The organism is Pseudonocardia parietis (genome assembly GCF_017876315.1).
Taxonomy (GTDB): Bacteria; Actinomycetota; Actinomycetes; order Mycobacteriales; family Pseudonocardiaceae; genus Pseudonocardia; species Pseudonocardia parietis.
In genome coordinates, this window is the sequence record NZ_JAGINU010000001.1 from 5241894 (window position 1) to 5299564 (window position 57671).

Here is a 57671-nt window from a genome sequence, read left to right on the forward strand (position 1 = left end):
GCGCGGGCGAGGCCACGACCAGCGACTCGACACCCGCCGCCTGCGCCGGGACCACGTTCATGATCACGCTGGACGGGTAGACCGCGAGCCCGCCCGGGGCGTACAGCCCGACCCGGCGGACCGGGACGAAGCGCTCGGTGACGGTGCCGCCGGGCACCACCTGCGTCACGACGTCCGGCCGGCGCTGCTCCTCGTGGACCAGCCGGGCGCGCTCGATCGAGGTCTCCAGCGCCACCCGCACGTCCGGATCCAGGTCGCGCAGCGCCTCGGCGAGCACCGCGGACGGGACCCGCACCGACTGCGGGCGGACCTTGTCGAAACGCTCCGTGGCGTCCAGCGCGGCGGCGGCGCCGCGCTCACGCACGTCCGCAACGAGGGGTCGTACGGCCTCGGTCGCGGCGCCGACATCGAGCTCGGCGCGCGGCATCATCGCGCGCAGGGTCGCCGGGCGGGGCAACGGATCCCCGTTCGACGCATCGGGGTTCGACGCATCGGGTCGCAGGTCGAGGCGGCGGAGCATGCCTCCAGGGTACGGCGGGGGTCCGACAACGACTCAGCCCGCCGTACCCACCGGCCCGTCCTACGCCGTCGGCGCCTTCTTCACCTCGGCGAGCTCGACCGCGGTGTCGAACTCGCGCTCCATCTCCTCGTCCCGGACCCACGTCGCCCGGCTCACGACGACCGCGACCAGCAGGTTCGCCAGGAAGCCGGGGATGATCTCGTACAGCTCGGCGCCGGCGATCGTCGGACCGTAGAAGTCCCAGACGAACACGGTGACCGCACCGGTGAGCATCCCGGCCAGCGCGCCCCAGTTGGTGAGCCGGCGCCAGAACAGGCACAGCAGGACCGCCGGGCCGAAGGACGCACCGAAGCCCGCCCAGGCGAACCCGACCAGCTCCAGGATCGTGCCGCTCGGGTTGAGGGCGAGCACGCCCCCGATCACCGCGACGGCCAGCACACACAGCCGGCCGAGCAGCATCAGGGTGCGCGGGGAGGTGTCGCGGCCGAAGACCTTGTAGAGGTCCTCGACGAAGGCCGAGGAGCTCACGATCAGCTGGCTGGAGACCGTGCTCATGATCGCCGCCAGCACCGCGGCGAGCACGAAGCCGGCGACGAGCGGGTGCAGCAGGATCTGCGACATCGCCAGCACGACCAGCTCGGGATTGTCCAGCGTCGCCCCGGTGCGGTGGAAGAACCCGATGCCGACGATGCCGCAGGCGACCGCGCCGAGCAGCGAGATGACCATCCAGCTGATCCCGATCCGGCGCGCCGAGGTGGCCGACGCGACGTCGCGCATGGCCATGAACCGCACGATGATGTGCGGCTGGCCGAAGTACCCGAGGCCCCAGGCCAGCGCCGAGATGATGCCGAGCACGGTGACGGCGGACAGTGCTTCCCCGCCCACCAGCGACAGGCGCGACGGGTCGACCTCCCGGACGCCCGCCAACGTCGCGGACGGCCCTCCGGCGGCGACGACGGCGATGACCGGCACGATCACCAGCGCGAGCATCATCATCGTGCCCTGGACGACGTCGGTCAGCGACGCACCCAGGAAGCCGCCGATCATCGTGTAGGCCAGGGTCACGACGGCGACGAGCAGCATGCCGGTCAGGTACGAGCCGCCGAAGGCGAGCTGGAAGAACTCTCCCCCGGCGACCAGCATCGACGACACGTAGAACGTGAAGAACACCAGGACGATGGCGCCCGAGGCGACCCGCAGCGCGCGCGAGGTGTCGTGCAGCCGGTTCTCGAAGAAGCTCGGGATCGTGATCGAGTTCTGCGCGACCTCGGTGTAGGAGCGCAGCCGCGGCGCGACGAACTTCCAGTTCAGATACGCACCGATGGTCAGGCCGACCGCGATCCAGGCCTCGATCAGGCCGGTCGCATAGATCGCCCCGGGCAGGCCCATCATCAGCCAGCCGGACATGTCCGAGGCACCCGCGCTGAGCGCCGCCGTCCACGGCGGGAGCTGACGCCCGGCCAGCATGTAGCCCTCGTGATCCGAGGTCTGACGGTAGGCGTAGTAGCCGATACCGATCATCACAGCGAAGTAGACGACCAGTGCGATGGTCTGGAAGGTCTGTTCCGGCATCAAGAGCTCCTTTGCTCGTCCGGTCGGGCGGTCAGCGGGTGGCGGGCACGTCGTAGGGGTGCGGCGTGCCGAACCGGTGGGCGGTCACCGAGACCGCCTGCTCGCGGAGGAAGGTCAGCAGCTCGACCCGGCCCGCGCTGACGACCGGCCCATTGTGGACGGCCAGGGCGGGCGACCCGCCGGTGGCCGCGACGACCTCGTCGGCGGGTGCCCCGACCAGGCGGAGCCGGCCGCCCTCGACCCCCAGCTCGCGGACCCGGGTGCGCCAGCGGCCCGCGTCGTCGTGCCGTACCTCGGCGCCGAGCGCGACGACGTGGTCGTGCAGCGCCGGCGGGAGCGGCTCGGCCGTGCTGACGGTGACCGGTGCCGTGGCCCGGACACCGGCGGCGACGACGCGCAGCAGCTCCGCGGGCTTCTCGCCCGCGTACCGGACGGTGACCGGCACCGGGTCGTAGCGGAGCACGTTGTGCTCGCTGGTCAGGCCGGTGGCGTCGCGGGCCACCCCGAACTCGTCACGCCACGCCTCGACATCGGTCCGCAGCGCACCGGCCAGCCAGGCGAGGCCGTCCTCGGGCACGCCGGACTCGCGGGCGCCGCGCAGCACCCGGCGGGCGAGTGCGTCCTCGTCGGCCACGGCGCCGCCGGCCACCGGGGCGTCGGTCCAGGTGCCGATTCCGGTCAGGTAGTTCGGGCCGCCGGCCTTGCTGCCGGTGCCGACGGTGGACTTCTTCCACCCGCCGAACGGCTGCCGCTGCACGATCGCGCCCGTGATACCGCGGTTCACGTAGAGGTTGCCCGCCTCGACGGTGCGCAGCCAGGTGTCGATCTCGTGCTCGTCGAGCGAGTGCAGGCCCGAGGTGAGGCCGTACTCGATCCGGTTGACCAGGGTGACGGCGTCCTCGAGGGTCTCCGCGGTCATGATCCCGAGTACCGGCCCGAAGTACTCGGTGAGGTGGTACTCCGAGCCCGGGCGGACCCCCTCCCGGACGCCCGGCCGCCACTGGGCCCCGGCGTCGTCGAGCCGCTCGGGGGTGATCACCCAGCTCTCGCCCGGGCCCAGCGTGGTCAGCGCGGACAGCAGCTTGCCCGCTGCGGGGCCGATGAGCGGGCCGATCTGCGAGCCCTCGTCCCACGGCGGGCCGACCCGCATCGAGGTGACCGCGTCGACGAGCTGGCGGCGGAACCGCTTCGACTCCGCGACCGATCCGACGAGGACGACCAGCGAGGCCGCCGAGCACTTCTGGCCGGCGTGCCCGAAGGCCGAGCGGGCGACGTCGCGGGCGGCCAGGTCGAGGTCGGCGCTGGGCGTCACGATGATCGCGTTCTTGCCGCTGGTCTCGGCCAGCAACGGCAGGTCGGGGCGCAGCGAGCGGAACAGCTCCGCGGTCTCGTAGCCGCCGGTGAGGATCACCCGCTCGACGGCGGGGTGGGCGATCAGCGCCGGACCGAGGTCCCCCTCGTCGAGCTGGACGTAGCGCAGGACCTCCCGCGGCACGCCGGCCTCCCAGAGTGCCTCGGCCACCACGGCACCGCAGCGCCGCGCCTGCTCGGCAGGCTTGAACACCACCGGGGAACCCGCCGCGAGCGCGGCCAGCGTCGAACCGGCCGGGATGGCGACCGGGAAGTTCCAGGGCGGGGTCACCACGGTCAGCGCAGGGGGTGCGAACCGCGCGCCCTCGACGGTCTCCAGACCGCGCCCCGACTCGGCGTAGTAGTGCGCGAAGTCGACGGCCTCGCTGACCTCCGGGTCGCCCTGCTCCAGGAGCTTGCCGCACTCCGAGCCCATGACCTCCAGCAGGTCCGCGCGCCGCGCCTGCAGCTGTTCCCCGGCCCGGTGCAGGATCTCCGCCCGCTTGTCGGCGCCGAGGGCCCGCCACTGCTCGCCGGCCGCCCGGGTCCCGGAGACGATCTCGTCGAGCTCCTCGCGGGTGCCGACGAGCCCCTCGGTGGCGGTCTGCTCGCCGAGCACGGAGTCGCGCATCCGGGTTCGGATCCCGGCGCCCCATCCGCGGTTCACCGCGACGGACGTGTCGGTGTCGGGAGTGTTGGTGAACCCGTGGACGGGGGCGGGCGGCTGGGGCCCGCTGCGGTCCTGCACCCGGTTCGGTGCCGGCACCCCGGCGGGCATCGCCGCGACCGAGGCCAGGAACCGCTGCTTCTCCCGATCGAACAGGTCCGGGTGGCTGTCGAGGTCGAACGCCGCGGACATGAAGTTCTCGTGCGACGCGCCCTCCTCCAGGCGGCGGATCAGGTAGGCGATGGCGACGTCGAACTCGCCGGGGTGCACCACCGGCGTGTAGAGCAGCATCGAGCCGACGTCGGCGTGCACCGCCGCGGCCTGCGCGGTCGCCATGCCGAGGAGCATCTCGATCTCGATACCGTCCCGGCAGCCCCGGCGTCCGGCGAGCAGCCAGGCCAGCGCGATGTCGAAGAGGTTGTGCCCGGCGACGCCGATCCGCACGGCCGCGGTGTGCTCGGGGCGCAGGGCGTAGTCCAGGACGGCCTTGTACGACGCGTCGGACTCCTGCTTGCTCCCGCAGGTCGCCTGCGGCCAGCCGTGGATCTCGGCGTCGACCTGCTCCATCGGCAGGTTCGCCCCCTTCACCACCCGGACCTTGATCGGCGCGCCACCGCGCCCGACCCGCTCGGACGCCCACCGCTGCAACCGCTGCATCACCGAGAGCGCGTCGGGCAGGTAGGCCTGCAGGACGATCCCGGCCTCCAGATCGTGGAACTCGGGCCGGTCCAGCAGCGTGGTGAAGACCGCGAGGGTGAGGTCGAGGTCCTTGTACTCCTCCATGTCCAGGTTGAGGAACTTCGCTCCCCCGGGGGCGGTCCGCGCCATCCGGTACAGCGGGGTGAGTGCCTCGACCGCGTCGGCGACCGCCCGGTCGAACGACCAGGCGTCGTGCGGGGCCACGGTCGACGACACCTTGATCGAGACGTAGTCGACGTCGTCGCGGGCGAGCAGCCGCCGGGTGCCGTCGAGCCGCCGGGCCGCCTCGTTCTCGCCGAGGATCGCCTCGCCGAGCAGGTTGATGTTGAGCCGGGCGTCGCCCTGCGCACCCCGGATCCGCCGGATCGCGGGTCCCAGCCTGCGGTCGGAGGCGTCGACGACGAGGTGGCGCACCATCCGGCGCAGGGAGGCCTGCGCGATCGGGACGACGACGCCGGGCAGCACCCGCCCGACGACGGCCCCGGCCCGGATCGCGGCGCGCAGCGGCCACGGCAGGAAGCGCGGTGTGATCGGCACCAGCGACGCGAGGTGCCGGGCGGCGGCCCGCGGGTCCTCGGGCCGGATCACGCCGTCGACGAACCCGACGGTGAAGGCGAGCCCGTTCGGGTCCCGCAGCACGCCGGCGAGACGGCGGGCCGAGGCGTCCACCGGCTCGTCCCGGCTCGCCACCAGCCAGCGGCGGACCAGGGCGACGGCGTCGTCGACCAGTGTCTCGTCGATGTCCACAGGGGATGTTCGATCCGTAGTCACGACCTCGGCTCCTTCCGCCGTCGCGTGCCGGTGTCCGTCGCCGGTACGTCGTTCGGAGAGAGTCCCAGTCCTCGCTCTTCGGAGATAGCGACAATAATCGAAACGAATCGTTCGGATCTGCCGAAAGGTGCTCACATGTGGGATCTGCACCGGCTCCGTCTGCTGCACGAGCTGCGGCTCCGGGAGACGATCACCGCGGTCGCGCGCACCCTGAACTACAGCCCGTCGAGCGTGTCGGCGCAGCTGGCCAAGCTCGAGGACGAGGTCGGCGTCCGCCTGTTCGCGCCCGACGGCCGCCGTATCCGGCTGACCCCGCACGGCCACCGGGTCGCCCGGCACGCCGCCCAGGTCCTGGACCTGGAGGAACAGGTCCGGGGCGAGCTCGGCTCCGCGCGTCCGATCGCGGAGACGGTGCGCGTGGCCACGCTGGAGACGGCCGGGCGCGCGCTGCTCCCCCGGGCGCTGACCCTGTTGCAGACCTCGGCACCGCACCTGCGCGTCGAGGCCTCGGTCGTCCCGCCGGAGACCGGGCTCACCGAGCTCGAGACCCGCGGGGTCGATATTGCGATCGCCGAGCAGTACCCCGGCCACACCCGCGCGCACCGCGACCGGCTCGACCGCGAGATCCTCGGTACCGACCCGGTACGGCTGGTCGTCCCGGCGGACTCGGGCGTCACCGGCATCGCCGCGGCCGGGGACCTGCCCTGGGTCATGGAGCCCCCGGGGACCGCCGCCCGCCAGTGGGCGATCCAGCAGTGCCGGGCGGCGGGGTTCGAGCCCGACATCCGGTTCGACTCGGCCGATCTCGAGATCCACGTCCATCTCGTGCGCGCGGGCCACGCTGTCGGGCTGCTCCCCGACCTGGTGTGGACGAGTGCTCCCGAGGGCATCCGGCTGATCGGCCTGCCCGGCCCGTCGCACCGCGAGGTGTTCACCTCGGTCCGCCACGCGGCCGTGTCCCGGCCGGCGCTGCGGGCCGTCCGGGTGGCTCTCGCGGAGGCCTTCGCGAGCGTCCGGGGCGAGTAGCGGCGTCGTTGTCGGTGTCGCGTGCCAGTCTGCGCCGGTGACCCGCCACGTGAGCGACACCGAGCGCCGGGCCCGGCTGGTGACCCGGCACCGGCTCGCCCCGCACACCCGCACCGACGACGTCGTCGCGATCGCCGACGACCTGGTCGCGCTGCACTCCACGGACCCGGTGACGGTGTACCTGTCGGCCGCGGCCCGGATGGCCGCCCCGGCCCTGGCCCCGGTGGAGACCGCGCTGTACACCGACCGGACCCTGCTGCGCCACCACGCGATGCGCCGCACCCTGTGGGTGTTCGGGCGCGGGAACGCGGCGCTGGCACACCACGGCGCGACCGCCGGTGTCGCTGCCGTGCAGCACCGCAACCTCATGACGCAGCTCGGCGCGGCCGGCGTCGCCGATCCGCAGGCCTGGTACGCCGACGCCGCCGCGCAGGTCCTGGGGATGCTCGCGGAGCTGGGGCCCACCACCGCCCGGGAGGTCGGCGCGGCGCTGCCGGAACTCGCCGCACAGCAGATTCCGATCCAGGGCGGGCAGTTCCCGGCGCACAGCCGGGTGCTGCTGGTGCTCGGGTTCGAGGGCCGGGTGCTGCGGGCCCGCCCCACCGGGACGTGGATCAACGGCCAGTACCGGTGGGCGGCCGCCGGGGACTGGGTCCCCGGCGGGCTCGGGCCCGCACCCGGGTCCGGCGCGATCGGGCCCGCGTCCGGGGCCGGCGCGATCGGGCTCGAGCCCGGGGCCGGCGGGCGCGCCGCCGCGGCCGGGCTCGCCCGGGCCTACCTGCACGCGTTCGGGCCGGTGACCCGCGACGACCTGAAGTGGTGGGCCGGCTGGACGGTCGCGACCACGAAGGCCGCGCTGGCCGACGTCGGCGCCGTCGAGGTGTCCCTGGACGGTGGAGCCACCGGGTTCCTGCTGCCCGACGACCTCGACCCGGTCCCCGATCCCGGCCCGTCGGTGGCGCTGCTGCCCGGCCTGGACCCGACGACGATGGGCTGGAAGGCCCGCGACTGGTACCTCGCCCCGTCCCACGCCGGTCTGTTGTTCGACCGCAACGGCAACGGCGGCCCGGCGATCTGGGTGGACGGCCGCATCGCCGGGACCTGGGTGCAGCGCCGCGACGGGACGATCGCGACCCGGCTGTTCACCGACGTCAGCCGGGCGGCCCGCACGGAGATCGCGGCCGCCGCCGAGCGGCACCGCACCCTGCTCGGCGACGTCCGGTTCAGCGTTCGCTACCCCGCTCCCGTGCAGGCCGAGCTCCTGGCCGCGCCGTGAGGGGCACACCAGCGCGGTTCGATCACGGACCGGCAGCGCTGTTGTGCCCCTCGTGCGCGTTCAGCTCAGGTCGAGCCCCAGGTCCAGCGCGGTGACCGAGTGGGTCAGACCGCCGACGGCGAGGAAGTCGACACCGGTCGCGGCGTAGGCGCGGGCGTTCACCAGGGCGAGGCCGCCGGAGGACTCCAGCAGCGTCCGGTGACCGCTCGACGCGACGACCGCGTCCCGGCGGCGGACGGCTTCGGCGGTCCCGGCGACGGTGAAGTTGTCCAGCAGCACCAGCTCCGCGGCCAGGTCGAGGACCTCGTCGAGCTGGTCGAGCGAGTCGACCTCCACCTCGCACGGCAGGTCCGGCGCGGCGGCGCGGGCGGCGGCGAGCGCCGCCGACACCGACCCGGCCGCGGCGACGTGGTTGTCCTTGATCAGTACGGCGTCGCCGAGGCCGAGGCGGTGGTTCGTCCCGCCGCCGCAGCGGACGGCGTACTTCTCCAGCAGCCGCAGGCCCGGCAGCGTCTTGCGGGTGTCCCGGATGCGCGCACCGGTCCCGTCCACGGCGTCGACCCAGGCCCGGGTCGCGGTCGCGATCCCGGACAGGTGGCACAGCAGGTTCAGCGCCGTGCGCTCGGCGGTCAGCAGCCCCCGGACGGGTGCGCGCACCACGAGGGCCGGCTCGCCTGCGGTGAGCCGGTCGCCGTCGGAGCGTGCCGACAGCACCTCGTAACCGGCCGCCGCAGAGCTCCCGCCGGGTCCGCCCGTACCGGACGAGCCGGCATCGCGGACGCCGAGCACCACGTCGAGGACGGCGAGCGCCGCGGGCAGCCCGGCGAGCACCCCGTCCGCCCGCGGAGTGAAGGCCGCGACGGCGACGGCGTCGGCGGGCACGGTGGCCGCGGTCGTCGCGTCCGGGCCGTAGCGCAGGTCCTCCTCCAGCGCTGTGCGGACCACCCGGGCCAGGTCGTCCGGGTCCGGCACACCGATCTCGCGGGCCCCGCCGACACCGGCCGCGACGGCGCCGGTCATGCCGCACCCACCAGGGCATCGGCGACGACCACCGGTCGCCCGGACGCGTCCATGCGCACCGGTAGCGACGCCCGCTGGTGCACGTCGTCGCGCTCCGGGAAGTCGGTGCGCACGTGACAGCCGCGGGTCTCCCGCCGGGTCCCGGCGGCGGCCAGCACCGCCTGGGCGAGCAGGGTCAGCGCGGCGTCCTCCACCCCGGTCCGGTCGAGGGGCACCGCGGTCACGGTGGCGGCCTCGACGGCGTCCGAGGCACTCGCCAGGCCGGTCGCGTCCCGGCCGATACCGGCGTAGCGGGTCATCGCCCGCTGCACCACCGAGCGGTCGGCGACCGGCAGCGCCGGCGCGGGCTCCGCAGCCCTCCCGACGATGCCCGGCCCGGCGAACGCCCGGTCGGCGAGCACCGCGCGGACCGCGCGCTCCCCCGCGACCAGACCCTCGAGCAGGGAGTTCGACGCGAGCCGGTTCGCACCGTGCAGCCCGGTCCGCGCGACCTCGCCCGCCGCGTAGAGCCCGGGGACGCCGGTGCGGGCGTCGACGTCGGCGACGATCCCCCCGCACGCGTAGTGCGCCGCCGGGGTCACCGGGATCGGGTCCGTCGCCGGGTCGATCCCGGCCGCGCGGCACGACGCGTACACGGTCGGGAACCGGGCGGCGAACCCGTCGAGCCCGGTCGCGTCGAGGTGGACGCAGTCGGCACCGGTCTCGGCCATCCGCCGGGTGATCGCGGCGGCGACCACGTCCCGCGGCGCGAGATCGGCGCGCGGGTGCACCCCGGCCATGAACGCCACTCCGGTCCGATCGCGCAGGACCGCGCCCTCACCGCGGACGGCCTCGGTCACCAGCGGGCGGCGCCCCTGGGCGGGCCCGGTGTACAGCACGGTCGGGTGGAACTGCACGAACTCCAGGTCCGACGCGGTCGCCCCGGCCCGCAGTGCGAGCGCGACACCGTCACCGGTCGCCGTCGGCGGGTTGGTCGTGGAGGCGTAGAGCCCGCCGTACCCACCGGTGGCGAGCAGGACCGCGGGCGCGTGCAGCACACCGGGCCGGCCTTCGGCGTCGAGCACGGACAGTCCGGTGACCCGGCCGGTGACGTCGCGCAGCGCGTCCACCGCGACGTGCCCGTCGAGCACGGTGAGCTGTGCCGAGCGGGCCGCCGCGACCAGGGCGCGCTCGATCTCCGCGCCGGTCGCGTCGCCGCCGGCGTGCACCACCCGGAACGCCGAGTGGCCGCCCTCCCGGGTGCGGTCGAGCCGCGCGTCGCGCCCGTCGAACAGGGCGCCGCGCTCCCGCAGCCTGCGCAGCGCGCCCGGCCCGCCACGGACGACCGTGCCGACCGCGACCGGGTCGCTCAGCCCACCCCCGGCAGCCAGGGTGTCCGCGACGTGCGAGTCGAGACTGTCCCCGGCGATGTCACCGAGCACCACCGCGATCCCGCCCTGGGCCCAGCGGGTGGAGCCCTCGCCGATCCCGTCCTTGGTGACGACGACCGTCCGCAGCCCGGCCGCGACCGCGTCCAGCGCGGCGCTCAGCCCGGCCACCCCGGACCCGACGACGACCAGGTCGGCTCGCGCGTCCCAGCCGGTCACTCGCCGCCGCCCGAGCTACCGATCTCGATCATCCGCTGCACCGCGACGCGACCACGGGCGGCCAGCTCGGGGTCCACGTGCACCTCGTCGGTGCCGTCGCGCACCGACCGCAGCAGTGCCTCCGGGGTGATCATCTTCATGTAGGTGCAGGACGCCCGCTCGTTCACCGCCCGGAAGTCGATCTCCGGGGCGGCCCGGCGGAGCTGGTGCAGCATCCCGACCTCAGTCGCGACCAGCACCTCCTTCGCGCCGGTGGCGCGGGCCGCCTCGATCATCCCGCCGGTCGAGAGGATCTTGACCTGCTCCTCGGGGACCGCGCCCGTCCCGGCCAGGTAGAGCGCCGACGTCGCGCAGCCGCACTCCGGGTGCACGAACAGGTCGGCCTCCGGGTGCGCCCGGGCCTGGTCGGCGAGCTGGCGGCCGTTGATCCCGGCGTGCACGTGGCACTCCCCGGCCCAGACGTGCATGTCCTCCCGATCGAGCACCCGGCGGACGTGCGCGCCGAGGAACTGGTCGGGCAGGAACAGCACCTCCCGCTCGCGCGGGATCGAGGCGACCACCTCGACCGCGTTGGACGAGGTGCAGCAGACGTCGGTCTCGGCCTTCACCGCGGCGGTGGTGTTGACGTAGGAGACGACGGCCGCGCCGGGGTGCTCGGCCTTCCACTCCCGCAGCTGGTCGGCGGTGATGGAGTCGGCGAGCGAGCAGCCCGCCCGGGCGTCCGGGATCAGCACCGTCTTGCCCGGGCTGAGGATCTTCGCGGTCTCGGCCATGAAGTGCACGCCGCAGAACACGATCGTCGATGCGTCGGCCTCGGCCGCGATCCGGGACAGCGCCAGCGAGTCGCCGACGTGGTCGGCGACGTCCTGGATCTCGGGGAGCTGGTAGTTGTGCGCCAGCAGGACCGCGTCGCGCCTGCGCGCCAGCGCGCGCACCTCGTCGGCCCAGCCGGGGTCGACCGCGGTCGACCCGGGTGCCGTGAGCGTCGGGACCATCTCGCCCTCCCGGGCAGTCTCAGGTTTTCGCCTAGTGAGCGGAAACTGGCGGGATGGTAGCACCGGGGACCCGTCGCCGACACCTCCGTGGTGACCGGGACCTCACCTGAAGGACACCCGGACGTCACCCGACGGTGCGGTGCGCTCGTACTCCTAGGCTGGCCGCCGTGACGTCGCCACCGGTCCTGCACGAGGTGCTCGCCGCCGTGCTCGGCATCCGGGACGGGCGGCTGAAGGTGCTGCTGTGGGAGCGCGCGCTCGAGCCGGACACCGGCCGGTGGGCGCTGCCCGGCGGACGGCTGGCCGCCGACGAGGACGTCGAGACCTCGGTGCGGCGCCAGCTCGCCGAGAAGGTCGACGTCCGCGAGGTCGCGCACGTCGAGCAGCTGTCGGTGTTCTCCGAGCCACACCGCACACCGGGGCCGCGGACGATCGCGACGGCGTTCGTCGGGCTCGTGCCGTCCGACGCCGACCCGGAGCTGCCCCCCGACACCGCGTGGCACCCGGTCGACGCGCTGCCACCGACCGCGTTCGACCACGCGGGCATCGTCGGCTCGGCGCGGGACCGGCTGCAGGCCAAGCTCTCCTACACCAACCTCGGGTTCGCGCTCGCCCCGGCGGAGTTCACCATCTCGGCGCTGCGCGAGCACTACGTCGCCGCGCTCGGCCACGAGGTCTCGGCCACCAACCTGCAGCGCGTGCTCACCCGCCGCGACCTCCTCGCGCCGACCGGGGAGACCGCCCCGCCCGGTCGGGCCGGCGGACGCCCCGCCGCGCTGTTCCGGTTCACCGACCGCACGCTGCGCGTGACGGACGCGTTCGCGGTGCTCCGCCCGCCGGCCCGGGCCTCCCGGCCACTCCCGGGCAGCCCCGCCGGGGGCGTACTACCGTGAACCGGTGCCCGCCACCCTGCCGCTGTTCCCACTGGGAACGGTGCTCATGCCGGGCGCGCCGCTCCCGTTGCACATCTTCGAGCCGCGCTACCGGCAGCTCACCGTCGATCTCATCACCGGCGAGGTACCGGACAAGGAGTTCGGCGTCGTCGCGGTACGCGAGGGGCACTCGCCGGACCGGTCCGGATCGGCGGGCATGCACGCCGTCGGCTGCACGGCCGTCCTGCTCGACGCCCGGCGGCTGCCGGACGGCCGCTACGACGTCGTCACCCGCGGGGCGCGGCGCTTCCGGATCCTCGACCTCGACACCACGTCCCGGCAGTACCTGAGCGGGACCGTCGAGTTCCTGCCCGACTCCCCCGCGGGCGACGCCGAGGACCCGCGCCTGGTCACGATGCTGGAGCAGGCGGCCCGGGCGGCACACCGCGAGTACTGCCGCACCGCCTGGCGTTCCGGGGACTGGTCCGAGCCCGGCGAGGACACCCCCGTCGCCGAGCTCCCGCACCTGCTCGCCGGGGACTGCCTGATGCCGCTGACCGACCGCCAGCGGCTGCTGGAGCTCACCGACCCGGTGCAGCGGCTGCGCGAGGTGCGACGGCTGATGGCCCGCGAGACCGGCCTGCTCGGACGGCTGCGAGCGGTGCCGGCGCCCCAGGGCACGTTCCCGGACGAGCACAGCCTGAACTAGAGAGTGATCTCCGGCCCGGCCCAGCGGCGGCGCAGCCAGCGGTCGTGCGAGGTGACGACCACGGTGCCGGGCGCCGACCCGAGGGCCTCCTCCAGCTCGCCGGCCAGGCGCAGCGACACGTGGTTGGTCGGCTCGTCGAGCAGCAGCAGGTCCGGCGCGTCCGCGATGGCGACGGCGAGCGCGAGCCGGCGCCGCTGCCCGAGCGAGAGCTCCCCGACCGCCGTGCCGTGCTCGCGCGGGTGCAGCAGCCCGAGCTCGCCCAACGGCACCCGCTCGGCGAGGTCGGGGCCGAGCCGGGCCGCGTACGCCGCGCGGGCGGTGCGCCCGGGCGGGCCGACGTCCGGGTCCTGGGCGAGCAGCCCGACCCGCCTCGCCCGGACGTCCACGCTGCCGGCGGTCGCGGCGAGATCGCCGTGCAGCACGGCGAGCAACGTCGACTTCCCGGACCCGTTCGGGCCGGTGACCAGCAGCGTCTCCCCCACCGGCAGGTCGAGACGGTCGAGCCGCAGCCGGCCGTGTACCCGCAGGTCCCGGACCGCCACCGCGAGACCGTCACCGGCGTCGGCCCCGGTGAGCCGGCCGGCGAACCGCAGCGGCCGCGGCGGCTTCGGCAGCGCCTCGCGCTCCGCGACCTCCAGGCGCCGGTGGGCGTCGTTGACCCGCCGCGCCCGGGTGCGCTCGACGCCGGCGCCCTTGAACTTGACGATGAACTTGTCGTTGTCGCGCGGGCCGCGGCCGGGAGCGATCGCGGACGTGCCGATGCGGGTCCGTTCGCGCAACCGGTCGATCTCCTCCTGCTGGGCGGCGAACTGCTCCTCCCAGCGACGGCGGCTCGCGGCCTGCGCGTCGAGGTAGTCGGTGAACGACCCGCCGAACCGGCGACCGCCGTTACCGTCGGTGCCGAGCGCGCCGGCGTCGAGGTCGAGCAGCTCGGTGCACACCCGGTCCAGGAACGTGCGGTCGTGGCTCGCCGCGACGACGACGCCGGGCAGCTCGACCAGCGAGCGTTCCAGCAGGTCCAGCGCCGCGTCGTCGAGATGGTTGGTCGGCTCGTCGAGCAGCAGGACCGCCGGGCGGCGGACGAGTGCCGCCGCCAGCGCGAGCCGGGTGCGCTGCCCGCCGGACAGCGTCGCGACCGGGCGGTCCCGGTCCAGGTCGGCGACACCGAGGGTGCCTGCGGTGACCTCGGCGCGGCGGTCGGCGTCCCACGCGTCGTGCGCGACCGCCCGGGCGAGGGCCCGGTCGTACGCGGAGTCGTACCCTGCACCGGCGTCCGGGTCGGCCCCGAGCGCCGTGGCGAGCCGTTCCACCTCGGCGACGGCGTCGTGCAGCGGGCGCAGTGCCCCGTCGAGCAGCTCGCCGACGGTGCCGTGCTCACCGACCTCCGGCTCCTGCGGCAGATACACCAGGTCGGCCGGCACGCTCAGGGTGCCCGAATCCGGGGTGTCGACGCCGGCGAGCAGCCGTAGCAGCGTCGACTTGCCGGTGCCGTTCTCGCCGATCAACCCGAGCCGGGCGCCGGGCGTGACGGTCAGGTCGATGCCGTCGAGCACCGGCGGGCGGCCGGCGCGGGTGGCGTAGGAACGGACCAGGCCGTGCGCGGTGAGGGCATGCAGACCAGTGGCGAGTGACACGACGACGTCTCCGGAGAACGGAGGGAGACCGCGGGGGCAGGTGCCGCGTCCGCAGTCGGTGGTGTCGTCAGAGCCTCATGATGATCACGAGGATAGACCGGCCGCCGCCGTTCGCGCCAGCCGGTTTCCGGTCAGACGGCGGCGGCCGGGACCGCCGGTACCCGCCTGAACCGCGGGTGCAGCAGCACGAACGCCGTCACCACGGCCATCACGACCGCGCCGACGACGACCGGGAGCGGCGCCCACACGCCGTACAGCGCGGTGCCGGCGGTCGGGGCGATCACGAACGTCAGCCCGCTGGTCGCGGCGATCAGCCCGGCGAGCCCGCCCTGCTCGTCCCGCTCGACCAGCAGCGTCGGCCCCGCGGTGTAGCCGGGCATCGCGATGCCGAGGCCGAGCCCGATGAGCAGGATCGCGACGAACATCGGCACCGCGCCGGCATCCGGCACGAGCAGCACGAACCCGGCCACCGCGACGGTGCAGCCCACCCGCAGCAGCGTCGGGATCGTCCACCTGCTGCGGGGCACGACGACACCCTGTGCCACGACCATGCCCAGGCCGGCGGCCAGCATCGCGCCGCCGGTGACCAGGCCGGTGGTCTCGGCGTCGAGGCCGAACCGGTCCTGGACGAGGAACCCGGTGATGACCTGGATGAAGCCCAGCGCGGTGAACATGCCGAACCCGGCCAGCAGGAACGGCCACACCCGCGGATCGGTGGGGCGGACCCGCGCCGGCCGCTCGATCAGCTCGACCCGGGTCTCGCGGCGCAGCCGGAACACCACCAGCACGAGCCCCAGCGCGAGCAGCACCGGGACCGCGATCAGCGGGGTGATCAGCCCGAACACCGAGAGCACGCCGCCGACGACGGAGCCGGCGATCATCGCGATGCCCTGCACCGCGCCCACCCCGGCCATGCCCTTCACCCGCGTCCGTTCGTCGGGTGTGACGTCGGCGATGTAGGCCTGGGCGGTGGGCGGCACCGCGGCGATCGCGATGCCGAATCCGAGCCCGCGCAGCAGGACGAACAGCGCGAACAGCACCGCGGGCGCGAGCACCCCGGCCATCCCCAGCCCGGCCACCAGCGCGAACAGCGCCATGGCGACGACCCCGACCAGGAGCGCGGCGACGAGCACCGGCTTGCGCCCCCACGACTGCGAACGGCGGCCCCAGAACTGGCTGGTGAGGACGACCACGATCGCCGCTGTGCTGATCGTGGCGCCGACCTGCCACTCGGCCAGGTCGACCTCGCGGGAGAGCGGGGCGATGATCGGGTTGAGCGTCATCTGCCCGAGGAACACCAGGAACACGGCACCGAGCAGCAGCCGGACCTGGGGAGCAGGAGCGACGCCGTCCGGCGCGGCGGCGGATCGTACGGTCACGGGTGGGCCCTTCGGGTGCGATGGGGGCGGTGGGTGGCGGCGCGCTCGGGGACGCGGGTCACCTCGTCGACCGCGCCCGGGTACCGCTCCCCACACCCCGCCACGACGCGACCGCCCACCGCTGGAGCAGCGGCTTCCAGGGGCCGTCCAGGTCCGGCCACTCGGTACGGCGCAGCCCCCGCCGGCCTCTCGATGGCGAGGTGAGGCTCACCTCAGCAGAGTACGAGAGTGAGCCCTCGAAAACCAGGTCAGCGCCAGCCGTACCGGGACCGCAGCTGCTCGGCAACCCGATCGAAGCGGTTCCGGTCCAGCACAGCGCCCTCGCGGCGGATGCCGTGCTCGTCGACCTCGAGCACCCGGTCCAGCCGGATGTAGGAGTCGCGCCCCTCCCGGTCCCACGCCCCGGAGCCGATACCGACCCAGTCCGGGTCACCGGACCGCCGGTCCTGGCTGGACAGCATCAGGCCGAGCAGCTCGCCGCCGGAACGCCCGACGACCAGCAGCGGGCGGTCCTTGCCCTGGCCCGCGTCCTCCTCGTAGGGCACCCAGGTCCAGACGATCTCGCCCGGGTCCGCGGCACCGTCCGGCTCCGGCGCGTAGACGATCTCCCGGGCACGGTCGCCGGTGGGTGCGGTGCGCACGTGTGCGGCGGTGCCCGTCGCCCCCGGCCGCGTCCCGGCCGGACCCGGCTGCTTCTGCTTCTGCGAGTCCTTCAGCAGCTGCACCGCCATGTCGGCGGCCTTGCGCAGGACCGATCCCCAGTTGATCGCCATGGCGGTCAGCCTGCCGCACCCGCGCCCGGCGGCGTGCGCCAGGGCGGGCACGCGACCGCACCGGTGCGCGCGGGGCCCCGAACTGGGATCCTGATCGGACAGGTCCGATCGAGGAGGAGACACCGTGGAGATCGTGTCGTTGACCGCGGAGGCCGACCGTCAGCTCGTGCTCGCCCGCGAGGCGCGCAGCGGCCGCGCCGCACACACCGTCCGCGGCGCACACGACCTCGTGCTGCGCCAGACGCTCATCGCGCTGGCCGCCGGACGCGAGCTCGCCGAGCACGACAGCCCCGGGGAGGCGACCCTGCAGGTGCTGCGCGGCCGGGTCCGGCTGGTCGCGGGCGACGACACGGTCGAGGGCAGCGCCGGCGACCTGCTGACGATCCCGCCCCGGCGGCACGCACTGCTCGCCCTCGACGACGCGGCCGTGCTGCTCACCGTCGCCGACGAGCTGTCCTGAGCGCTGTCCTGAGCGCGGCCCCCGCACCCCGGACCGCCCCGCGCACGAACCGGCCCCGCACGCCGTGGGCGTACGGGGCCGGTGGTGGTCGCGGGGACAGGCGGGTCAGGCCTGCTCGCCCTCCTCCTGCTTCTCCTGCTCGGCGACGGCGGCCTTCACCTCGTCCATGTCGACGGACTTGACCTGGCCGATCAGGTCCTCCAGGGCTTCGGCGGGCAGCGCGCCGGGCTCGGAGTAGAGGACGACACCGTCACGGACGGCCATGACGGTCGGGATCGAGGAGATCCCGAACGCCCCGGCCAGGTCCTGCTGCGCCTCGGTGTCGACCTTGCCGAAGGTCACGTCCTGGTGCTGCTCGGACGCCGCGTCGTAGACGGGCGCGAACTGCTTGCACGGCCCGCACCAGGACGCCCAGAAGTCGATCAGGACGGTCGCCCCGGGCGAGCCCACGACGTCGTTGAAGTTGTCGGTGGTCAGTTCCACGGTGGCCATAAGGGGGGCAACGAGCCGGGTCCGGGCGTTGTTCCCGGGGCGTGTGGCCCGATCGGGCGAGGCCTCACACCGCCGCATCCGACGCCCGGCCGCGATGCGGCTCGATCACGTGGACGGCGCCGCCGGTGCCCTCGTGCCGCGCCTTCCAGGCCTGCAGGTGGTCGTGGGCGGCGTGGTCGAGGTAGTCGGTGGCCAGCCGCACGGTGACGTCGGTGCCGCGCGGCACCGAGTCCAGCTCGCGCGCCAGGCGCGGGACGGCCAGGAAGCTCACCGAACCCTCGACGACCAGCTCGTAGCCGCCGTCGGCGTCGCACTCCAGGTGCGGGCGGGACCGCACGGCCCGCCACAGCAGCATCAGCCCGGCCAGCACCAGACCGGCCAGCACGCCCTCGAGCAGGTTCAGGACGACCACCCCGGCCAGGGTGACGCCGTAGATGGGCAGCTCACCGTGGGTGCGCGCCGTCCGGATGTCGGCCGGCTTGATCAGTCCGGCGCCCATCACGACCAGCAGCCCGGCCAGCGCTGCCATCGGGATCAGCTCGATGATGCCGACCAGCACGATCGCGAACAGCGCGATCCAGAGACCGTGCAGCACGGCCGAGGCCCGGGTCCGGGCACCGGCGTTCACGTTGGCCGCGGACCGGACGATCACGCCGGTGACCGGCAGGCCGCCGACCATGCCGGAGACGGTGTTCGCGGCACCCTGGCCGAGCAGCTCGCGGTCGGCGTCGGTACGGATACCCGGCTTCATCCGCTCGACCGCGACCGCCGACAGCAGCGACTCGACACTGGCGATCAGGGCGACGGTCAGCATGCCCCCGAGCACGCCCGCCCAGTCCGACTCCGGCAGCAGCGGTGTCGACAGCGCGTCCAGCAGCGAGCCCCCCAGCTCGACCCGGACTACGTCGGTGAAGGGCAGCGCGACGACGGTGGCCAGCACGACGGCGACCAGCGCCGCCGGCACCACGGTGATCCTCGCCGGCAGCCGGTGCCAGCTCAGCATGACACCGACGACCAGGGCGCCGAGCATCAGCGCCGGCCAGGAGACGTCGGCGATCGAGCCGGGCAGCGCGGCCATCGAGGCGACACCGCCGGTCTGGGACTCGCCACCGAGCACCACGTTGATCTGCCCGAGGGCGATGGTGGCACCGATGCCGGCGAGCATGCCGTGCACGACGGCGGGCGGGATCGCCTGCGCGAAGCGGGCGAGCCGGGTGAGGCCGAAGACGATCTGCAGGACGCCGGCGCCCGCGGTGATGAGGCAGGTGGTCTCCCAGCCGAACCGGGCGACCAGCTCGGCGACGACGACGGTGAGCCCGGCCGCCGGTCCGGAGACCTGCAGCGGTGAGCCGCCGAGCAGGCCGGCGACGACGGCACCGACGACGGCGGCGACGAGGCCCGCGAGGATCGGGGCGCCGGAGGCGACGGCGATGCCGAGCGAGAGCGGCACCGCGACCAGGAAGACGACGATCGAGGCCGAGAAGTCGGCCCGTGCGTGCGGGAAGCCCCGGCCCGGCGGGGAGTGCTCGCCCCGGCCGGACTCGGCCGGCGCGTGCTCGTCCTGGGTGGTGCGGACGGGACTGGTGTTGCTGATGTTCTTGGAGTGATGAGACGGATGCACCGGTTCCTCCGTGGTCGGTCCGTGGGGCGCCGAGCCGCGACGGTGCGGCCGGCGGGAGCGGGCCGGCCGGCGCCACCGCGCGCACGAGCCCCGGCCCTTCGTCGGCCCACGGAAACGGACCCCGATGAGAAGCCTTCTCATCGATCCGGCCACGCACGACGAAACAGCCGGTCAGGATCGTTCACCCGCGCGTAACGTGATCGGGAGCACACGAAAGTGCACCCGGTCCGGTTGGCCCGCACCGGCCGCCGCCCGCGCACCGCAGGGTCCGCAGGCGGTCACGGTGGGCCACCGTGGTCCCGGGCTCTACGCTGGCCCGACCATGGCCACCCCGTTCCACGTCCCCGCAGCCGACCCCGACCCGGACACTTCGGACGGCTCCGCACTGCGCCGCCGCGAGCTCGGTCAGGCCTCCGCCCGCTCGCTGCTGCTCACCGTGCTCGGCGAGTTCGTGCTGCCGGCCGGCGAGCCGGTGTGGACGCGGGCGCTGCTGGAGGTGCTCGGCGCGCTCGGAGTGGAGTCCAAGTCGGCGCGCCAGGCACTGGCCCGCACCGCGGCCGAGGGCATGCTGAGCTCCGACCGGGACGGCAGGCGGGTGCGGTGGTCGCTGACCCCGGCCGGGGAGCAGCTGCTGTCCGAGGGCACCGCGCGGATCTACGGGTTCGGGACACCCGCCACCGAGTGGGACGGCCGGTGGCTGGTGCTGCTCGCGAGCGTCCCGGAGTCCCGGCGACGACTGCGGCACCGGCTGCGGACCCGGCTGGCCTGGGCGGGGCTCGGCTCCCCGGCGCCGGGGGTGTGGGTCTCCCCCGACCCGGGCAAGGAACCGCAGGTCGCCGCGGTGCTCGACGAGCTGGACCTGCGCGGGATGAGCAGCTCGTTCGTCGGGCGCTACGGCGGCATCGGGCGCCCGAGCGACGTCGTCGCCCAGGCCTGGGAGCTGGACCGGGTCGAGCAGGCCTACCACGAGTTCCTCGACGAGTTCGGGCCCGAGCTCGACCGTGCCGACACCGGCGACGGCGGCGGTGATGTCCTCGCCAACCAGGTCCGCCTCGTGCACGCCTGGCGGCGGTTCCCGTTCCTGGACCCGGAGCTGCCGACCGAGCTGCTGCCCGAACAGTGGGCCGGCGTCCGGGCCGCGGAGCTGTTCGCCACCCTGCACGCCCGCTGGGACGCGCCCGCCCGCGCCCGCTGGGCCGAGCTCACCGGCGTTCCCTGAGGCTGAGCGGCCGGCGCCCCGGCGACGGTCACCGGCCCTGGTAGGTCGCCTTCCCGGGGCCGTCGGTGAGGAACGAGGACACGGCCCCCCGCAGGTCGTCGGTGCCGAACAGCGCTCCGGAGATCTGCGGCGTCACCGCGTCCGCCGCCCGCACGCCGTCCCGCACCGCGGTGGAGACGATCCGCTTCGTCGCACCGTGCGCGACCGTCGGGCCCTGCGCCAGGCGGTGGGCGAAGGCGCGGGCGGCGTCGGCGAAGCCGTCGTCGGGCAGCACCCGGTTCACCACGCCCCACTCGTGGAGCACCGCGGCCGGATAGCGCTCCCCGGTCAGGACGAGCTCCTTGGCCCGGGCCGGACCGGCCCGCTCGGCGAGGCGCTGCGGACCGCCCATCGACGGCGTGAGCCCGACGACGATCTCGACCAGCCCGAAGGAGGCCTGCTCGGCGGCCAGCAGGAGATCGCAGGCCAGTGCCAGCTCGAAGGCCGCGGTGAGGGTCAGCCCGTGCGCCGCGAAGACGGTCGGGACCGGGAGGTCCTCCAGGGTGTGGGCCACCCGCAGCAGCCGGGACCACAGCGCGGTGCCCTGCCCGACCGGGTCGGGCCCCTCAGCGATATCCCGGAACGCGTGCACGTCGACGCCGCCGGAGACGACCCGGCCCCGTGCCTCGATCAGGACCGCGCGGGCCCGGTCCGGCCGGCCCGGCGCGGTGAGGTCGGCGAGCGTGGCGACCGCCGCCTCGAAACCGGCGAACACGGTGTCGTCGAACAAGTTCAGCGGTGGCCGGTCGAGCACGACGACGGCGACGTCGCCGTCCCGCTCGACGCGGACGGGAGGGTGGTCTGCGGTGGACATGTCGATGCCCCGTTCTCCTCGTGGTCGCGCGGACTTCTCGCGCGGACGACCCGCTCAGCGCAGAGGTTCGTTCCGCAAGCTTCTCTCAGCCCAGGCAGCCCGGGCCGAGCAGTGTCTTCAGGTCGCCCATCAACGCCGATGTGTGCATCACCTTCAGCGAGTCGTCCAGCTTCAGGGCGGTGATCTTGCTGCCGTAGACCAGGGACAGGTGCACCTCGGAGGTGCCCGGGTGGTGGGTCAGCACCTCCTTGAGCTTGGAGACCCGCTCCGGTGTGCACTGGTCGGTACGCAGGCTCACCCGGATCGGCAGCCCGCCCTCCCCCGCGGCGGCCAGCTCGGGCACCGCCAGGTCGTTGGCGATCAGCGAGACGCGGTCGTCGCGCTTGTTCACCCGCGCCTTGACCAGCACGATCGCGTCCTCGGCGACGTCCACCCCGACCACCTGGTACGAGCGCGGGAAGAACAGCACCTCGATGCCACCGGCGAGGTCCTCGATCTGCGCGGACGCCCAGGGCTCACCGTTCTTGTTCACCCGGCGGTTCACGTTCGCGAGGATGCCGCCGACCGTGACCTGCGCGCCCTCGGCGACCGAGCCCTCGACGATGTCGGCGATCGAGGTGTCCGCCTTCGCGGCGAGCGCCTGCTCGAGGCCCTGCAGCGGGTGCCCGGACACGTACAGCCCGAGCATCTCCCGCTCGACGGCGAGCTTGTGCTTGGTGTCCCACTCCTCCTCGGGGACCTTCACGTCAAAGATGCCACCGAGCTCGTCACCGCCGTCGCCGCCCGAGCCGTCCATCGACCCGAACAGGTCGAACTGGCCCATCGACGCGGCCTTCTTCGTGCTCATCACCGCGTCGATCGCGTCGGCATGCACCAGCAGCAGACCCTTGCGGGTGTGGCCCAGCGAGTCGAACGCGCCCGCCTTGATCAGCGACTCGACGACCTTCTTGTTGCAGACCACCGCGTCGACCTTGCGCAGGAAGTCGGAGAAGTCGGCGAAGTTCCCCTTCTCCCGGCGCGCGGCGACGATCGCGTCGACGACGTTGTGCCCGACGTTGCGGATGCCGCCGAGGCCGAACCGGATGTCGGTGCCGACCGGGGCGAAGTTGCGGACCGAGTCGTTGACGTCCGGTGGGAGCACCGTGATGCCCATCCGGCGGCACTCGGCCAGGTAGACCGCGGCCTTGTCCTTGTCGTCGCGGACCGACGTCAGCACCGCGGCCATGTACTCGGCCGGGTAGTTCGCCTTGAGGTACGCCGTCCAGTACGACACCACGCCGTACGCGGCGGAGTGCGCGCGGTTGAACGCGTAGTCGGAGAAGGGGAGCAGGATGTCCCAGAGCGTCTTGACCGCGGCCTCGGAGTAGCCGTTCTCCTTCATCCCGCCGGCGAAGGTGACGTACTCCTTGTCCAGGATCTCCTTCTTCTTCTTGCCCATCGCCCGGCGGAGCAGGTCCGCCTGGCCGAGGGAGTACCCGGCCAGGGCCTGGGCGATCGCCATGACCTGTTCCTGGTAGACGATCAGGCCGAACGTCTCACCCAGCACATCCTTGAGCGGCTCGGCCAGCTCCGGGTGGATCGGCGAGATCTCCTGCCGGCCGTTCTTGCGGTCGGCGTAGTCGTTGTGCGCGTTCGCGCCCATCGGGCCGGGCCGGTAGAGCGCGCCGACCGCGGAGATGTGCTCGAACTCGCTCGGCGCCATCCGGCGCAGCAGGTCCCGCATCGGGCCGCCGTCGAGCTGGAACACCCCGAGCGTGTCCCCGCGGGAGAGCAGCTCGTAGGTGGTGGCGTCGTCCAGCTCGACCTGGTCGAGATCGACCGCGGGCTTGCCGTTGAGGGTGATGTTCTCCAGGGCGTCGTCGAGGATCGTGAGGTTGCGCAGCCCCAGGAAGTCCATCTTGAGCAGACCGATGGTCTCGCAGACGCCCATGTCGAACTGGGTGATGACCGCGCCGTCGGACTCGCGCCGCTGGATCGGGATGACGTCGATCAGGGGCGTCGACGACATGATCACGCCGGCCGCGTGCACACCCCACTGCCGCTTGAGGCCCTCCAGGCCCCGCGCGGTGTCGACGATCTCCTTGACCTGCGGGTCCACCTCGTAGAGCGAGCGAACCTCGGTGGCCTCGGAGTACCGCTTGTGCGACGGGTCGAAGATGCCCGAGAGCGGGATGTCCTTGCCCATGACGGCGGGCGGCATGGCCTTGGAGATCCGGTCGGCGACCGAGTAGCCGGGCTGGCCGTAGAGCACCCGCGCCGAGTCCTTGATCGCGGCCTTCGCCTTGATCGTGGAGTAGGTGATGATCTGGGCGATCCGGTCCTCGCCGTACTTCTCGGTAACGTAGCGGATCATCTCGCCGCGCCGGCGCTCGTCGAAGTCCATGTCGATGTCGGGCATGGACACGCGGTCCGGGTTGAGGAACCGCTCGAAGATCAGCTTGTGCCGGATCGGGTCGAGGTCGGTGATGCCCAGGACGTAGGCGACCAGCGACCCGGCCGCCGAGCCACGGCCGGGGCCGCACCGAATGCCGACCGACTTGGCGTGCCGGATGAGGTCCGCGGTCACCAGGAAGTAGCCGGGGTAGCCCATCTTGATGATGACGCCGACCTCGTAGTTGGCCTGCGTCCGGTACCGCTCGGTGACGCCGTTCGGGAACCGCTGGTGCAGGCCCCGCTCGACCTCCTTGATCAGCCAGGACTCCTCGGTCTCGCCCTCGGGCACCGGGGCCTTGGGCTGCAGGTCCTGCCCGGTGGTGAAGTCGACGTCGACCCGCTCGGCGACGAGCAGGGTGTTGTCGCAGGCCTCCGGGTGGATCGGGTCCCAGAGCGCGCGCATCTCGTTCGCGGACTTGAGGTAGAAGTCCTGCGCGTCGAACTTGAACCGGTTCGGGTCGGCGAGGGTCTTCCCGGTCTGGACGCAGAGCAGCACCTCGTGCGCCTTGGTGTCGTCCGGGTAGGTGTAGTGCAGGTCGTTGGTGGCGAGCCCGGGCAGGTCGAGGCGCTTCTTCAGCGCGAACAGGTCCTCCTGGACCCGCTTCTCGATCTCGATCCCGTGGTCCATCAACTCGCAGAAGAAGTTGTCCTTGCCGAAGATGTCCCGGTAGTCCGACGCGGCCTGGCAGGCGCCCTCGAAGTCGTTCTGCTGGAGCAGGCGGGCGACCTCGCCGGACGGGCAGCCGGTGGTGGCGATGATCCCCTTGCCGTACTGCTCGAGGAGCTCGCGGTCCATCCGGGGCTTGTAGTAGTACCCCTCGAGGCTGGCCAGTGAGGAGAGCCGGAAGAGGTTGTGCATCCCCTCGGTGTTCTCGGCCAGCAACGTCATGTGGGTGTACATGAGGTCGGGGTTGTTCTCGCTGCCGTTGCCGAGCGCGGTGCGCTTGCGCTCGTGCCGCGATCCCGGCGCGAGGTACCCCTCCATGCCGATGATCGGCTTGATGCCCGCCGCCTTCGCCTTGCGCCAGAACTCGAAGGCGCCGTAGACGTTGCCGTGGTCGGTCATCGCGATCGCCGACATCTCGTGCTTGGCGGCCTCGGTGAACAGGTCGTCGAGCCGTGCCGCCCCGTCGAGCATCGAGAACTCGGTATGGGTGTGCAGATGGACGAAGGAGCCTGCCCCGCTGGCCATAGGTGTTCCGTGCTCCTCTCCCGCGCCCTGGGGTGGCGCGGTGCTTCCCCGGTCGTGCAGGTCGTGCAGGTCGTGCAGGTCGTGCAGGTCGTGCAGGTCGTGCAGGTCGTGCTCGCAACGCTCGCCGCGCCCGTGGCGACGCGCGCCGTGGGCGTGCTCACCATCGATCACGGCGGCCGGCCGCGCGCGGGGCCGGCATCCCGGGCGACGCCTGGCGGGGGCCGCACGGGGTGCCGGTCGGACCCCGCTGCGGGGTCGAGCCGACCGGATCGGTGAGAGACCCAGACTAGCCGCGGGGTCCGACAGTTCCGGCGACGGCGGTGTGTCGCGCCCGACCTCGGCGTGTCGGTCCTGCTCACGGTCCCGCGGGCCGGACGACGGCGTGTCGTGCCGCCCGGACGCCGAGCACCAGGGCCCGGATGCCGCACGCGTTGCGGGGGCCGGTGCGGGAACGAGGTCCGGATCAGCCGGTGGGGACGGGGCCGTCGTCGGGGGGCGGGGTCGCGGCCGTGGTCTGGGCCGGCAGCAGAGGGGACAGCGCGAGCTCCTGCACCGTGGTGGCCGGTGGCGCGGCATGGACCGCGCGGACGTCGGCGCGGGCGGCCAGCGACTCCAGGCCCGCCCGGTCGGCGGTCACCACCAGCGCGATCACGCAGGCGCAGCCGGGCTCGGCGAGCGCGCGCCGTTCGGCGGCGGCGACGGCGGCCCGGCGGGTCAGCGCCTCGCGGGCCTCGGGGTTCGTCGCCCCGCCGACGGCCTGCGCGGTGCGTCCGGCGTCGGCCTCGGCACCGAACGCGGCCCGCTCCCGGGCCACCCCGAGCGCCGCGGCCGGGTCGCCGGTACCGGTGACGGGTTCGAACCGCAGCGCGGTCTGCACCCGGTCGATCGGCACCCGGAACACCGCGGTCCCGACACCCGCCGGTGCCACGGCGGCCGCCGCGGTCGCGTCCAGCGGGCGGGAGAACTGCACCAGCGCCGGCGCGGCCTCCCCCGCGGCCGGGAGCTGGGCGGGCAGCGACGCGAGGTATTCCCGCACGTCCTGCCCGGGGTCGGGGCCGAGCCGTACCGATCCGGTGGCCGGCGGCGGCCCGGTGGACGGCCCGGACCCGGCCGCCCACACCGCGCCGACGAACACCACGCCCAGCACCGCGACGACCACCCACCAGCCGCGGGTGCTCAGCCCCGTCACCGGGGCCCGGCCACGCCCCGCGGCTCCGCGAGGGGCATCGTCGGGGCGGACGCGGCGCGGCTCACGGGTCCCGCAGCGTCTCGAGCGCGGCGGCCAGGTCGTCCGGGTAGGGGCTGGTGTACTCGACCTGGCGCCCGTCGGCCGGGTGCTCGAAGCCGAGGGTGCGCGCGTGCAGCCACTGCCGGGTCAGCGCCACCCGCTTCGCCAGTGTCGGGTCGGCCCCGTAGGTCAGGTCGCCCACACACGGGTGGCGCAGCGCGGAGAAGTGCACCCGGATCTGGTGGGTGCGCCCGGTCTCCAGGTGCACGTCGAGCAGGCTCGCCGAGCGGAACGCCTCCAGCGTGTCGTAGTGCGTGATGCTGGGCTTGCCACCCTGGAGCACCGCGAACCGGTAGTCGTGGCGCGGGTGCCGGTCGATCGGGGCGTCGATCGTGCCGGACGACGGATCGGGGTGGCCCTGCACGACGGCGTGGTAGCGCTTGTCGACGGTGCGTTCCTTGAACGCCCGCTTCAGCACCGTGTACGCGTGCTCGGACTTGGCGACGACCATCACGCCGGTGGTACCGACGTCGAGCCGGTGCACGATGCCCTGGCGTTCCTCGGCGCCCGAGGTCGACAGCCGGGTGCCGAGCGCGGCGAGCCCGCCGGTGACGGTCGGCCCGGTCCAGCCCGGCGACGGGTGCGCGGCCACGCCGACCGGCTTGTCGACGACGACGATCTCGTCGTCCTCGTGCAGCACGACCAGGCCCGCGACGACCTCGACCGGTCCCTCGATCACCGCCGGGGCAGGCGGGTCGGGCAGCTCGATCTCCAGCCACGCCCCGCCCGGCAGCCGGTCGGACTTGCCGGCGTCGCGGCCGTCCAGCTGGACCCGGCCTGCCTCGGCGAGCCCGGCGACGACCGTGCGCGACAGGCCCAGCAGCCGGGAGAGCCCGGCGTCGATGCGCATTCCGTCCAGTCCGTCCGGGACCGGCATGCTCCGCAGTTCACCCATGTCTCAGCCCCGCGTTCCGTCGATCTCGATCCCGCGCAGTGCCATCAGCACCAGCAGGATCCCGCCGCACACGATGCCCGAGTCGGCGATGTTGAACACCGGGAAGACACTCCCGTCCGGGGAGAACGCGGCGAGCATGTCGACGACGTGCCCGCGCATCGGCCCGGGTGAGCGGAAGAACCGGTCGATCAGGTTGCCCAGCGCGCCGCCGAGGACCAGGCCGAGCCCGACCGCCCAGCCGGTGGAGGCGAGCCGGCGCGCGATCCGGATGATGACGCCGACGACGACGACCGCGACGATCGTCAGGATCCAGGTGTAGCCGGTGGCCATCGACCAGGCGGCGCCCGGGTTGCGCAGCAGCGTGAGGTAGAAGAACCCGTCGATCACCGTGACCGGTTCCTCGCCCTCGAGCGTGGCGACGGCGGCGATCTTCGTGATCAGGTCCAGTGCGAGCACGGTGCCGGCGATCCCGGCCAGCAGGAGCGTCCCGCGCCGCCGGACGGCGGGATCGACGGGTGTCTCGCTGGCAGGGGGATCGGCGCTCACGGGCCCGATTATGACGATCGGTCCCCGCCCTCGTACCGGCGGACCGGCTCACCGGGTCAGGGTGACCAGACGAGGGTGACGGCGGCCCTGCGGCGGGGCGGGATCCCCGCCAGCGCCTCGGCGACCTCCGGCACCCGCTCGGCGGGCAGGCACAGCCGCCGGGCCACCCACTCGGGCCCGTGCGGCAGCCGCTGTTCGCGCTCCCAGTGATGCACCCCGGGCTCGATGCCGAACTCCTCGCCGAGCACCGCGACGGCGTCGGCCGCGGTGGCACTCTCCGGCCGGTGCACGTCGTGGAAGTGCGCCCACAGCGGGTCCAGCCAGGCCATCGGGTGCTCGGGCAGCATCTCGACCACGACACCGCCCCCGCCGCCGCGGACCGCGTCGTTCAGGGCGGCGAGGAACGGGGGCAGGTCGACGACGTTGTGCAGCACGTGGTGGCAGAGCACGACGTCGTGCCGCCCGGCCCGCTCCGCGACGTCCGGCCAGCCGCCGTGCACGGTGCCGGACGGGAGGCGCCGCTCGCGCGCGGCCGCCGCGAACGCCCCGAGCATGTCGGCCTGCCGGTCGACCCCGACGACCCGCGCGACCGGTGACGGCTCGGGCCACGCGGCGGCGAAGGCGGCGTCACCGCCCCCGCAGCCGACGTCCAGCAGCGACGCCCCCGCGCAGGTCCGGGCCGCGGCCCGTTCGGCGAGCGCGCGGGCGGCGGTGCGGGACGGGGTGTCGGCAGGGACCGCCGGCGGGGCGAAGTCGGTGGGGACGTGCGTCCACGGGTCGGCCGGGGCCGCGCGCAGGATGTGCTCGGGGATCCCGCGCGCGGACTGGCGTTCCCGCCACCGTGTCGCCGCGACGCCCATGGGGCGAGAGTAGTGGGCCGTTCCACCCTGATCACGGATCGGGAAGCCCCGCGGCCACACATGGCCGTCTCGGTTCCCGACCCGTGATCACAGGCGTCAGGCCTTCGCGACCGCCGCCCGCAGCTCGGCCGACGCGCCGTCGGGGCCGACGACCTGGCCGGACGATGCCGCGCCGTCGGCGGAGCCGTAGGAGACCGCCGTCGCCAGCACCTCGCCCGCGACGAACGCCTCGTGTACCCGCACCGCGTCGAGCACCAGGTCCGGCCCGTCGAGGGTCAGCCCGATCCGGTCGGACACGGCGAGCCCGGCGTCGCGGCGGGCCTGCTGGACGACCCGGACGACGTCGCGGGCGGTGCCTTCCGCGGCCAGCTCCGGCGTGACCGTCGTGTCCAGCACGACCAGTCCGGCGTTCCCGGGCAGGGCCTGCGTCCGCTCGGGGTCGGCGGCGACGAGCTTCTCGGTGAACTCGCCGTCGTTCAGGGTGATCCCGGCGGTGAGGACGGTGCCGTCCGCTTCGCGCTGCCACTCCCCCGCCTTGACCGCGCGGATGCACTTCTGGACGTCGCCGCCCAGGCGCGGTCCGGCGGCCCGGGCGTTGACCGCGATCTCGAACCGGCCGTGCGCGGCGACGTCGTCGGTCAGCTCGACCGAGCGCACGTTGACCTCGTCGCGCAGCAGCCCGGTGAACGGCTCCAGGGCCGCGGCGTCGGCCGCCGCCACGGTGAGCCCGGGCAGTGGCTGGCGCACCCGGACCTTCGACGACTTGCGCAGCGACAGCGCCGCCGAGGCCACCTGCCGGGTCCGGTCCATGCCGGCGACCAGCTCGTGGTCCCGCGGCAGGCCGACGTCCACGGCGTGCGTCGACACCGAGGGGTCCGACCCGCCCGGCCAGTCGGTCAGGTGCACCGACCGGCCACCGGTCAGCCCGCGCCAGATCGACTCGGTGGTCAGTGGCAGCAGCGGCGCGGCGACCCGGCAGGTCACCTCCAGCACGGTGTGCAGGGTGTCGACGGCGTCGCGGCGCACGGCGTCGTCGGCGGACCAGAACCGCTCCCGGGAGCGGCGGACGTACCAGTTGGTCAGCGTCTCGGCGTGCTCGCGGATCCGCTCACAGGCCCCGGCGATGTCGTAGGCGTCCATCGCCGCGGTGACGCCGTCGACCAGATCCGCGGTCTTGGCCAGCACGTAGCGGTCCAGCACGTGCGGCGAGTCGGTCCGGAAGGTGCCGCGCTGCTCACCGGCATAGAGCGACAGGAAGTACCAGGTGTTCCACAGCGGCAGGATCGCCTGCCGGACGCCCTCGCGGATGCCCTGCTCGGTGACGACCAGGTTCCCGCCGCGCAGGATCGGGCTCGCCATGAGGAACCACCGCATGGCGTCGGACCCGTCGCGGTCGAAGACCTCGTTGACGTCCGGGTAGTTCTTGCGCGACTTGGACATCTTCGCGCCGTCGTCGCCCAGGACGATGCCGTGCGCCGAGCAGTTGCGGAACGCGGGCCGGTCGAACAACGCCGTGGCCAGCACGTGCAGCGTGTAGAACCAGCCGCGGGTCTGGCCGTTGTACTCGACGATGAAGTCGCCCGGGTAGTGGTGCTCGAACCAGTCCGCGTTCTCGAACGGGTAGTGCACCTGGGCGAACGGCATCGAGCCGGACTCGAACCAGCAGTCCAGCACCTCCGGGACCCGGCGCATGGTGCTCGCGCCCGTCGGGTCGTCCGGGTTGGGGCGGGTCAGCTCGTCGACGTAAGGCCGGTGCAGGTCGGTCGGGCGCACACCGAAGTCGCGCTCCATCTCCTCCAGCGAGCCGTAGACGTCGGTCCGCGGGTAGCGCGGGTCGTCGGACTGCCACACCGGGATCGGGCTGCCCCAGTAGCGGTTGCGGGAGATGCCCCAGTCCCGGGCGCCCTCGAGCCACTTGCCGAACTGGCCGTCCCGCACGTGCGCGGGCGTCCAGTTGATCTGCTGGTTCAGCTCGACCATCCGGTCCCGGAACTGCGTGACGCGCACGAACCAGGAGTCGACGGCGCGCTGGATGAGCGCGTTGCCGCAGCGCCAGCAGTGCGGGTACGGGTGGTCGTAGGTCTCGTGGCGGAGCAGGACACCCTGCACGTGCGGGTTCGTCCGCTCCTTCAGGTCCCGGATGATCTGCGGGTTCGCGTCGAAGACCTGCATCCCGGCGTACGGCGGCACCTCGACGGTGAACTCGCCGCGGGAGTCGACCGGGTTGGCGACCTCGATGCCGGCCGCGTCGGTGACCTCCTTGTCCTCCTCACCGAAGGCGGGCGCGATGTGCACCAGGCCGGTGCCGTCCTCGGTGGTGACGTAGTCCGCGGCGAGCACCCGGTGGGCGTTCTCGCGGCCGGCGAAGAAGTCGAACGGCGGGGTGTAGGTCAGCCCGAGCAGCTCGGAGCCCTTCATCCGGGCACGCACCGGCGGCTCCTCGCCCAACTCGCGGGCGTAGGCGGCGACCCGGGCCTCGGCGAGCAGCCAGCGCTCCCCGTTCGCCTCGACCACCACGTAGTCGACGTCCGGGTGCACGGCGGCGGCCAGGTTCGAGGGCAGCGTCCACGGCGTCGTCGTCCAGACCAGGGCGAGCGCGCCGTCGAGGTCGGCGTTGCCGGGTGCCGCGAGCCGCAGCCCGACGGTGACGGCCGGGTCCTGCCGGTCGAGGTAGACGTCGTCCATCTTGGTCTCGGTGGCCGACAGCGGCGTCTCGCAGCGCCAGCAGTACCAGAGCACGCGGAAACCGGAGTAGACGAGACCCTTGTCCCACAACGACTTGAACGCCCACATGACGGACTCCATGTAGTCCAGGTCGAGCGTCTTGTAGTCGTTGTCGAAGTCGACCCAGCGGGCCTGGCGGGTCACGTAGTCGCGCCACTCACCGGTGTAGCGCAGCACGGAGGTACGGCACGCCTCGTTGAACGCGGCCACACCCATCTCTTCGATCTCGGACTTGTGCTTGATGCCGAGCTGGCTCTCGGTCTCCACCTCGGCGGGCAGGCCGTGGGTGTCCCAGCCGAACCGGCGCTCGACCCGGTGCCCGCGCTGGGTGCGGTAGCGCGGGATCACGTCCTTGACGTAGCCGGTGAGCAGGTGCCCGTAGTGCGGCAGTCCGTTGGCGAACGGCGGACCGTCGTAGAAGACGAACTCGTCGGCCCCGTTCTCGCCGGCGGGGCGCTGCTCGACCGAGGCCCGGAAGGTGTCGTCGGCGTCCCAGGAGGCGAGCACGTCCTGCTCGAGCCGGGGGAACGTCGGATGGGCGGGGACCTCGGGATACCCGGTGTCGCTCACGGCTGCTCCTCGTGCGATGTCCGTCTCGCACGGGGACGACACCGGCCCGTTCGGGCCGCGCCGCGGTACCACCCCGCTTGCGCCCGCCGTGGCGCGCGCCTCTCGTTCAACGGCGATGACGGGCCGCTCCCGTCCGGTTCTACTCGGGCCCAGCCCTCGGGTGGCTGCGGCCGTTTCTTCCGGAGGCTCCCCGGTGATGGCCGGATCGGTGCCTGTGGAATCAGGGTAGCGCGGGCGGGCTCGCGAATATTCCGCAGCCCCGCGCGGCTACCGGACCTGAGCCGGGTGCCGCTCGGCGAGGGTCCGGTTCGGCGAGCACCAGCCGCACGGGGTGAACCCGAGCTCGACCGCCTCGCTGACCGGCAGCGGGATCACCGCCCGGCCGGACAACGCCCGGCAGGTCTGCACGTGGTAGCGCGGGTGCTCGTCGATGACCAGTACCTCGTCGGGCAGCCGGGCCACCACGTTCGCCGCCGTCGGGTCGCGGGGCTCCTCGGGGGCCTCCCCGTCGACCGGCGCCTGCGTGGTGTCGGCAGCGCCGCCCTGCGCCGGGGCACCGCCGGTCGGGGGTGCGTCGCCCCCGCCACCGGACGGGTCCGGCGATCCATCGGTGCCCGCGCCCGCCACCGCTGCGGTCACACCGGCGCCTGCCGGGGGGCCCGCCGTGTCGGCGGGCCGGCTCTGGTCGGTGCCCTGCGCCGCCGCCGGGACGGCCGTCGTGGCTGCCGCCGGTCCGCCTCCGGCGTCCGCACCGGTCGCGGAGGTGGCAGTAGACGTGGCCGTGGTGGCCTCGCCGGGCCGGCCGTCACCGGCCGGGCCCTGGGCCCGTTCGCCGGAGCCCGCCCCGAATCCGGGATCGTCACCGGGGCTCCGGTCGGAGCCGGCCGCAGCACCGGCCGCGGCTGCACCGGCGGTCGCGGCCCCGGCCGCCGTCGCGACCGTCACGTCGTCGTGCCGGCTCCCGCCGGGATCTCCCGGCGCGGACCCGCCTGCATCGGCCCCCGTGGTGTCCGGGGCACCCTCGCCGCCGGCCACCGGCCCGGAGGTAGTGGGGTCACCCGCCGGAACCGCGCTGCCCTGGCGGGGAACAGCACCGTCCTCGGCATCGTCCGGGCGACCACCGACCGGCGCACCGGATCCGGCTGAGCCGGATTCGGCTACGGAGAGTGACGAAGAACCACCCGGACGGGAAACGCCGGGCGGTCCCTGTGCGGAGCCGGACGGCCGGACGACCGGCATCTGGATGGTCGGTTCGGACGCGTTCGCGGCGTCCGGCGACGTTCCGGCCGCCCCCGCGGGACGTACGGAGCCGCCGGCGCCGCCGGTCTCCGGGCGGACGACCGGCAGCACCTGCGTCGCCGGTTCCATGTCCGGGCCGGAGCCCGCCATCGCCCGCTCCGGCGGGGCACCGATCGCGGCCCCGCCGCTCTCGGACCGGTCACCGGCCCGCACCGCGGACCGGGTCTGCCACCAGTCGTAGAGCAACGCGAGGCCGGCGAGCAGGCTGATGCCCACCGACGTCCAGGCCAGTGCCACCACGTGCAGGAACCATCCTGCGAGCAGTAGCACCAGCGCGATGACCACGAGGATCAGGACCAGCACCAGCATCGGCGAACTCCGTCGGTCGGCAGCGGCACCCGGCCACTACCCGGTCGTCGTCGGTCGTCTCGGGCGCGCCATCGCGCGCCCGAGCGTCAGCTTCCGGTGTCGGCCCGCTGGCCGTAACCGGAGGCGGCATACCCGCCGTTCGAACTCGACCGGTTGGCAGTGCTGCCGGAGCTGTCCGACGGAGCGGCCGACCCGCGTCCTTCCAGGTCGCGCAGCTGCGACTCCAGATAGGTCTTGAGCCGGGTGCGGTACTCCCGCTCGAAGGTGCGGAGCTCGTCGATCTTCTTCTCCAGCACGGACTTGTCGCGCTGGATGGCGCCCATGATCTCGTTCTGCTTGCGCTCGGCCTCGCTGACCAGGCCCGAAGCCTTGTCCCGCGACTGCCGCTCGAGCGTCTCGGCCCGGCCACGGGCGTCGTTGAGCATGGTCTCGGAACGCGTGCGGGCGTCGTTGACCAGGCCGTCGGACTTGGTGCGCGCGTCGGAGAGCAGCTGCTCGGACTTCGTCCGGGCGTCCGACAGCATCGTGTCGGCCTCGTTCTTGGCCTCGGCGGTGAGCCGGTCGGCCATCTCCTGGGCCAGGCCCAGGACCTTGGCGGCCTGCACGTGGTGGTCGCCACCGTCGGAGTCGGAGGCGCCGGCCAGCTGCGGTGCCGGCGCACCGACCCCGCGGCCCATCGGAGTGGGCGAGGCCTGTTGCAGCGCCTGGGTCTGCGCCGGAGCCGGCTGGCTACGGGCCTCCTCCAGGTCGGCCTCGGCGTCGCCGAGGCGCTGCTCGAGCTGCGCGACCTGGTCGCGCAGGTCGTCGTTCTCACCGATCAGTCGGGCCAACTCGGCCTCGACCAGATCGAGGAAGGCGTCGACCTCGTCCTCGTTGTATCCCCGCTTCCCGATCGGGGGTTTGCTGAACGCGACGTTATGAACGTCGGCGGGCGTCAGCGGCATCGGATCACCTCATGCGGTCCTCGGCGGCACTCCCGGGTGACTGGGGCTCATCCCAGGAGCTGTGATCTGACGGCGGTCATCGCGATGAACACCACCAGCACCAGCACCATAATCGACAGGTCCAGTCCTACGCCTCCGATGCGGACGACAGGAATCACTCTCCGCAACAACTTGACCGGAGGATCGGTCACGGTGAAGACGACCTCGAGCGCCACCGCGGGCGGTCCGGCGGGATGCCACTGGCGGGCGAACGAGCGGACCATCTCGACGACGATCCGGGCTGCGAGCAGCAGCCAGAAGAAGAACAGGACGTAATAGACCAGGAAGCCGATGGCGGTGGACACGGCTCAATCCTGTCGGAAAGCTCCGCGCTCGGCGAGCCTGCGCGCGTCGTCCGCGGACACCTCGACGTCCGCGGGGGTGAGAAGGAACACCCGGTCGGTGACCTTGTCGATCGAGCCGCGGAGCGCGAACGCCAGGCCGGCGGCGAAGTCGACCAGGCGCTTCGCTGCCGCGCCGTCCAGGTCGGTGAGGTTCATGATGACCGGCACACCGTCGCGGTAGCGCTCGCCGATCGTGCGCGCCTCGTTGTAGCTGCGCGGGTGCAGCGTGGTGATCGAGGCCGGCGCGGCGGCGGCGCGGTCGCGCTGCTCGGGCACCGCCGACGGGACCGGTGCGACCGGCGCCGAGCGCTCCTCGCGCAGCGGTTCCCGGGAGGGGGGTCCGAAGGCGTCCGGGTCCATCGCGAGCGATCCCCGCACGGCCGCTCCGGGGCCGCCACCGATGGGTGTCGGGGGCGCTCCCCGGTCTCCGGGGAGCGACGCCATGTCCCGCTCACCGCGCGGATCCTGCCGCACGGCGCGCGCCGAACGGACGGGTTCTCGCGCCGTACGGGCGCCCCAGCCGTCGTCGTACCCCGCGGGGACGTCGTAACGGTCGTCGGGGTAACCGTCCGGGTCGTTGAAACGGCCCCCGGCGCCGGACCAACGGTCACCGCGCGGGCCGGGCTGCTGCTCGCGGCCACCCCGGAAGCGCTCCGGTTCGTCCGCGTAGTCCATCTCGTCGGCCGGGACCATGCCGAAGTAGGCCTTCAGCCGGTACATCGCGCTCATCCGCTGTCCCCTCGCAGTACTGCTCGACTCCGTACGCGCACCCAGGCACGCACCCGCGTTCTGGCGACGGTCTCGCCGATGGCCCGGTACCCGCACCGACCAGCGATTACTCTGAGGCTATCCGGCGTTCCCCCACCAGGGCCGTACCGACACGCACCACTGTCGATCCGTGGTCGACGGCGACCTCCAGGTCGGCGCTCATCCCGGCCGACAGCTCGGTGGCCCCCGGATGCCGTTCCCGGACCCGCCGGGCCGCCTCGGCGATCTCGGCGAACGCCCGCTCCGGCTCCCGGTCCAGCGGCGCGACGGCCATCAGGCCTGCCAGCTCGAGGCCGGGCAGGTCCCTGACCAGGTCGGTCAGCTCGTCGAGGCCGTCATCGGGGACGCCGCCGCGCTCCGGGTCACCGTCCACGCTGTACTGGACGAGGACCGGCAGCGGCCCGGATCGCTCGCCCCGGTCCCGGGCCTTCGCGACCTCCTTGTCGATCGCCCGGGCCAGCCGCGGCGAGTCGACGGACTCGATACACGTCACCCACGGGAGCACCGCGCGTACCTTGTTCCGCTGCAGCCCGCCGACGAAGTGCCAGCGCAGGTCTGCGCCCGGGCGCAGGGCCGTCACCTCCGCCACCTTGGTCGCCGCCTCCTGGGCGCGGTTCTCGGCGAACCCGGTGAGACCCAGGTCGATCAGGTCGGCCACGTCGGGGGCGGGCACGGTCTTCGTCACCGCCAGCAGGGAGACCTCGTGCGGGTCCCGCCCCGCGGCCCGGCACGCCGCGTCGAGGCGTGCGCGGACGGCACCGAGCCGTTCCTTCAGGTCCGCCGTGCGTTCGGGAGGGTTGGAGTCGGCCACGCCGTCATCGTGCCGCGCGGGGCGGGGTACGGCGAGCGTCGCGCGCGTCACGCGGGTCCAGCCAGGTGATCGCGGCCTGCCGGCCGCAGCGACCCTCACGGCGGTGGCTGTACAGGTCGGGGTCCTCGATGGTGCAGCGCGGGTCGGTGCCGACCCTGGTGACGCCGAGGTCGGCGAGCCGGCGGGTCAGCCCGGCCCGCAGGTCGAGTCCCGCGGTCCCGGTGCGGGTGGTCGACGCGCTGCCCGGCAGGGCCGCCTCGACCTCGTCCCGCATCGCGGCGGGCACCTCGTAGCAGCTCCCGCAGACGGCGGGGCCGAGGAGGACCTCGAGCCGCTCGGTGGTGGCGCCGAGCGCCGTCATCTGCTCGACCACCGCGTCGAGCACACCCGACGCGGCACCGGACCGACCGGCGTGCGCGGCCCCGACGACACCGGCGCGGGCGTCGCCGAGCAGCACCGGCACGCAGTCCGCGGCCAGCACGGCGATGCCGAGCAGCGGCACGTCGGTCACGACGGCGTCGACGTCCGGGATGTCCGGGGCCACCCCGCCGGAGCCGGGCCGGGCACGGGGTGGCTCGCGGAGCACCGCGACGTCACGGCCGTGCACCTGCCGGAGGAACACCAGCCCGGACAGGCCGAGCTCGCGAACCACCCTGGCCCGGTTCCCGGCGACGTCCGCGGGGTCGTCGCCGACGCCGAGGGAGAGGTTGAACCGGGCGAACGGGCCGCTGGACCGGCCGCCCGCCCGGGTGGTCATGACCCTGCGGACGCGCAGGCCCGACGGTGTCGGATCGACCGGTACGGCGGGCGGCGTCGGATCGACCGGCACCGCGGTCAGCGCCGCATGAACGGCGGGACGTCCACCTCGTCCTCGACCTGCTCCTGGGCGGGGCGGGCCGGCGCCGACGGGGTGTGGCCGCCGTGCGTCGCCGCGCCCGGGCCGGCCGCTGCGTCGGGCCCCGGGGCTGCGGGGGCGTCGGAGCGGATGTCCGGCTGGCGCGGCGCGGGTGCGGCCTGCTGGGCCGGGGGCAGCGTGCCCGTCCGCTCCGGGGCGGGCGGAACCGAGGTGGGCAGGTTCGGCGTGGTCTGCGCGCTCGCCTGGTCGCGTGCACCGGAACCGTACGCGGTGCCGCCGCCCTGGACCGGCGCCTGCGCCTGCGGGTTCTGCGGCGCGGGCTGGGTCTGCTGGACGGGCGCCTGCTGCTGGGCCTGCTGCTGCTGCGCCGGCTCGGCCGGCTTCTGGGTGCCCTGGCGGAAGACCGCCGGCTCCAGCTTCTTGTGGGTCGGCGTGCCGCCCTCGAAGCCGGCTGCTATCACGGTGACGCGCACCTCGTCGCCGAGCGAGTCGTCGATCACCGTCCCGAAGATGATGTTCGCCTCGGGGTGGGCGGCCTCCTGGACCAGCGACGCCGCCTCGTGGATCTCGAACAGGCCGAGGTCCGAGCCGCCCGCGATGGAGAGCAGTACTCCCTGGGCCCCGTCCATCGAGGCCTCGAGCAAGGGCGAGTTGATCGCCTTCTCGGCGGCCTGCACGGCGCGTCCCTCACCGCGGGAAGACCCTATTCCCATCAGGGCCGACCCCGCTCCGGACATCACCGACTTGACATCGGCGAAGTCCAGGTTGATCAGGCCCGGGGTGGTGATCAGGTTGGTGATGCCCTGGACGCCGGAGAGCAGCACCTCGTCGGCGGAGCGGAAGGCGTCCATCAGGGAGACGCCCACGTCGCCGAGCTGCAGCAGCCGGTCGTTCGGGATGACGATCAGGGTGTCGCACTCGTTGCGCAGCTGCTGGATGCCCTCTTCGGCCTGGCCGGCGCGGCGCCGGCCCTCGAAGGTGAACGGGCGGGTGACGACGCCGATGGTCAGCGCGCCGAGCTTGCGGGCGATCGCCGCGACGACCGGCGCTCCGCCGGTGCCGGTGCCGCCGCCCTCGCCCGCGGTCACGAAGACCATGTCGGCCCCCTTGAGGACCTCCTCGATCTCCTCGGCGTGGTCCTCGGCGGCCTTGCCGCCGACCTCCGGGTTCGCACCGGCGCCGAGCCCACGGGTGAGCTCGCGGCCGATGTCCAGCTTGACGTCGGCGTCCGACATCAGGAGGGCCTGGGCGTCGGTGTTCACCGCGATGAACTCGACGCCCTTGAGGCCGACCTCGATCATGCGGTTGACGGCGTTCACGCCGCCGCCACCGATGCCGACGACCTTGATCACGGCCAGGTAGTTGTGCGGGGGCGTCATGCGCGGCACCTTCCAGTCGCTCGGGGGTCCGGTCCAGCTCCGGGTGCCCCGGGCCTTCACGGTGGAACGCTAAGTCGCTCACCTGCCCGGGTCCAGCAGGCGCGCCGCGCGCCGACAACACCCCGCCCGGGTGGTACATGGTTCCCGGTCACGTGAAACGCGCACCGTGGCCGGGTCGTCACGCTACGCCGACAGGTCCCAGGGCCGGGCCGGGGGCGGCGGGCCGGTTGGGCCGCACGGCGCCGGTGCCGGGGCTCCGGCCGGGTGAGCCGTAACCGCCGTCCGGGTGGGGCGCGACGCTCGATGGTGGTGCGCGGGCGGGAGCGTCACCGGGCGCGGACGGTGACCAGGGCGGGACTCGACACGTCGTAGACGGCGCCCTCCCGGCTGAGCAGCGGTTCCAGGACCGCGGCGCGCTGCGGGGTGGCGGCGGTGTCGGCCCAGGGCCCCCACAGCACCCGGCGGTCGTCGGTCAGACCCAGCTCGAAGGTGCTGCCGCCCTCGCCGAGCGACAACGTCTGCACCTGCTCACGGACCGGCTCCGGCAGCGCCTGCAGCACGGCGACGGCGGCGAGCGTGGCCGGGTCGTCCGGGGCGACGGTCGGCAGCTGCAGCCGGGGCAGCCGGACGTCCGGCGGCGCGGCGCGGTAGGCGAACCCGCTCACGTCGATGAGCTGGAGCCCCTCGGGCGTCTCGGCCAGCGCGGCGGGGGTGCGTTCGGTGATCGCGACCGACAGCGTGTCCGGCCAGGACCGCCCGACGTCGACCGCGGCCACGCCGGGGATCGCGGAGACGCGGGCGGTGACCGCGCCGGTGTCGACGGCGGCCAGCGGGATGCCCAGGTCGACGGCGACGGCGTCCTCGACGTCCTGGACGGGGATCTGCCGGGTGCCGGTGACCGCGACCGACGCGACGCCCGGACCGTACTGGGCCAGCGCCCACCAGCCGGCGGCCGAGAGCCCGATCAGCATGACGACGACGGCCGTGAGCAGTGCGAACGCGCGCCGGCGCCGGTAACGCGGGTCCCGGGTGCGGTTCTGCTCGGCGGTTCGTGCGGCGGCGCGCTCGCGGACGGCGACCGCAACGGTGTCCCGCCGGCCGGTGCGCCGGCGCCGGCTCGTCGGCTCGGACCCCTCCGACCGCTCCGACCGCTCGGCTGCCCGGCTCTCCCGGATCCGGCGGGCGCGCTCGGCGGCGCGCCGCTCCTGGTCGGGGGTGCGACGGGCGCCCCCGGCCGGGCCGTCGCCGTCGCCGTCGTCGCTGCCCATCGAGCCCCCGTCCGTGTCCTGGGCCGGGCGCGGTGCCGCGCCCGGGCCCGTCATCTCCCGTTCAGTCCCCGCCGCCGGCCAGCTCGCGCAGGATCTCCGGGCCGAGCACGGTGACGTCCCCGGCTCCCATGGTGATCACCGTGTCGCCCTCGACGGCGAGCGCCGCGATCGCCGCGGGGGTCCGCTCCCAGGACGGTGCGCGGTGCACCCGCTCGGCAGGCAGCCGTACCTCGTCGGTGATCAGCGCCGGTCCGACACCGGGCTCGGGGTCCTCCCGGGCACCGTAGACGTCGAGCACCATCACCTCGTCCGCGAGCGACAGCGACGCGCCGAACTCGCGCGCGAACAGTCGTGTCCGCGAGTAGAGGTGGGGCTGGAAGGCGACCAGCACCCGTCCGCGCCTGCCGTGCGCGACCGGCGCGGCCTCGCGGGCGGCGCGCAGCGTGGCGGCGACCTCGGTGGGGTGGTGGGCGTAGTCGTCGTAGACGGACACGCCGCGGACCCGGCCCTTGAACTCGTAGCGGCGCTGCACGCCGCCGAACCCGGCGAGGCCGTCGAGCAGCGTGGCCGGGTCCTGGTCGACGGCGACCCCGGCGAGGAACGCTCCGAGCGCGTTGAGCGCCATGTGCTCCCCCGGCACCGACAGGACCAGCTCGTGCTCGGCGCCGGCCCGGCGGAACGTGGCGCGGGAGCCGGTGCCGTCCGGGGCGAAGTCGAGCAGGCGGGCGTCGCGCGGGCCGATGGCGGTGCGGCCGTAGCGCAGCACGGTGATCCCGGCCCGCTCGGCATGCACGGCGACGGCCTCGGAGCCCGGGTCGTCGGCGCAGGTGATGAGGGTGGCACCGGGGACGAGCCGGTCCAGGAAGCGTTCGAAGACGGCGCGGTAGGTCGCCTCGTCGCCGTGGTGGTCGAGGTGGTCGGGCTCGACGTTGGTGACGACCGCGACCGACGGGGCGAACGCGGTGAAGGAGCCGTCGCTCTCGTCGGCCTCGACGACGAACACGTCCCCGGAGCCGTGGTGTGCCCCGCTGCCCGACACCGACAGGTCCCCGCCGATGGCGAACGACGGGTCGGCGCCGGCGTGCTGCAGGGCGACGGTGATCATCGAGGTCGTCGACGTCTTGCCGTGCGTCCCGGCGACGGCGATCAGCCGGCGTCCCTCGGTGAGGGCCGCGAGCGCGACCGCCCGGTGGACGACGGCGAGTCCGCGCGCCCGGGCCTGGGCGAGCTCCGGGTTGGTCTCCCGGATCGCGGTGGACACGACGACGGTCGGCGGGTCCTCCCCCGCGGCCTGCAGGTGCTCGGCGTCGTGCCCGATCTCGATGCGGGCACCGAGCGCGCGCAGCGCGGTGACGGTGCGGGACTCGCGGGCGTCGGAGCCGGAGACGGTGACGCCGCGGGCCAGCAGGATCCGCGCGATGCCGCTCATCCCGGCACCGCCGATCCCGATCAGGTGCACATGCGTGCCGAGACCGTTCACCGCCCGGCCACCTCCATCACGATCCGGGCCAGCTTCTCGTCGGCCTCGCCGTGCCCGGCCGCCTTCGCCCGGCGGCCCATCGCGAGCGCCAGGTCCGGGTCGGTGAGCATCGGGATCAGCTCGTCGATCGCGCGTTCGCCGTTCATGTCCTCGTCCTGTACGAGCTTGCCGCCGCCGGCCTGCACGACGGGGCGGGCGTTGAGCGCCTGCTCCCCGTTGCCGTGCGGCAACGGGACGTAGACGGCGGGCAGCCCGACCGCGGTCAGCTCGGCGACGGTGGTCATCCCGGACCGGGCCAGTACGACGTCGGACGCCGCGTAGGCCAGGTCCATCCGGTCGATGTAGGGCATCGGGAAGTAGCCGGGCCGCGGATCGGCCGGGGTGCCGTCGCGCCCGTAGGCGTGCAGCACCGAGATCCCGCGCCCGGTGAAGGCGGGCAGGGACTCGGCCACGGCCTCGTTCAGCGTGCGGGAGCCCTGGGAGCCGCCGAAGACCAGCAGCACCGGCCCGTGCGGCGGCAGGTTGAAGTACGTCCGGGCCTCCGGGCGCAGCGCGGCCCGATCCAGGGTGGTGATCGTGCGGCGCAGCGGCATCCCGACGACCTCCTCGTTCGCGAGCCCGGTACCCGGTACCGCGGTGGCCACGGCCGCGGCGAACCGCGCCCCGACCTTGTTGGCCAGGCCGGCGCGGGCGTTCGCCTCGTGGACGACGATCGGCACCCGGCCGCGGGCGCCGAGGTAGGCGGGCAGCGAGACGAACCCGCCGAACCCGACGACGACGTCCGCCTCCACCGACTCGAGCACCTCGCGGACCCGCCGGACGGCGCCGAGGACGTTCCCGGGCAGCTTCAGCAGGTCGGCGCTGGGCTTACGGGGCAGCGGCACCGGCGGGATCAGCTCGAGCTGGTAGCCGCGGGCCGGGATCAGCTGAGTGTCCAGACCCTTCTCGGTGCCGAGCGCGGTGACCCGGGCGCCCGGGACGAGCCGGCGGATCGCGTCGGCGACGGCGAGGGCCGGCTCGATGTGCCCGGCCGATCCGCCGCCGGCGACGACGACGGACAGCGCGCCCGGCGCGGAAGCCGGAGCCTGCTCACCCGCCGGACGGGTGACGGCCGGGGGGAAGGCGCGGGTGCCGTCCTGGTCGGGAGCGCCGGGCACACCCGGGCCTCCGGGCGCTCCGGGTCCACCCGGCGCACCCGGGCCGCCGGGCGCCCCGGGCATGCCGGGTCCGCCGGGCATGCCCGGTCCGCCAGGCATGCCGGGTCCGCCGGGGACACCCGGTCCTCCTGGGCCGGCCAAGTTCGCGGGGCCGTTCGGTCCCCACTGGCCGGGCCTCTGCTGCTGCGGGCCCGGGCGGCCGGGGTGACCGATCTGGCCCTGCTGGCCCTGCTGGCCCTGCTGGCCCTGCTGGCCCTGCTGGCCCTGGAAGGGTGGCCGACCACCGAACGGGGCCTGCGCACCGGGGTGGGGTGGCTGCGGACCGGTCGGGTCGGGAGTTCCCGGCTGCCCCGTGGGGCCGGGTTGTTGTGCGGACTGCGGCGGCCCTGCCCACGCCTGATCGGGCCGGGGCCGGTTCGGCTGCTGGCCCTGCTGTCCCGGTCGGCCCGGCTGGCCCGGCTGCTGCTGACCCGCCGGCTGCTGGCCCGGCTGTTGCTGCGGGCCCGGCTGCGGCTGGCCAGGCTGCTGCTGGCCCGGGCCGGCCTGCGCTCGACCGGCCTGAGGCCGGCCCGGCTGCGGTTGCGCTACCTGCTGCTGTCCCGGCTGCGGCTGACCGGACGGCGCACCGCCCGGCTGCGCAGACGCCATCGGCCCGGGCTGTGCGAACTGGTGGGCCTCGTCCGGGGAGGTCCGGTTCGGCCCGCCGACAGGCGCCTGGGCTCCGCTCGAGGCGATGTCACCGGGCCGTCCGCCGGGCGCGGGCGGACCACCGTGTGCCCCGGGCACCGGACCGGAGCCGGGTCGCGGTCCGGTCGTGGGGAGCGCGGCGGTGGCACCGGCCGGGCCGCCCTGTCCCGGGCTGCCCTGTGCCGCACCCTGCGGGCCGGTCGCCGAGACGCCGCCACGCTGCTGCGCTCCGGCGGACCACGGGTCGGTGAACAAATCGGAGGCCTCGCCGGGAGTCCGCGGCGCGGTGCCCGGAGCGTCCGGCTGCCGCTCGACCGCGGACTGCGAACCGGTCCCGGATGCGTCGGCGCTGGTGGTACGCGGGCCGATCGCCGCCGCGCTCCGCGGCTGCTGTGCAGCGCCGGCCTGCGGCCCGGGCGCCGACGGTTCCGCGGCGGCGCCACGGTCCGGACCTCCGGAGCCACCACCGCGGGCCGAGGCACCGTTCGCCGGGCTGCCGTTCGCAGGCGCACCGTTCGCCGCGTCACCGTTCGCGGGCGTGCCGTTCGCCGGCACACCGTTCACCGGCCCGCCATTCGCCGAGCCACCATTCCCAGGCCAACCGTCCGCCGGGCCGCCATTCGCAGGCCCACCGTTCGCCGCGCCACCGTTCGCAGGCCCACCGTTCACAGGGCCACCGTTCGCAGGCCCAGGGTTCGCGCCACCGAGCGCCGGGCCACCGTTCCCCGGCCCTTGCGCACCGTGCGGCCCGGACCCCACCGCTCCCGGGTTCCGCGGACCGGAAGGCGTGAACAGCCCGCCCGGAGGCATGGCGCCCGGAGGCATCGGGCCGGACGGCTGAGCAGGACGGGACGACGGCACACCCGGCGGAACCCCCGGGCCACCGGGCCGCGACGCCGGACCGTCCCCCGGCCCGCGGTGGTCGTCGTCGCGGGCGGCGCCGGCCCGGGTGACACCGTTGCGGCCGGTCCCGTTGATCCCGCCGCCGTTGCGTCCGGCACCGTCATGCCCGGCACCGTCATGCCCGGCGCTGTCATGCCCGGCGCTGTCATGCTCGGCACCGTCGCGTCCGGCCCCGTTGCGACCGGCACCGTTGCGACCGGCACCGTTGCGCCCAGGACCGTTGAGACCGGCACCGTTGCTCCCACCCCGCGGATCGTCGCCCGCCACGGGAGATGCCCCCGGCCGGCCACCGCGCGCGTGCGGATCCCATCCCGTACCGGGCAGGCGCTGCGGTCCACGCGGCCCGCGCTCCTCCCCCGCCTGGGATCCAGCGGACGCGTCCGGGGCGACATCGGGGCCGCCGGGCACGTCACCGGGGACCTCCAGCCGCTCGGTGGCCGGGGCGTCCGGCGCAGGCCGGCCCGGCCACGACCCGGGAGCGGCCTCGTCGGCCGGGGTACCGAACACGACGCCGTCCGGCTCGACCGCGGGCCGGCTCTCCGCCGGACGTCCCATCGTCGGTCGCCCGCCGGTCGCGCCCGGCTGGGCCGCACGGTCGTCGCGGCCCGTGCCGCCGTCCCCCGTGCCGCCGGTCTGATCCGTGCCCGTCACGCTCTCGTGCCCCTCGCGTCGTCCGACTTCGTCCGGTCCCCTGCGGGGATCTCTCAGGTCCTCATCGCGCCGCCCACCGTGACGCCGGACCCGGCGCCCGGTAGGGCTGCGGGAGCGGGAGCCGCAGCAGCTTCGCCACGCGCCCCTGCCCGTCCTTCCGGAGCGCGGCGATCGCCTCCGGCTCGTGCCGGGCCGCATTGGTAATCAGCCCGAACAGGAACATGGTCACCACCAGCGAGGTGCCGCCGGAGGAGATCAGCGGGAGCTGCAGCCCCGTCACCGGCAGCAGCCCCACGACGTACCCGATGTTGATCGAGGCCTGGACGACCAGGCCCGCCGTCGAGGTCGCGACCACGATCCGCAGCCACGGGTCGACGTTGCGCGCCGCGATCCGCATGCCGGTGTAGGCGAGCGTCGCGAACAGCCCGAGCACCGCGAACGCGCCGACCAGGCCCAGCTCCTCGCCGATGATCGCGAAGATGAAGTCGTTGTGGGCGTTCGGCAGGTAGTCCCACTTCGCCCGGCCCTGCCCGAGGCCCACGCCGAACAGGCCACCGTCGGCCAGCGCGTACAACGCCTGCGTCGCCTGGTAAGCCGGGCCCAGCGGGTCCGCGGTGGACGGCGACAGGAACGCGGTGATCCGGCTCACCCGGTACCCGGCGGTGAGGCCGAGGATCACCGCGCCGGCCAGCCCTCCACCGGCGATCAGCGCGAGCAGCTTCACCGGCGCCCCGCCGAAGTACAGCAGCGCGAGCATCACGATCCCGATCGAGACCGTCATGCCGAGGTCGGGCTGCAGCACCAGCAAGGTGAAGATCACCAGCGTGACCGGGACGACCGGGTTCAGCGCATGCTTCCACCGGTGCATCACGGCGCGGCGGGCGACCAGGACGTGCGCCCCCCACAGCGTCAGCGCGATCTTCACCATCTCGGACGGCTGCAGTGACACCGGCCCAAGTGCGAACCAGGACCGGGCGCCACCACGGACCGCGCCGATCCCGGGGATGAGCACCGCGACCAGCCCGATCACCCCGATGATCAGCATCGCCGGGGCCAGCGCCCGCAACCTGCGCGGCGGTACCCGCAGACCGACGTAGAACAGCACCATCCCGACGCCGCAGAACATCAGCTGCCGGGTGAACACCGAGTACGACGAGCCGCCGGTCACCGACGACGCCGACAGCACCATGACCAGCCCGAACAGGGTCAGCAGGCCGAACACGCCGAGAGTCAGGTGCAGCGAGGTGAGCGGGCGTCGCAGCCAGCGCCGCAGCCGTCGCACCCCGCCCTGGACGCCGGCCGCGACCGTCCGCGCGGCGGGGGCGGCCGGGCTCACCGCGGCGCTCCGTCGATCGGGGCACCGTCGATCGGGGCACTACCGGATCGGGCGGCGAGGCCCGCGACGGCCGCGGCGAACGCGTCACCGCGGTGGGCGTAGTCGCGGAACTGGTCCATCGACGCGGCCGCCGGAGCGAGGAGCACGACGTCGCCGGGCCGGGCCATCCCCGACGCGCGGCGGACCGCGCCGGGCATGGGGTCCTGCTGGTCGGAGGGCACCATCGGCCCATCGTCACCCGGTCGGGCCTCCTCGACCGGGAGGCCGGGGGCGTGTCGCGCGAGCGCCTCGACGATCGGCGCACGGTCCGTCCCGATGACGACGATCCCGGCCAGCCGGTCGGCGTGCGCGCCGGCCAGCGCCCCGAGCACGTCCGGCGCGACGCCCTTGAGCAGCCCACCGACGACCCAGACCGCCCGTGCGCCGGGGCGGCGGGCGGCGATCGCGGCCAGCGCCGCGTCGGCGGCGTGCGGGTTGGTGGCCTTGGAGTCGTCGAGGTAGGTGACGCCGTCGTGCTCGCCGACGGGCGCACTGCGGTGCGGCCCCGGGGTGAACGACGACAGCGCCGCGGCGATGTGCGCGGGCGCGACGCCGTACGCACGGGCGAGCGCGGCCGCGGCGAGGGCGTCGGTGATCCCGGGCGGCCCGGGCGGGACGATCGCGTCGGCGGCCACCAACGGACCTGCACCGAACGCGCGGTCGACCAGCATGCCGTCGGCGACACCGAGCTGGTCCGGCCCGGGCTCGCCGAGCGTGACACCGACCCGGCGGGCGGCCGGGGCGCCGGGGAGCAGGCGGGCGGCGCCCGGGTCGTCCACACCGGCGACGGCGACGTCCCCGACCAGCGCGCGGGCCTTGGCGGCCGCGTAACCGGTCGTCCCCCCGTGCCAGTCCAGGTGGTCGTCGGCCACGTTGAGCACCACGCCGGCGGCCGGGCGGATCGAGGGCGACCAGTGCAGCTGGAAGCTGGAGAGCTCGACCGCGAGGACCTCGTGACCGGCCGCCACGGCGCTCACCACCGGGTAGCCGATGTTCCCGCAGGCCGTCGAGGCCAGTCCGGCCGTGCGCAGGACGGCGGCGAGCATCTCGGTGGTCGTCGTCTTGCCGTTGGTACCGGTGACCACCAGCCAGGCGGGCGGGTCCTCCCGCAGGGCGCCGAGGCGCCACGCCAGCTCGGGCTCCCCGATCACCTCGGCTCCGGCCGCCACCGCGAGCCCGACCAGCGCGTGGTCGGGGCGGCGCCCCGGCGAGGTGACGACCGTGCCGACGCCGCCGGGCAGCCCCTCGTCCCGCCAGGCACGAACCCCGTCGGGCAGCGCGTCGAGCGCGGCCGGCGAGTCGTCCGAGACGTACACCCGGGCACCCAGGTCGCGCAGCGCGACGGCGGCGGCCAGCCCGGAGACCCCGGCGCCGGCCACCAGCACGGGCCGGTCCACGAAGGACCTGGACGGCGCCGTCACGCCGAACCCGATGCCGCGAGCCACTCGCTGTAGAAGATCCCCAGCCCCATCGCGGCGCAGATCGCCGCCAGCAGCCAGAACCGGATGATGACCGTGGTCTCGGCCCAGCCGGCCAGCTCGAAGTGGTGATGGAACGGGGCCATCCGGAACAGCCGTCGCCGGGCCGTGCGGAACACCAGGATCTGCAGCGCCACCGACAGTGCCTCGACCACGAACACTCCGCCGATCACGACCAGCAGCAGCTCGGTGCGGGTGACCATCGACAGGCCTGCCAGCAGCCCGCCCAGGGCCAGCGATCCGGTGTCGCCCATGAAGATGCGGGCCGGGGCGGCGTTCCACCACAGGAAGCCGATGCACCCGCCCATCGCGGCCGCGGCGACCAGGGCGACGTCCAGCGGGTCGCGGACCTCGTAGCAGCCCGCAGACGCCGCGAGCGCGCAGTTGTTGCGGAACTGCCAGAACCCGATGATCACGTAGGTGCCGAGCACCATCGCCGCGGTGCCTGCGGCGAGGCCGTCGAGGCCGTCGGTGAGGTTCACCGCGTTCGACCAGGCCGCGACGATCAGGTTGCACAGCACCACGAACCCGACGACGCCGAAGCTCAGCACGGCGATGTCCCGGACGAACGACAGGCTCTCCGAGGCCGGGGCCAGGTTGCGCTCGTTGGTGAACCGGACCGCGAGCACGCCGAAGACCGTCGCCGTCAGGACCTGGCCGACGATCTTCGACGTCTTGTTGAGCCCGAGGTTGCGCTGGCGGCGGATCTTGAGGAAGTCGTCGATGAACCCGACCAGGCCGAGTGCCGTGGTCAGCAGCAGCACCAGCAGGGCCGACGCGGTGATCGGCTCCCGGGTGAACGCGTGCGAGCCCAGGTAGCCGACCCAGATGGCGATCAGGATCGCCACGCCGCCCATCGTCGGCGTGCCCCGCTTGGACTGGTGGCTCTGCGGCCCCTCCTCGCGGATCTCCTGCCCGAAGCCCTGCCTGGCGAAGAACCGGATCAGGTACGGCGTGAGCAGGATGGACACCGCGAGCGCCATGCCCGCGGCCAGGAAGACGCCCCTCACCGGCGCACCAGCCCTTCGCTCTGCAGCAGCCCGGCCGCGACCCGCTCGAGGCCCGCGCTGCGGGAGGCCTTCACCAGCACCACGTCACCGGGGCCGATCTCGGCCCGCAACAGCTCCAGTGCGGCACCGACGTCGTCGACGTGCTCGGCGTCCGGCCCGTAGTCCGGGGCACCGACGGCGACCACCCGGCCGACGCCGGCGGCGCGGGCCCGGCGGGTGGTCGCGGCGTGCTCCTGCGCGGCGCCGTCCCCGATCTCGGCCATCGGTCCGAGCACCGCCCACGCCTTACGGCCGGTACCGGCGATCTCCGTGAGCGCGGAGAGCGCCGCGGACATGGCCTCCGGGTTGGCGTTGTAGGCGTCGTTGACGACGGTGACGCCGTCCGCGCGGTCGGTGAGCTCCATCCGCCAGCGCGACGCCGGTGTGGCCGCCGACAGCGCGGTCGCGGCCTCCTCCGGGCTCGCGCCCAGCTCCACGGCGACGGCAGCCGCGGCGAGCGCGTTGGAGACCTGGTGCGCACCGACGAGCCGCAGCGCCACGTCGGCCTCGCCGGCCGGGGTGACCAGCCGGAACGAGGCGCGACCGGCCTCCTGGGTGACGTCGCGGGCGTGGACGTCGGCGCCCGCGGACCGGCCGAACGTGACCACCCGGGCCGGGGTGCGGGCGGCCATGGCGGCCACCAGCTCGTCGTCGGCGTTCAGCACGGCGACACCGCCGCGCCCGCCGGGCAGGTCCCCCGGCGGCAGCGTCTCGACCAGCTCGCCCTTCGCGGCGGCGATGCCGGCGCGCGAGCCGAACTCGCCCAGGTGCGCGGAGCCGACGTTGAGCACCACACCGATCCGGGGCGGGGCGACGGCGCAGAGCGCGGCGATGTGCCCGGCCCCGCGGGCGGAGAACTCCAGCACCAGGTGCCGGGTCGTCGCGTCCGCGCGCAGGGCGGTGTACGGGGTGCCGAGCTCGTTGTTGAACGACTCCGGCGGCGCGACCGTGCGGCCCAGCGGTGAGAGCACCGCGGCCAGCAGGTCCTTGGTGGAGGTCTTGCCTGCGCTGCCGGTGACCCCGACGACGGCGAGTCCGGGCAGCGCGCCCAGCGCGTGGCGGGCCAGCAGGCCCAGCGCCGCCAGCACGGCCGCACCGGACCCGTCCGGGTCCACCGCACCCAGGTAGGTGTGCGCGTCCCGCACCCCGGCCGGCGGCACGATCACCGCCGGTGCGTCGACCTCGCGGCCCGCCAGCACCGCCGAGGCGCCGCGGTCCGCGGCTCCCCGGGCGAAGTCGTGGCCGTCGACCCGCTCACCGGGCAGCGCCAGGAACAACCCGCCCGGGCCGACCCGGCGCGAGTCGAACTCGACGGCGGTCACCGTCGTGGACGCGGCCTGCGCGTCCGTGAGCTGGTGCAGCGTGCCGCCGGTCACCGCGGCGACCTCGGCCAGCGTCATCTCGATCATCGCCCGCTCGCCTCCACCGGCTCGGTCGGTCCTCCTGTCATGGAACGCGACACCCTCATGAGGCCGCCCGGATGGCCATGACCAGCTCGTCCGCGTCGTCGAACGGGTACTTGACCCCGTGCACCTCCTGACCGGTCTCGTGGCCCTTCCCGGCGATCACGACCGCGTCGCCGGGCCGTGCGGAACGCACCGCGTAGACGATCGCACTGCGCCGGTCACTGATCTCGATCACGTCGCCGCGGGCGGGCTCGTGCAGCGCGCCGTCGAGCATCGCCCGGCGGATGACGGCCGGCTCCTCGCTGCGCGGGTTGTCGTCGGTAACCACCAGCAGGTCCGAGCGGAGCGTCGCGGCCGCACCCATCAGCGGGCGCTTGCCGGTGTCGCGGTCCCCGCCGCAGCCGAGCACGGTGATGACCCGGGCGTGCGGCCGGATCTGGGCGCGCAGCGCGTCCAGCAGCGCGGCGACGGCCGCCGGCTTGTGCGCGTAGTCGACCACGGCCAGCCACGGCTGCCCCGCGTCCACCCGTTGCATCCGGCCCGGCACCGACAGCCGGGCGAAGCCCTCGGCGGCGACCGACGGCGGGATACCGTCGGCGTCCAGGCAGGCCAGCGCGACCAGCGCGTTCGCGACGTTGTAGAGCCCGGGCAGTGCCAGGGTGACCGGCTGGGCGAGGCCGTCCGGGCCGATCGCGGTGAAGGTCTGGGTGCCGTCCGGGTGGGCGGCGAGATCGCGCACCGTCCAGCTGGCGGGCGGCCCGGCCGGATCCGACGACACGGTCACCGCGTCGGGCCGGCGGGTGGCCAGCTGGCGGCCCCACTCGTCGTCGACGCAGACGACCCCGTGCCGCGCGGCTTCCACTCCCCCGCCTCCGCCGCCGAACAGCCGGGCCTTGGCCTCGAAGTAGTCGGTCATCGTCGAGTGGAAGTCGAGGTGGTCCTGGGACAGGTTGGTGAACGCCCCGACGGCGAACCGCGAGCCACCGACCCGGCCGAGGGCCAGCGCGTGGCTGGACACCTCCATCGCGACGTCGGTGACACCGGCCTCCACCATCACCGCGAACAGCGCCTGCAGGTCGGGCGCCTCCGGCGTGGTGAACGCACTGGGCAGCGCCCGCGGCTCGTGCCCGGGAACCCGCACCCGGGTCCGGACGGTGCCGAGCAGCCCGGCGGACCGTCCGGCCGCGGTCAGCCCGGCCTCCAGGAGGTGGCCGACGGTCGTCTTGCCGGAGGTCCCGGTGACGCCGAGCACCCGCAGCCGGGCGGTCGGCTCGCCGTAGACCGCGGCTGACACCGGCCCGAGGACCTCACGCGGGTTCGGGTGGACCAGCACCGGGAGCCGGGAGTGCCGGATCTCCGCACGGTCGGCGCCGTCCGGGTCGGTCAGGATCGCGGCCGCCCCACCGGCGAGAGCCTGCGCGGCGAAGTCGGCGCCGTGCGCGCGGGATCCGGGCAGCGCGGCGAACAGGTCACCGGGGCGGACCGACGCGGCGCGCAGCGTGGCGCCGGTGACGGTGTGCGCGCCGAGTGCAGCGTCGAGCAGCGGACCGGGCCCGGTACCGGCGGTGCGCGGGTTCAGCTCGGCGCCGGCCAGGCGCGCGAGGACCGCGACATCGACGGGACGCACCGTCTCCGGACGATCGGGGAGCTGGTCGCCGGTCACCGTACGGTCCCCCGCCCCGGCACGGGCGGCGTACGCAGCGTGGACGTCGGGCACAGGGCGGGAGGTTACCGACCGGCGAGGCGCGCTCCGGGCCCGGCTCCGGGGTCTGCGACCGCTCGCGGGCGGCGTCGCGCCGGACGGTCGGGCGGGTACCCCCGGCCGGTCGTACGGCACACCGGATACGGCCATCCGGCGCAGGGCGTTGTCCGGTGGGCGGGACGTCACCGGCCGACCGTGCGACGACCTACTTGCCCCGGACGGGTGAGCGGCTCCGGTGACCGCCCGACGCATCCGGTCGGTCACCGACCGTGTGCTCACTTGATCTGCAGCGTCTGCACCCGGGCCGGATCGGTCTGCACCGGGATGTTGTCCCGCTGCGCCAGGTACGAGGCGATGTCGTGGAACAACGGCGCCGCGCTCGTCCCGCCCTTGGGCGCGTCGAGCATGATCCCGACCACGAACCGCGGGTCCTGCGCCGGGAGCATCCCGGCGAAGGTGATCCAGTACTGCGAGCGCGAGTAGGCCCCGGTCTCCGGGTCGACCTGCTGCGCGGTACCGGTCTTGCCCGCCACCTCGTAGCCGGGGACGGCGGCGGCCGGACCGGTGCCGGTCTGGCCGGGCGCGTCCTGGGTGACGGCGGTGAGCATCGTCCGCAGTGTCTGCGCGGTCTGCGAGGACATCACCCGCACCGGCTCGGGCGGTTCGGTCGGGAGGCGGACGCCGTCCGGCCCGGTGGTCGAGGCGACCACCCGCGGCGGGACGCGGACACCGTCGTTCGCGATCGCCTGGTACATGCCCGCCATCTGCAGCACCGTCATCGACAGACCCTGCCCGATCGGCAGGTTGCCGAAGGTGGAGCCGGACCAGGTCGCCCGCGGCGGCACCGACCCGGCGCTCTCCCCGGGCAGCCCGATCCCGGTCCGCTCCCCGATGCCCATCTTCACGAGCATGTCGGAGAACGCGTCCGGGCCGACCTTCTGAGCCGTCATGAGGGTGCCGACGTTCGACGACTTCGCCAGCACGCCGGTGAGGGTGTAGCGGTCGAGCCCGTGCTCCCAGGCGTCCCTGATCGTCCGGTCGGCGACCTTGATCTGGCCCGGGACCTCGAGCACGTCCTCCGGCTTGACGACGCCGGCCTCGAGGGCGGCGGCGATGGTGGCCACCTTGTTCACCGAGCCGGGTTCGAACGGCGTGGTGACGGCCTTGTTGCCGAGCGTCGCGGGGTCCGCGCTGAGCAGGTTCGCCGGGTCGAACGAGGTGTTGTCGGCCAGCGCCAGCACCTCACCGGTCGCACGGTCCAGCACCACGGCCGAACCGCTGCGCGCCCCCGACTCCGCCGCATAGGCCGACAGCATCCGTTGGACCTGGAACTGCAGGTCGGAGTCGATGGTCAGCGCGACGTCCGATCCGGACACCGCGGGCTGCTCGGAGCGGACGCTGCCGGGGATGACGGTGCGGGCGCCCTCGGCGGTGTCGGCGATCTGGAACCCGTCCCGGCCGGCGAGGAGGTCGTCGTCGGAGGACTCCAGGCCGATCCGCCCGACGAGCTTCTGCGCGTCGGCGCTCCAGGTCGCGGCACCGATGATGTTGGACGCCAGGTTGCCGCTCGGGTACTGGCGCGCCTCCCGGCTCTCCTCGGCGATCTCCGGGTACTTCTCGCGCAGGGCGCGTGCCGGTGCCGGGTCGACGGCGGTGGCCATCACCACGTAGCCGCGGTCGGTGCCGAGCGCCCGCTTGAGCTCCTCCGGGTCGCCACCGGTGACCGCGGCGACCTCCTCGGCCATCGCGTTCTTGTACGCGGCGGCCTCGGGCCCCTTCGTCCGGTTGATCAGCCGAGGGTTGGTGACCAGCGCCTTCGACTCGGTGGAGAACGCGAGGACGTTGCCGTCGCGGTCGGTGATCGCGCCGCGCTCGGCCGGGATCGTGATCCGGCTGGCGCGCTGCTTCTCGGCGTCGGCGGCGAGTGAACCGGCCTGCACCGTCTGCACCACGACGAGCTTGGCGCCCGCGACGAGCAGCAGCGCGGCCAGCAGCACCCAGGCCAGCCGGAGCCGGAACCGCGGGTCGTCGGCCGGCGACCGGCGGCGCTTGCGCGGCGGGCCGGGACGTGGTGGCCCGCCGCCGGGGCGCCTCGGCCGCGGCGGGGCGTAGGCCATCAGCGACGGCCCTCCGCGCGGTTCTCGGCCGGGACCTCGCGCTCGGTGCCCTCCTGCTGGTCGTTCTGCCCCCGCTGCTCACCGGCCGGCTGCTCCCCGGCGGGCTGCTCCGCGGCGGGCTGCTCCCCGGCGGGCTGCTGCTCGTCGGCGGGCGGGGTGCCGGACTCGGCTCCGGCGGCCGCCGCGGCGTCGCCACCGGTGGCGTCCGGGTCGGAGGTCCCCCCGCTCGGCACCGCGGCACCGGGGGCGGGTCCGGCCGGGGTGCCGGGCACGGCCGCCTGCGGCTCCCCGACGACCTCGACCCGGCCGTCCGGCGCGACGACGAGGCGCGCCGGGTCGGCGACCGGGACCATGCCGAGGTCACCGGCCCGCTGCGCGATCGAGCCGGGGCTCTCCAGCACCGACACCTCCTTGCGGAGCGCCTCGGACTGCTCGGTGAGCGCGGCCGTCCGCTGGCGGGCCTCCTGCAGGGCGTAGGAGTCCGCGGCCGCGGCGGTGGACAGCCACAGCGTGGCGACCAGGCCCGCGACCAGGAGCACCATCACGAGCAGCACGAACTTCGCGCGGCCGGTGTTCTCCCTGGCCGCGGAGCGGCGGCGCTGGTCCTGGGCACGCCGGACGTCGCCCGGTCCACGTTGCGCCGGGATCCGCGGCGGGGCCGCCGTCCGGCGGGTCTGCGGACGCGGCCGGCCACCGCCCGGGGTGCCCGGACGCTCGATGACGGGTGTGCTCATCGGGGGTTCCTGCCTCTCCGCCGTGCCTGTACTGCCGGTGGCGTCGTGCCGCGCTTCATGGCGCCACCCCGTCCGTGCCGGTGCTCGTGTCGGCGATCCGCTCGGCCGCCCGGAGCCGGACCGGCGCGGCCCGCGGGTTGGCTGCGGTCTCCTCGTCCGACGCCGTCTCCGAGCCCCGGGTCAGCAGCCGGAACTCCGGTCCGTGCCCGGGGAGCTCGACCGGGAGGTCGACCGGGGTACGGGAGCGGGTCCGCTCGGTGAGCGCCCGTTTCGTCATCCGGTCCTCCAGCGAGTGGTAGGACAGGACGACGATCCGGCCGCCCGGAGCGAGCGCGTCGAGTGCCGCGGGCAGCGCGTCGCGCAGCGAGTCGAGCTCGCCGTTGACCTCGATCCGCAGCGCCTGGAAGGTCCGCTTGGCCGGATGCCCGCCGGTCCGCCGGGACGCGGCGGGTACCACCCCGTACAGCATCTCGACGAGTTCGGCGCTGCGGACGAAGGGCTTCTTCTCCCGGTTCCGGACGATCGCCTTCGCGATCGGGCCGGCGAACCGCTCCTCGCCGTACTCGCGCAGGATCCGGCGCAGCTCGGTCGCGGAGTAGCTGTTGAGGACGTCGGCGGCGGTGGGTCCCGTGGTGGGGTCCATCCGCATGTCGAGGTCGGCGTCACGGGAGTAGGAGAAGCCGCGTGCGGTCTCGTCGAGTTGCAGCGACGAGACGCCGAGGTCGAACAGGATGCCGTCGGCGGGCCCCACACCGGTCTGCTCCAGTGCCTCGTCGATCCGGTCGTAGCGGGCGTGTACCCGGTGCAGCCGGTCGGAGTGGGCGCTGAGCCTGTCCCCCGCGAGTTCCAGTGCCTGCGGGTCGCGGTCGAGTCCGACGACGGTGAGCCGGGGGTGCGCGGCGAGCAGCGCCGCGGCGTGGCCGCCCATGCCGAGGGTGGCGTCCACGTAGACCGCCGGACGGTCGTGCAGTGCGGGTGCGAGGAGCTCGGCGACCCGGTCGAGAAGGACGGGGGTGTGCCGCTGGTCCGGGGCCTGCTCGTCGTTGTCCACGTCCACCCCCCGGTGCCGCTGTTCCGTCCCCGTGGTCCGTGTCGTTCGCCGTTCCCCGTCCCGGTTCCGGCCCGCGAAGGCCGGAACCGGTCGGATCTGTCCGTGGTCGTGCTGCGCCGCCGGCTCCCACAACCGGCCCGCCACACGCCCGAAGACGCCCGGACGTCACCACGCCACCCGAACTCCCCAGTCGGGGTGGACGCCGGCGCCGTCCCCACCCGGGGGCCGTGCCGGCCGAACCTGGCACCGGGGAAGTTGTGCCAGGGTCGGGCGATCACGGCACCCGGGTCGGGACGGCGACGGTGGAATCGTCCGTGTCGTGCTACTGCCCGTTCCCCCACCCGCCAGCGGGGGTCAGAACAGCCCGGGCAGAACCTCCTCCTGAGCCTTGGCGAACTCGTCCTCGTGCTGCTCCTGGTACGCCTGCCAGGCCTGCGCATCCCAGATCTCGGCACGTGTGAACGCGCCGATCACCACGCAGTCCTTGGACAGTCCGGCGTACCGGCGAAGCTCGGACGTGATCGCGATCCGACCCTGCCCATCGGGGTTCTGCTCGTCGGTGCCCGAGAAGAGGTTGCGCTGGAAGACCCGCGCCGACTCGTTCGTCAGCGGGGCCGCGGCGATCTTGCGTGCCATCTCGGTGAAGGCGTCACGGGTGAACACGTAGAGACAGTGGTCCTGCCCTTTCGTGATCATGCAGCCGCCTCGCAACTCGTCGCGGAATTTCGCGGGCAACGTGAGTCGCCCTTTGTCGTCCAACTTCGGGGTGTAGGTGCCGAGGAACACCGACCCCACCTCCACCTGGAGCCCCTGTTCGCCCCAGCGATCACCACACTACCCCACCCGCCCCCACCGTCAACCCGAACAGGGCTCTCCCCGAAATGTTCATCGCCTGTTTCCGCAGGTAGAAGGGGGTGGGGCGCGGTGGGGAGGGTCGGCCTGCCACCCGGTAGCGCGACGCCCGGGGTCCGCGTGCCGGTCGATCCGGCCGCCTTTGGCCGTGTGTGGACTGTCCGATGTCGGCGCAGGTCAGCGCCGGATTCTGCAGAATCCCGTCCGCCCGGTGGGGAGCGGTGGGGTGGGTGGTGGGGAGCGTCGGTGGTGGGAGGTGGGGGTCCGGACGGACGCACGAGAACGGGCGGACGGCGGCACCCGGGGTGGGCCGGGCGGGGTTTGACAGACTGGGCGACGCCCCGTGCCACCACCCGAGGAGGCCCGTTGTCGTCGAGCGCACCGTCTGCGCCGTCCGCACCGTTCGCACCGGCTGCGCCCGGCGCGCAGCCGGCGCCGGCCGGACCCACACCCGTCCGCCGTCCGGAGCAGGCCGGCACCGCGGGATACGCGGCCGACCCGATGGACGCCGCCGCCGTCGCCGACGCGGTCGCCCGGATCGCCTCGGCGGTGCAGCGGGTGATCGTCGGGAAGCCGGATGCGGTCCGGCTCGCGCTCGTCGCGATGCTCGCCGAGGGCCACCTGCTGGTCGAGGACGTGCCCGGTGTCGGGAAGACCTCGCTGGCCAAGGCGCTCGCCCGGGCCGTCGACGGCGCGGTCAGCCGGATCCAGTTCACCCCGGACCTGCTGCCCGGCGACATCACCGGCACGTCGATCTACAACCGGCAGTCCGCGGAGTTCGAGTTCCGGCCCGGCCCGGTGTTCGCCAACGTGGTGATCGCCGACGAGATCAACCGGGCCTCGCCGAAGACCCAGTCCGCGCTGCTCGAGTGCATGGCCGAGCACCAGGTGACCGTCGACGGCGGCACGTACCCGCTGGGCGACCCGTTCATGGTCGTCGCCACCCAGAACCCGGTCGAGATGGACGGCACCTACCCGCTGCCCGAAGCACAGCGGGACCGGTTCACGAT

At 74.2% G+C, this 57671-nt stretch carries 44 protein-coding genes (2 of these 44 cut by a window edge); 7 read left to right on the forward strand and 37 right to left on the reverse strand.

What is annotated here, in order from left to right:
* The 3 genes in view from hisD to JOF36_RS24620 are tightly spaced (at most 60 nt apart) and all read right to left on the reverse strand, a layout consistent with a single transcriptional unit that may run on beyond the window.
* On the reverse strand, positions 1 to 520 hold the start of the coding sequence (gene hisD, locus JOF36_RS24610) for a histidinol dehydrogenase (RefSeq protein ID WP_210031186.1). 854 nt of this gene lie to the left of the window's left edge; the window shows 520 of its 1374 coding nt (coding positions 1–520); its start codon is at positions 518 to 520; its stop codon lies off the left edge, out of view.
* 60 nt (positions 521 to 580) lie between these two features.
* On the reverse strand, positions 581 to 2092 hold the full coding sequence (putP, locus tag JOF36_RS24615; protein ID WP_210031188.1) for a sodium/proline symporter PutP: 1512 nt from the start codon (positions 2090 to 2092) through the stop codon (positions 581 to 583).
* 31 nt (positions 2093 to 2123) lie between these two features.
* Positions 2124 to 5579: a bifunctional proline dehydrogenase/L-glutamate gamma-semialdehyde dehydrogenase gene (locus tag JOF36_RS24620; RefSeq protein ID WP_307862574.1), complete on the reverse strand. Its 3456-nt coding sequence runs from the start codon at positions 5577 to 5579 to the stop codon at positions 2124 to 2126.
* A gap of 135 nt (positions 5580 to 5714) precedes the next feature.
* Here JOF36_RS24620 and JOF36_RS24625 point away from each other — a divergent pair, with 135 nt between their 5' ends.
* Complete coding sequence (locus JOF36_RS24625) at positions 5715 to 6605, forward strand: LysR family transcriptional regulator (protein WP_210031189.1); 891 nt, start codon at positions 5715 to 5717, stop codon at positions 6603 to 6605.
* A gap of 37 nt (positions 6606 to 6642) precedes the next feature.
* The gene (locus JOF36_RS24630; protein WP_210031191.1) at positions 6643 to 7881 is read left to right on the forward strand and encodes a winged helix DNA-binding domain-containing protein; all 1239 of its coding nucleotides are present in this window, start codon (positions 6643 to 6645) and stop codon (positions 7879 to 7881) included.
* Between the two features lie 60 nt (positions 7882 to 7941).
* Here the strand turns inward: JOF36_RS24630 and nadC are convergent, their stop codons facing one another.
* From nadC to nadA, 3 genes are read right to left on the reverse strand one after another with little or no spacing between them, the layout of a single operon-like run.
* Complete coding sequence (gene nadC, locus JOF36_RS24635; RefSeq protein WP_210031197.1) at positions 7942 to 8901, reverse strand: carboxylating nicotinate-nucleotide diphosphorylase; 960 nt, start codon at positions 8899 to 8901, stop codon at positions 7942 to 7944.
* Positions 8898 to 10487, reverse strand: coding sequence for an L-aspartate oxidase (locus JOF36_RS24640; protein ID WP_210031199.1), 1590 nt, complete (start codon positions 10485 to 10487; stop codon positions 8898 to 8900). Before JOF36_RS24640 ends, nadC begins: the two co-directional genes overlap by 4 nt.
* Entirely contained in the window at positions 10484 to 11482 is a 999-nt protein-coding gene (gene nadA, locus JOF36_RS24645; protein WP_210031201.1) for a quinolinate synthase NadA, read from the reverse strand. The genes JOF36_RS24640 and nadA overlap by 4 nt, the downstream gene beginning before the upstream one ends.
* 167 nt (positions 11483 to 11649) lie before the next feature.
* On the opposite strand from nadA, the gene JOF36_RS24650 reads away from it, so the two are divergent.
* Both JOF36_RS24650 and JOF36_RS24655 read left to right on the forward strand, forming a co-directional pair.
* Entirely contained in the window at positions 11650 to 12375 is a 726-nt protein-coding gene (locus tag JOF36_RS24650) for an NUDIX hydrolase (RefSeq protein WP_307862575.1), read from the forward strand.
* Positions 12376 to 12379: 4 nt separating this feature from the next.
* A complete protein-coding gene (locus JOF36_RS24655; RefSeq protein WP_210031203.1) occupies positions 12380 to 13063 on the forward strand; it encodes an LON peptidase substrate-binding domain-containing protein in 684 nt (227 codons plus the stop codon).
* Here the strand turns inward: JOF36_RS24655 and JOF36_RS24660 are convergent.
* The 3 genes from JOF36_RS24660 to JOF36_RS24670 form a co-directional block, all read right to left on the reverse strand.
* Positions 13060 to 14697 carry an ABC-F family ATP-binding cassette domain-containing protein gene (locus JOF36_RS24660; RefSeq protein ID WP_210031206.1) on the reverse strand — a complete coding sequence of 546 codons (1638 nt, stop codon included), beginning with the start codon at positions 14695 to 14697 and terminating at the stop codon, positions 13060 to 13062. The two genes, JOF36_RS24655 and JOF36_RS24660, sit on opposite strands and share 4 nt — an antisense overlap.
* Before the next feature lie 131 nt (positions 14698 to 14828).
* On the reverse strand, positions 14829 to 16076 hold the full coding sequence (locus JOF36_RS24665) for an MFS transporter (RefSeq protein WP_210031208.1): 1248 nt from the start codon (positions 16074 to 16076) through the stop codon (positions 14829 to 14831).
* Between the two features lie 248 nt (positions 16077 to 16324).
* Positions 16325 to 16900 (reverse strand): type II toxin-antitoxin system PemK/MazF family toxin, encoded by a 576-nt coding sequence (locus JOF36_RS24670; RefSeq protein WP_307862576.1) that lies wholly within the window; start codon positions 16898 to 16900, stop codon positions 16325 to 16327.
* Between the two features lie 73 nt (positions 16901 to 16973).
* Here JOF36_RS24670 and JOF36_RS24675 point away from each other — a divergent pair, with 73 nt between their 5' ends.
* Positions 16974 to 17309: a cupin domain-containing protein gene (locus JOF36_RS24675; protein ID WP_210031209.1), complete on the forward strand. Its 336-nt coding sequence runs from the start codon at positions 16974 to 16976 to the stop codon at positions 17307 to 17309.
* Positions 17310 to 17414: 105 nt separating this feature from the next.
* Here the strand turns inward: JOF36_RS24675 and trxA are convergent, their stop codons facing one another.
* Positions 17415 to 17801 carry a thioredoxin gene (trxA, locus tag JOF36_RS24680; RefSeq protein WP_210031210.1) on the reverse strand — a complete coding sequence of 129 codons (387 nt, stop codon included), beginning with the start codon at positions 17799 to 17801 and terminating at the stop codon, positions 17415 to 17417.
* A gap of 64 nt (positions 17802 to 17865) precedes the next feature.
* Complete coding sequence (locus JOF36_RS24685; protein ID WP_307862577.1) at positions 17866 to 19422, reverse strand: SulP family inorganic anion transporter; 1557 nt, start codon at positions 19420 to 19422, stop codon at positions 17866 to 17868.
* Between the two features lie 322 nt (positions 19423 to 19744).
* On the opposite strand from JOF36_RS24685, the gene JOF36_RS24690 reads away from it, so the two are divergent.
* Positions 19745 to 20641, forward strand: coding sequence for a PaaX family transcriptional regulator (locus JOF36_RS24690; protein ID WP_210031211.1), 897 nt, complete (start codon positions 19745 to 19747; stop codon positions 20639 to 20641).
* A gap of 28 nt (positions 20642 to 20669) precedes the next feature.
* On the opposite strand, the gene JOF36_RS24695 is transcribed toward JOF36_RS24690, so the two are convergent.
* The 26 genes from JOF36_RS24695 to mraZ all read right to left on the reverse strand — a co-directional run bounded on the left by JOF36_RS24695 (position 20670) and on the right by mraZ (position 56595).
* A complete protein-coding gene (locus JOF36_RS24695) occupies positions 20670 to 21494 on the reverse strand; it encodes an enoyl-CoA hydratase/isomerase family protein (RefSeq protein ID WP_210031212.1) in 825 nt (274 codons plus the stop codon).
* Positions 21495 to 21579: 85 nt separating this feature from the next.
* Positions 21580 to 25119: a DNA polymerase III subunit alpha gene (dnaE, locus tag JOF36_RS24700; RefSeq protein ID WP_210036214.1), complete on the reverse strand. Its 3540-nt coding sequence runs from the start codon at positions 25117 to 25119 to the stop codon at positions 21580 to 21582.
* 463 nt (positions 25120 to 25582) lie between these two features.
* Entirely contained in the window at positions 25583 to 26308 is a 726-nt protein-coding gene (locus tag JOF36_RS24705; RefSeq protein WP_210031213.1) for a hypothetical protein, read from the reverse strand.
* A 61-nt stretch (positions 26309 to 26369) separates the two neighbouring features.
* Positions 26370 to 27302, reverse strand: coding sequence for an RluA family pseudouridine synthase (locus JOF36_RS24710; RefSeq protein ID WP_210031214.1), 933 nt, complete (start codon positions 27300 to 27302; stop codon positions 26370 to 26372).
* 3 nt (positions 27303 to 27305) lie between these two features.
* Entirely contained in the window at positions 27306 to 27848 is a 543-nt protein-coding gene (gene lspA / locus JOF36_RS24715) for a signal peptidase II (RefSeq protein WP_210031215.1), read from the reverse strand.
* 56 nt (positions 27849 to 27904) lie between these two features.
* Entirely contained in the window at positions 27905 to 28708 is an 804-nt protein-coding gene (locus JOF36_RS24720; RefSeq protein ID WP_210031216.1) for a methyltransferase domain-containing protein, read from the reverse strand.
* A 96-nt stretch (positions 28709 to 28804) separates the two neighbouring features.
* Positions 28805 to 32002: an isoleucine--tRNA ligase gene (ileS, locus tag JOF36_RS24725; RefSeq protein ID WP_210031219.1), complete on the reverse strand. Its 3198-nt coding sequence runs from the start codon at positions 32000 to 32002 to the stop codon at positions 28805 to 28807.
* A 267-nt stretch (positions 32003 to 32269) separates the two neighbouring features.
* Positions 32270 to 33610, reverse strand: coding sequence for a hypothetical protein (locus JOF36_RS24730; RefSeq protein WP_210031221.1), 1341 nt, complete (start codon positions 33608 to 33610; stop codon positions 32270 to 32272).
* A gap of 86 nt (positions 33611 to 33696) precedes the next feature.
* Positions 33697 to 34554: a DivIVA-like cell division protein Wag31 gene (gene wag31 / locus JOF36_RS24735; RefSeq protein WP_210031223.1), complete on the reverse strand. Its 858-nt coding sequence runs from the start codon at positions 34552 to 34554 to the stop codon at positions 33697 to 33699.
* A 47-nt stretch (positions 34555 to 34601) separates the two neighbouring features.
* On the reverse strand, positions 34602 to 34898 hold the full coding sequence (locus JOF36_RS24740; RefSeq protein ID WP_210031225.1) for a YggT family protein: 297 nt from the start codon (positions 34896 to 34898) through the stop codon (positions 34602 to 34604).
* Between the two features lie 3 nt (positions 34899 to 34901).
* Complete coding sequence (locus JOF36_RS24745; protein ID WP_210031226.1) at positions 34902 to 35666, reverse strand: cell division protein SepF; 765 nt, start codon at positions 35664 to 35666, stop codon at positions 34902 to 34904.
* Between the two features lie 106 nt (positions 35667 to 35772).
* A complete protein-coding gene (locus tag JOF36_RS24750) occupies positions 35773 to 36516 on the reverse strand; it encodes a YggS family pyridoxal phosphate-dependent enzyme (protein ID WP_210031228.1) in 744 nt (247 codons plus the stop codon).
* 4 nt (positions 36517 to 36520) lie between these two features.
* The gene (gene pgeF / locus JOF36_RS24755; RefSeq protein ID WP_210036215.1) at positions 36521 to 37291 is read right to left on the reverse strand and encodes a peptidoglycan editing factor PgeF; all 771 of its coding nucleotides are present in this window, start codon (positions 37289 to 37291) and stop codon (positions 36521 to 36523) included.
* A gap of 59 nt (positions 37292 to 37350) precedes the next feature.
* Positions 37351 to 38751 (reverse strand): cell division protein FtsZ, encoded by a 1401-nt coding sequence (gene ftsZ, locus JOF36_RS24760; RefSeq protein WP_210031230.1) that lies wholly within the window; start codon positions 38749 to 38751, stop codon positions 37351 to 37353.
* 326 nt (positions 38752 to 39077) lie between these two features.
* The gene (locus tag JOF36_RS24765; protein ID WP_210031231.1) at positions 39078 to 40073 is read right to left on the reverse strand and encodes a cell division protein FtsQ/DivIB; all 996 of its coding nucleotides are present in this window, start codon (positions 40071 to 40073) and stop codon (positions 39078 to 39080) included.
* A gap of 7 nt (positions 40074 to 40080) precedes the next feature.
* Positions 40081 to 41448, reverse strand: a complete 1368-nt coding sequence (gene murC, locus JOF36_RS24770) for a UDP-N-acetylmuramate--L-alanine ligase (protein ID WP_245352532.1) — start codon at positions 41446 to 41448, stop codon at positions 40081 to 40083.
* Positions 41449 to 41495: 47 nt separating this feature from the next.
* Positions 41496 to 42656 (reverse strand): UDP-N-acetylglucosamine--N-acetylmuramyl-(pentapeptide) pyrophosphoryl-undecaprenol N-acetylglucosamine transferase, encoded by a 1161-nt coding sequence (locus JOF36_RS24775; RefSeq protein WP_372447409.1) that lies wholly within the window; start codon positions 42654 to 42656, stop codon positions 41496 to 41498.
* A 2302-nt stretch (positions 42657 to 44958) separates the two neighbouring features.
* Positions 44959 to 46233 carry a putative lipid II flippase FtsW gene (ftsW, locus tag JOF36_RS24780; RefSeq protein WP_210031234.1) on the reverse strand — a complete coding sequence of 425 codons (1275 nt, stop codon included), beginning with the start codon at positions 46231 to 46233 and terminating at the stop codon, positions 44959 to 44961.
* On the reverse strand, positions 46230 to 47717 hold the full coding sequence (murD, locus tag JOF36_RS24785) for a UDP-N-acetylmuramoyl-L-alanine--D-glutamate ligase (protein ID WP_307862578.1): 1488 nt from the start codon (positions 47715 to 47717) through the stop codon (positions 46230 to 46232). The genes ftsW and murD overlap by 4 nt, the downstream gene beginning before the upstream one ends.
* Positions 47690 to 48733: a phospho-N-acetylmuramoyl-pentapeptide-transferase gene (gene mraY / locus JOF36_RS24790; RefSeq protein ID WP_245352536.1), complete on the reverse strand. Its 1044-nt coding sequence runs from the start codon at positions 48731 to 48733 to the stop codon at positions 47690 to 47692. The genes murD and mraY overlap by 28 nt, the downstream gene beginning before the upstream one ends.
* A 23-nt stretch (positions 48734 to 48756) precedes the next feature.
* On the reverse strand, positions 48757 to 50208 hold the full coding sequence (locus tag JOF36_RS24795) for a UDP-N-acetylmuramoyl-tripeptide--D-alanyl-D-alanine ligase (RefSeq protein ID WP_210031238.1): 1452 nt from the start codon (positions 50206 to 50208) through the stop codon (positions 48757 to 48759).
* 55 nt (positions 50209 to 50263) lie between these two features.
* A complete protein-coding gene (locus tag JOF36_RS24800; protein ID WP_210036218.1) occupies positions 50264 to 51868 on the reverse strand; it encodes a UDP-N-acetylmuramoyl-L-alanyl-D-glutamate--2,6-diaminopimelate ligase in 1605 nt (534 codons plus the stop codon).
* A 314-nt stretch (positions 51869 to 52182) separates the two neighbouring features.
* Positions 52183 to 54024: a peptidoglycan D,D-transpeptidase FtsI family protein gene (locus JOF36_RS24805; protein ID WP_210031240.1), complete on the reverse strand. Its 1842-nt coding sequence runs from the start codon at positions 54022 to 54024 to the stop codon at positions 52183 to 52185.
* Entirely contained in the window at positions 54024 to 54758 is a 735-nt protein-coding gene (ftsL, locus tag JOF36_RS24810; protein WP_210031242.1) for a cell division protein FtsL, read from the reverse strand. Before ftsL ends, JOF36_RS24805 begins: the two co-directional genes overlap by 1 nt.
* Before the next feature lie 55 nt (positions 54759 to 54813).
* Positions 54814 to 55815: a 16S rRNA (cytosine(1402)-N(4))-methyltransferase RsmH gene (gene rsmH, locus JOF36_RS24815; RefSeq protein ID WP_210031246.1), complete on the reverse strand. Its 1002-nt coding sequence runs from the start codon at positions 55813 to 55815 to the stop codon at positions 54814 to 54816.
* 348 nt (positions 55816 to 56163) lie between these two features.
* Positions 56164 to 56595, reverse strand: a complete 432-nt coding sequence (mraZ, locus tag JOF36_RS24820; RefSeq protein WP_210031247.1) for a division/cell wall cluster transcriptional repressor MraZ — start codon at positions 56593 to 56595, stop codon at positions 56164 to 56166.
* 432 nt (positions 56596 to 57027) lie between these two features.
* On the opposite strand from mraZ, the gene JOF36_RS24825 reads away from it, so the two are divergent.
* Positions 57028 to 57671 carry the 5' portion of an AAA family ATPase gene (locus JOF36_RS24825; RefSeq protein ID WP_372447410.1) on the forward strand. Its footprint extends 445 nt past the window's final position, so the window shows 644 of its 1089 coding nt (coding positions 1–644); the start codon lies at positions 57028 to 57030; the stop codon falls past the right edge of the window.

Bases quoted from the DNA above. Each gene is read 5' to 3' on its own strand.
- JOF36_RS24695 (WP_210031212.1), bottom strand. From the start codon at position 21,494: ATGTCCACCGCAGACCACCCTCCCGTCCGCGTCGAGCGGGACGGCGAC.
- JOF36_RS24730 (WP_210031221.1), bottom strand. From the start codon at position 33,610: ATGCTGGTGCTGGTCCTGATCCTCGTGGTCATCGCGCTGGTGCTACTG.
- JOF36_RS24795 (WP_210031238.1), bottom strand. From the start codon at position 50,208: ATGATCGAGATGACGCTGGCCGAGGTCGCCGCGGTGACCGGCGGCACG.
- dnaE (WP_210036214.1), bottom strand. From the start codon at position 25,119: ATGGCCAGCGGGGCAGGCTCCTTCGTCCATCTGCACACCCATACCGAG.
- murC (WP_245352532.1), bottom strand. From the start codon at position 41,448: ATGAGCGGCATCGCGCGGATCCTGCTGGCCCGCGGCGTCACCGTCTCC.
- nadC (WP_210031197.1), bottom strand. From the start codon at position 8,901: ATGACCGGCGCCGTCGCGGCCGGTGTCGGCGGGGCCCGCGAGATCGGT.
- mraY (WP_245352536.1), bottom strand. From the start codon at position 48,733: ATGGCGCTCGCGGTGTCCATCCTGCTCACGCCGTACCTGATCCGGTTC.
- JOF36_RS24710 (WP_210031214.1), bottom strand. From the start codon at position 27,302: ATGGGTGAACTGCGGAGCATGCCGGTCCCGGACGGACTGGACGGAATG.
- JOF36_RS24625 (WP_210031189.1), top strand. From the start codon at position 5,715: ATGTGGGATCTGCACCGGCTCCGTCTGCTGCACGAGCTGCGGCTCCGG.
- nadA (WP_210031201.1), bottom strand. From the start codon at position 11,482: ATGGTCCCGACGCTCACGGCACCCGGGTCGACCGCGGTCGACCCCGGC.
- JOF36_RS24720 (WP_210031216.1), bottom strand. From the start codon at position 28,708: ATGGGCGTCGCGGCGACACGGTGGCGGGAACGCCAGTCCGCGCGCGGG.
- JOF36_RS24765 (WP_210031231.1), bottom strand. From the start codon at position 40,073: ATGACGGGCCCGGGCGCGGCACCGCGCCCGGCCCAGGACACGGACGGG.
- wag31 (WP_210031223.1), bottom strand. From the start codon at position 34,554: ATGCCGCTGACGCCCGCCGACGTTCATAACGTCGCGTTCAGCAAACCC.
- putP (WP_210031188.1), bottom strand. From the start codon at position 2,092: ATGCCGGAACAGACCTTCCAGACCATCGCACTGGTCGTCTACTTCGCT.
- JOF36_RS24745 (WP_210031226.1), bottom strand. From the start codon at position 35,666: ATGAGCGCGATGTACCGGCTGAAGGCCTACTTCGGCATGGTCCCGGCC.
- ftsZ (WP_210031230.1), bottom strand. From the start codon at position 38,751: ATGACGCCCCCGCACAACTACCTGGCCGTGATCAAGGTCGTCGGCATC.
- JOF36_RS24805 (WP_210031240.1), bottom strand. From the start codon at position 54,024: ATGGCCTACGCCCCGCCGCGGCCGAGGCGCCCCGGCGGCGGGCCACCA.
- JOF36_RS24690 (WP_210031211.1), top strand. From the start codon at position 19,745: ATGGCCACCCCGTTCCACGTCCCCGCAGCCGACCCCGACCCGGACACT.
- trxA (WP_210031210.1), bottom strand. From the start codon at position 17,801: ATGGCCACCGTGGAACTGACCACCGACAACTTCAACGACGTCGTGGGC.
- ftsL (WP_210031242.1), bottom strand. From the start codon at position 54,758: ATGAGCACACCCGTCATCGAGCGTCCGGGCACCCCGGGCGGTGGCCGG.